The 57,671-nt window shown below is 52.4% G+C and carries 53 protein-coding genes and 2 riboswitches (1 of these 55 running past the window's edge); of the genes, 30 read left to right on the plus strand and 23 right to left on the minus strand.

Features of this window, described 5'->3' with window-relative positions:
• Positions 1-236: 236 nt before the first annotated feature.
• The 3 genes from efp to CSR02_RS13270 all read left to right on the plus strand — a co-directional run bounded on the left by efp (position 237) and on the right by CSR02_RS13270 (position 4,767).
• Positions 237-803: an elongation factor P gene (gene efp, locus CSR02_RS13260; RefSeq protein ID WP_003625750.1), complete on the plus strand. Its 567-nt coding sequence runs from the start codon at positions 237-239 to the stop codon at positions 801-803.
• A 45-nt stretch (positions 804-848) separates the two neighbouring features.
• Positions 849-1,679, plus strand: a complete 831-nt coding sequence (locus CSR02_RS13265) for an inositol monophosphatase family protein (RefSeq protein ID WP_095045868.1) — start codon at positions 849-851, stop codon at positions 1,677-1,679.
• 130 nt (positions 1,680-1,809) lie between these two features.
• Positions 1,810-4,767 carry an ATP-dependent DNA helicase gene (locus tag CSR02_RS13270; RefSeq protein ID WP_099541958.1) on the plus strand — a complete coding sequence of 986 codons (2,958 nt, stop codon included), beginning with the start codon at positions 1,810-1,812 and terminating at the stop codon, positions 4,765-4,767.
• Positions 4,768-4,785: 18 nt separating this feature from the next.
• Here CSR02_RS13270 and CSR02_RS13275 read toward each other — a convergent pair whose 3' ends face one another.
• Both CSR02_RS13275 and CSR02_RS13280 read right to left on the minus strand, forming a co-directional pair.
• The gene (locus tag CSR02_RS13275; RefSeq protein ID WP_003625755.1) at positions 4,786-4,989 is read right to left on the minus strand and encodes a cold-shock protein; all 204 of its coding nucleotides are present in this window, start codon (positions 4,987-4,989) and stop codon (positions 4,786-4,788) included.
• Between the two features lie 143 nt (positions 4,990-5,132).
• Positions 5,133-5,801 carry a dienelactone hydrolase family protein gene (locus tag CSR02_RS13280; protein WP_099541959.1) on the minus strand — a complete coding sequence of 223 codons (669 nt, stop codon included), beginning with the start codon at positions 5,799-5,801 and terminating at the stop codon, positions 5,133-5,135.
• A gap of 210 nt (positions 5,802-6,011) precedes the next feature.
• On the opposite strand from CSR02_RS13280, the gene groES reads away from it, so the two are divergent.
• Together groES and groL are read left to right on the plus strand one after the other, a co-directional pair.
• A complete protein-coding gene (groES, locus tag CSR02_RS13285; protein WP_042787713.1) occupies positions 6,012-6,305 on the plus strand; it encodes a co-chaperone GroES in 294 nt (97 codons plus the stop codon).
• 54 nt (positions 6,306-6,359) lie between these two features.
• A complete protein-coding gene (groL, locus tag CSR02_RS13290; RefSeq protein WP_042787645.1) occupies positions 6,360-8,000 on the plus strand; it encodes a chaperonin GroEL in 1,641 nt (546 codons plus the stop codon).
• 723 nt (positions 8,001-8,723) lie between these two features.
• Here the strand turns inward: groL and CSR02_RS13295 are convergent.
• The gene (locus CSR02_RS13295; RefSeq protein ID WP_143225594.1) at positions 8,724-10,109 is read right to left on the minus strand and encodes a glycosyltransferase; all 1,386 of its coding nucleotides are present in this window, start codon (positions 10,107-10,109) and stop codon (positions 8,724-8,726) included.
• A gap of 54 nt (positions 10,110-10,163) precedes the next feature.
• The gene (locus CSR02_RS16365) at positions 10,164-10,346 is read right to left on the minus strand and encodes a hypothetical protein (protein ID WP_143225595.1); all 183 of its coding nucleotides are present in this window, start codon (positions 10,344-10,346) and stop codon (positions 10,164-10,166) included.
• 478 nt (positions 10,347-10,824) lie between these two features.
• Here CSR02_RS16365 and CSR02_RS13300 point away from each other — a divergent pair, with 478 nt between their 5' ends.
• Entirely contained in the window at positions 10,825-12,198 is a 1,374-nt protein-coding gene (locus CSR02_RS13300; protein ID WP_373319814.1) for an ammonium transporter, read from the plus strand.
• 192 nt (positions 12,199-12,390) lie between these two features.
• On the plus strand, positions 12,391-12,858 hold the full coding sequence (locus CSR02_RS13305; protein ID WP_099541961.1) for a hypothetical protein: 468 nt from the start codon (positions 12,391-12,393) through the stop codon (positions 12,856-12,858).
• A gap of 53 nt (positions 12,859-12,911) precedes the next feature.
• Here the strand turns inward: CSR02_RS13305 and CSR02_RS13310 are convergent, their stop codons facing one another.
• From CSR02_RS13310 to CSR02_RS13320, 3 genes are read right to left on the minus strand one after another with little or no spacing between them, the layout of a single operon-like run.
• A complete protein-coding gene (locus tag CSR02_RS13310; protein WP_099541962.1) occupies positions 12,912-13,847 on the minus strand; it encodes a retropepsin-like aspartic protease in 936 nt (311 codons plus the stop codon).
• Positions 13,844-14,830, minus strand: coding sequence for a prolyl aminopeptidase (pip, locus tag CSR02_RS13315; RefSeq protein WP_099542003.1), 987 nt, complete (start codon positions 14,828-14,830; stop codon positions 13,844-13,846). Before pip ends, CSR02_RS13310 begins: the two co-directional genes overlap by 4 nt.
• A 7-nt stretch (positions 14,831-14,837) precedes the next feature.
• Complete coding sequence (locus CSR02_RS13320) at positions 14,838-15,785, minus strand: tyrosine recombinase XerC (RefSeq protein WP_099541963.1); 948 nt, start codon at positions 15,783-15,785, stop codon at positions 14,838-14,840.
• 83 nt (positions 15,786-15,868) lie between these two features.
• Between CSR02_RS13320 and CSR02_RS13325 the strand changes: the two genes are divergently transcribed.
• On the plus strand, positions 15,869-18,139 hold the full coding sequence (locus CSR02_RS13325) for a primosomal protein N' (protein WP_099541964.1): 2,271 nt from the start codon (positions 15,869-15,871) through the stop codon (positions 18,137-18,139).
• Between the two features lie 27 nt (positions 18,140-18,166).
• Here CSR02_RS13325 and yajC read toward each other — a convergent pair whose 3' ends face one another.
• The gene (gene yajC / locus CSR02_RS13330; protein ID WP_183172607.1) at positions 18,167-18,532 is read right to left on the minus strand and encodes a preprotein translocase subunit YajC; all 366 of its coding nucleotides are present in this window, start codon (positions 18,530-18,532) and stop codon (positions 18,167-18,169) included.
• A gap of 149 nt (positions 18,533-18,681) precedes the next feature.
• Between yajC and CSR02_RS13335 the strand changes: the two genes are divergently transcribed.
• The 6 genes from CSR02_RS13335 to folE all read left to right on the plus strand — a co-directional run bounded on the left by CSR02_RS13335 (position 18,682) and on the right by folE (position 24,489).
• Positions 18,682-19,551: an ATP-binding protein gene (locus CSR02_RS13335; RefSeq protein WP_042787652.1), complete on the plus strand. Its 870-nt coding sequence runs from the start codon at positions 18,682-18,684 to the stop codon at positions 19,549-19,551.
• Positions 19,552-19,667: 116 nt separating this feature from the next.
• Positions 19,668-20,786, plus strand: a complete 1,119-nt coding sequence (locus CSR02_RS13340; protein ID WP_099541966.1) for an aromatic ring-hydroxylating oxygenase subunit alpha — start codon at positions 19,668-19,670, stop codon at positions 20,784-20,786.
• A complete protein-coding gene (gene mutT, locus CSR02_RS17180; protein ID WP_099541967.1) occupies positions 20,779-21,771 on the plus strand; it encodes an 8-oxo-dGTP diphosphatase MutT in 993 nt (330 codons plus the stop codon). The genes CSR02_RS13340 and mutT overlap by 8 nt, the downstream gene beginning before the upstream one ends.
• Before the next feature lie 68 nt (positions 21,772-21,839).
• Positions 21,840-21,919, plus strand: a riboswitch (SAM riboswitch).
• 110 nt (positions 21,920-22,029) lie between these two features.
• Positions 22,030-23,238 carry an O-succinylhomoserine sulfhydrylase gene (metZ, locus tag CSR02_RS13350; protein WP_099541968.1) on the plus strand — a complete coding sequence of 403 codons (1,209 nt, stop codon included), beginning with the start codon at positions 22,030-22,032 and terminating at the stop codon, positions 23,236-23,238.
• A gap of 121 nt (positions 23,239-23,359) precedes the next feature.
• Positions 23,360-23,830 (plus strand): Co2+/Mg2+ efflux protein ApaG, encoded by a 471-nt coding sequence (apaG, locus tag CSR02_RS13355; RefSeq protein WP_042787656.1) that lies wholly within the window; start codon positions 23,360-23,362, stop codon positions 23,828-23,830.
• 47 nt (positions 23,831-23,877) lie between these two features.
• The gene (gene folE / locus CSR02_RS13360; RefSeq protein WP_095045869.1) at positions 23,878-24,489 is read left to right on the plus strand and encodes a GTP cyclohydrolase I FolE; all 612 of its coding nucleotides are present in this window, start codon (positions 23,878-23,880) and stop codon (positions 24,487-24,489) included.
• A gap of 57 nt (positions 24,490-24,546) precedes the next feature.
• Here folE and CSR02_RS13365 read toward each other — a convergent pair whose 3' ends face one another.
• Both CSR02_RS13365 and moaB read right to left on the minus strand, forming a co-directional pair.
• Complete coding sequence (locus tag CSR02_RS13365; RefSeq protein WP_042787657.1) at positions 24,547-25,125, minus strand: DJ-1/PfpI family protein; 579 nt, start codon at positions 25,123-25,125, stop codon at positions 24,547-24,549.
• Positions 25,118-25,756, minus strand: coding sequence for a molybdenum cofactor biosynthesis protein B (gene moaB, locus CSR02_RS13370; protein WP_183172606.1), 639 nt, complete (start codon positions 25,754-25,756; stop codon positions 25,118-25,120). The genes CSR02_RS13365 and moaB overlap by 8 nt, the downstream gene beginning before the upstream one ends.
• Positions 25,757-25,889: 133 nt before the next feature.
• Between moaB and CSR02_RS13375 the strand changes: the two genes are divergently transcribed.
• Entirely contained in the window at positions 25,890-27,356 is a 1,467-nt protein-coding gene (locus tag CSR02_RS13375; protein WP_099541970.1) for a carbohydrate porin, read from the plus strand.
• On the opposite strand, the gene CSR02_RS13380 is transcribed toward CSR02_RS13375, so the two are convergent.
• Positions 27,340-30,045 carry an AAA family ATPase gene (locus tag CSR02_RS13380; protein ID WP_099541971.1) on the minus strand — a complete coding sequence of 902 codons (2,706 nt, stop codon included), beginning with the start codon at positions 30,043-30,045 and terminating at the stop codon, positions 27,340-27,342. The genes CSR02_RS13375 and CSR02_RS13380 overlap by 17 nt on opposite strands.
• Positions 30,042-31,190, minus strand: coding sequence for a metallophosphoesterase family protein (locus tag CSR02_RS13385; RefSeq protein WP_099541972.1), 1,149 nt, complete (start codon positions 31,188-31,190; stop codon positions 30,042-30,044). The genes CSR02_RS13380 and CSR02_RS13385 overlap by 4 nt, the downstream gene beginning before the upstream one ends.
• Positions 31,191-31,506: 316 nt before the next feature.
• Between CSR02_RS13385 and CSR02_RS13390 the strand changes: the two genes are divergently transcribed.
• From CSR02_RS13390 to CSR02_RS13415, 6 genes are all read left to right on the plus strand, one after another.
• A complete protein-coding gene (locus CSR02_RS13390) occupies positions 31,507-33,591 on the plus strand; it encodes an FUSC family protein (protein WP_099541973.1) in 2,085 nt (694 codons plus the stop codon).
• A gap of 1 nt (position 33,592) precedes the next feature.
• Positions 33,593-33,793, plus strand: a complete 201-nt coding sequence (locus CSR02_RS13395) for a DUF1656 domain-containing protein (protein ID WP_099541974.1) — start codon at positions 33,593-33,595, stop codon at positions 33,791-33,793.
• 15 nt (positions 33,794-33,808) lie between these two features.
• Positions 33,809-34,771 (plus strand): efflux RND transporter periplasmic adaptor subunit, encoded by a 963-nt coding sequence (locus CSR02_RS13400; RefSeq protein WP_042787663.1) that lies wholly within the window; start codon positions 33,809-33,811, stop codon positions 34,769-34,771.
• A 42-nt stretch (positions 34,772-34,813) separates the two neighbouring features.
• The gene (locus CSR02_RS13405) at positions 34,814-35,578 is read left to right on the plus strand and encodes a hypothetical protein (RefSeq protein WP_099541975.1); all 765 of its coding nucleotides are present in this window, start codon (positions 34,814-34,816) and stop codon (positions 35,576-35,578) included.
• 181 nt (positions 35,579-35,759) lie between these two features.
• Positions 35,760-35,996, plus strand: coding sequence for a DUF3297 family protein (locus CSR02_RS13410; protein WP_099541976.1), 237 nt, complete (start codon positions 35,760-35,762; stop codon positions 35,994-35,996).
• A gap of 101 nt (positions 35,997-36,097) precedes the next feature.
• Positions 36,098-37,357: an NAD(P)/FAD-dependent oxidoreductase gene (locus CSR02_RS13415; protein WP_042787666.1), complete on the plus strand. Its 1,260-nt coding sequence runs from the start codon at positions 36,098-36,100 to the stop codon at positions 37,355-37,357.
• 100 nt (positions 37,358-37,457) lie between these two features.
• Here the strand turns inward: CSR02_RS13415 and CSR02_RS13420 are convergent, their stop codons facing one another.
• The 6 genes from CSR02_RS13420 to ribD form a co-directional block, all read right to left on the minus strand.
• The gene (locus CSR02_RS13420) at positions 37,458-40,052 is read right to left on the minus strand and encodes an MMPL family transporter (RefSeq protein WP_099542004.1); all 2,595 of its coding nucleotides are present in this window, start codon (positions 40,050-40,052) and stop codon (positions 37,458-37,460) included.
• 113 nt (positions 40,053-40,165) lie between these two features.
• Positions 40,166-41,176: a lysylphosphatidylglycerol synthase domain-containing protein gene (locus tag CSR02_RS13425; RefSeq protein WP_042787667.1), complete on the minus strand. Its 1,011-nt coding sequence runs from the start codon at positions 41,174-41,176 to the stop codon at positions 40,166-40,168.
• 69 nt (positions 41,177-41,245) lie between these two features.
• Positions 41,246-41,731 (minus strand): 6,7-dimethyl-8-ribityllumazine synthase, encoded by a 486-nt coding sequence (ribH, locus tag CSR02_RS13430; RefSeq protein ID WP_099541977.1) that lies wholly within the window; start codon positions 41,729-41,731, stop codon positions 41,246-41,248.
• A 38-nt stretch (positions 41,732-41,769) separates the two neighbouring features.
• Positions 41,770-43,113 (minus strand): 3,4-dihydroxy-2-butanone-4-phosphate synthase, encoded by a 1,344-nt coding sequence (gene ribB, locus CSR02_RS13435; RefSeq protein ID WP_099541978.1) that lies wholly within the window; start codon positions 43,111-43,113, stop codon positions 41,770-41,772.
• On the minus strand, positions 43,098-43,700 hold the full coding sequence (locus CSR02_RS13440) for a riboflavin synthase (RefSeq protein ID WP_099541979.1): 603 nt from the start codon (positions 43,698-43,700) through the stop codon (positions 43,098-43,100). Before CSR02_RS13440 ends, ribB begins: the two co-directional genes overlap by 16 nt.
• The gene (ribD, locus tag CSR02_RS13445; RefSeq protein ID WP_099541980.1) at positions 43,682-44,734 is read right to left on the minus strand and encodes a bifunctional diaminohydroxyphosphoribosylaminopyrimidine deaminase/5-amino-6-(5-phosphoribosylamino)uracil reductase RibD; all 1,053 of its coding nucleotides are present in this window, start codon (positions 44,732-44,734) and stop codon (positions 43,682-43,684) included. The genes CSR02_RS13440 and ribD overlap by 19 nt, the downstream gene beginning before the upstream one ends.
• A 101-nt stretch (positions 44,735-44,835) precedes the next feature.
• A riboswitch (FMN riboswitch) is annotated at positions 44,836-44,983 on the minus strand.
• Positions 44,984-45,388: 405 nt separating this feature from the next.
• Here ribD and CSR02_RS13450 point away from each other — a divergent pair.
• The 6 genes from CSR02_RS13450 to CSR02_RS13475 all read left to right on the plus strand — a co-directional run bounded on the left by CSR02_RS13450 (position 45,389) and on the right by CSR02_RS13475 (position 50,874).
• Positions 45,389-46,630 carry a cytochrome b gene (locus CSR02_RS13450; protein ID WP_099541981.1) on the plus strand — a complete coding sequence of 414 codons (1,242 nt, stop codon included), beginning with the start codon at positions 45,389-45,391 and terminating at the stop codon, positions 46,628-46,630.
• Positions 46,630-47,403: a cytochrome c1 gene (locus CSR02_RS13455; protein ID WP_099541982.1), complete on the plus strand. Its 774-nt coding sequence runs from the start codon at positions 46,630-46,632 to the stop codon at positions 47,401-47,403. The genes CSR02_RS13450 and CSR02_RS13455 overlap by 1 nt, the downstream gene beginning before the upstream one ends.
• Before the next feature lie 18 nt (positions 47,404-47,421).
• Entirely contained in the window at positions 47,422-48,060 is a 639-nt protein-coding gene (gene petA, locus CSR02_RS13460) for a ubiquinol-cytochrome c reductase iron-sulfur subunit (protein ID WP_099541983.1), read from the plus strand.
• 186 nt (positions 48,061-48,246) lie between these two features.
• Positions 48,247-48,798, plus strand: a complete 552-nt coding sequence (locus CSR02_RS13465; RefSeq protein ID WP_099541984.1) for a flavodoxin family protein — start codon at positions 48,247-48,249, stop codon at positions 48,796-48,798.
• A 118-nt stretch (positions 48,799-48,916) separates the two neighbouring features.
• Positions 48,917-49,429 carry a hypothetical protein gene (locus CSR02_RS13470; RefSeq protein ID WP_099541985.1) on the plus strand — a complete coding sequence of 171 codons (513 nt, stop codon included), beginning with the start codon at positions 48,917-48,919 and terminating at the stop codon, positions 49,427-49,429.
• 128 nt (positions 49,430-49,557) lie between these two features.
• Positions 49,558-50,874: an outer membrane beta-barrel protein gene (locus tag CSR02_RS13475; RefSeq protein WP_099541986.1), complete on the plus strand. Its 1,317-nt coding sequence runs from the start codon at positions 49,558-49,560 to the stop codon at positions 50,872-50,874.
• A gap of 49 nt (positions 50,875-50,923) precedes the next feature.
• On the opposite strand, the gene CSR02_RS13480 is transcribed toward CSR02_RS13475, so the two are convergent.
• A complete protein-coding gene (locus tag CSR02_RS13480) occupies positions 50,924-52,282 on the minus strand; it encodes an NCS2 family permease (RefSeq protein ID WP_099541987.1) in 1,359 nt (452 codons plus the stop codon).
• A 222-nt stretch (positions 52,283-52,504) separates the two neighbouring features.
• Here CSR02_RS13480 and CSR02_RS13485 point away from each other — a divergent pair, with 222 nt between their 5' ends.
• Positions 52,505-52,747: a hypothetical protein gene (locus CSR02_RS13485; RefSeq protein WP_042787678.1), complete on the plus strand. Its 243-nt coding sequence runs from the start codon at positions 52,505-52,507 to the stop codon at positions 52,745-52,747.
• Positions 52,748-52,847: 100 nt separating this feature from the next.
• Positions 52,848-53,552: a hypothetical protein gene (locus CSR02_RS13490; protein WP_099541988.1), complete on the plus strand. Its 705-nt coding sequence runs from the start codon at positions 52,848-52,850 to the stop codon at positions 53,550-53,552.
• A 52-nt stretch (positions 53,553-53,604) separates the two neighbouring features.
• Here the strand turns inward: CSR02_RS13490 and CSR02_RS13495 are convergent, their stop codons facing one another.
• The 3 genes from CSR02_RS13495 to CSR02_RS13505 form a co-directional block, all read right to left on the minus strand.
• A complete protein-coding gene (locus CSR02_RS13495) occupies positions 53,605-54,561 on the minus strand; it encodes an alpha/beta hydrolase (protein ID WP_042787680.1) in 957 nt (318 codons plus the stop codon).
• Between the two features lie 261 nt (positions 54,562-54,822).
• Complete coding sequence (locus tag CSR02_RS13500; RefSeq protein WP_099541989.1) at positions 54,823-55,491, minus strand: NAD(P)H-binding protein; 669 nt, start codon at positions 55,489-55,491, stop codon at positions 54,823-54,825.
• Positions 55,488-56,906 (minus strand): coniferyl aldehyde dehydrogenase, encoded by a 1,419-nt coding sequence (locus tag CSR02_RS13505; RefSeq protein WP_183172605.1) that lies wholly within the window; start codon positions 56,904-56,906, stop codon positions 55,488-55,490. Before CSR02_RS13505 ends, CSR02_RS13500 begins: the two co-directional genes overlap by 4 nt.
• Before the next feature lie 88 nt (positions 56,907-56,994).
• Here CSR02_RS13505 and CSR02_RS13510 point away from each other — a divergent pair, with 88 nt between their 5' ends.
• Positions 56,995-57,603, plus strand: a complete 609-nt coding sequence (locus CSR02_RS13510; RefSeq protein WP_099541991.1) for a TetR/AcrR family transcriptional regulator — start codon at positions 56,995-56,997, stop codon at positions 57,601-57,603.
• Between the two features lie 33 nt (positions 57,604-57,636).
• Here CSR02_RS13510 and CSR02_RS13515 read toward each other — a convergent pair whose 3' ends face one another.
• Positions 57,637-57,671 carry the 3' end of a VIT1/CCC1 transporter family protein gene (locus tag CSR02_RS13515; protein WP_099541992.1) on the minus strand. It continues 670 nt past the right edge of the window, so only the last 35 of its 705 coding nucleotides appear in the window; its start codon lies off the right edge, out of view; its stop codon occupies positions 57,637-57,639.

Genomic DNA, 57,671 nt, shown 5'->3' on the forward strand with positions numbered 1-57,671 from the left:
GATTCGAACCCACGGTACGGTTCCCCGCACGCTGGTTTTCAAGACCAGTTCCTTAAACCACTCGGACACCCATCCTCATACTATCCATCTGAGGACCTGTGCCGCCTTATAAACAGGATATGGGCCTTCTGTCCAGCGGGAGAAAACACGATATATCAGTGGCAGTAAACTTGCTCTTCCGGCGTTGGGATTGTACAAGCCCCATCCTTAATAGACATTCCTTTCAGGGACGAATTATGAAACAGCAGGCAAACCTGATCCGCGCCGGTCAGGTGATTGAGCATGATGGCCGCCGCTGGACGGTGCTGAAACAGCAGATCATCACCCCCGGCAAGGGCGGAGCATTTATTCAGGTTGAAATGCGCGACCTGAAAACCGGCAACAAAACCAACGAACGCTGGCGGACCGCTGATAGCGTTGAACGCCTGATGACGGAAGATAAGGAATACCTGTATTCCTACACCGATGGCGAACTGCTGGTTCTGATGGACCCCGAAACTTATGATCAGCTGACCGTTCCTGTGGATCTGCTTGGTGATCAGGCTCCGTTCATTCAGGATAACATGACCATCAACCTGCATCTGGTTGAAGGTGACCCGGTTGGTATCGATCTGCCACCGCAGGTTACGCTGGAAGTTGTGGAAGCTGACCCGGTTGTAAAAGGCCAGACAGCATCTTCCTCCTACAAGCCCGCAAAACTTTCCAATGGTGTCAAAACCATGGTGCCGCCCTTTATTGAATCGGGTGAACGTATTGTGGTTCGGACGGAAGACGGTTCCTACGTCGAACGCGCCAAAGACTGATTTTTTCCGTTTTCCCCTCCAGAGCAGGACAAAACTACCGTGGCCATGCGTCTTTCCCCCGTCATGATGGTGATGCAAACAGCAGCCCAGAAGGCGGCCAAGCGTCTCCTGCGCGATTTTAACGAAGTCGAGCAGCTTCAAGTCAGCATCAAAGGGCCGGGAGACTTTGTTTCCCAAGCTGATCTGCGCGCAGAACAGACCTTGCGGGAAGAGCTGGAACGCGCCCGCCCCGGCTATGCCTTCTTCATGGAAGAATCAGGCAAATCCGGCAGCGATAACTGGACATGGCGTTGGGTGGTGGACCCACTGGATGGCACCACCAACTTCCTGCACGGTATTCCGCATTGGGCTATTTCCATTGGCTTGCAGCGCCGCCTGCCAGATGGGCGTATCGAACTGGCAGCCGGGTTGGTGTACAACCCCGCTGCAGGTGAAATGTTCTGGGCGGAAAAAGGCACCGGTGCTTATCTGAACGAACGGCGTATCCGCGTATCCGCGCGGCGTGACATGCAGGAATCCCTGTTTGCCACAGGTATTCCGTTCGCCAAGGTGCCTGCGCGCATGCGTTTACCATTTGCACGGGTGCTGGGTTCTCTCATGCCACGTGTGGCTGGCGTGCGCCGTTTTGGCGCTGCGGCGCTGGATCTGGCATGGGTAGCTGCCGGACGCTACGAAGGATACTGGGAATTCGGCATCAAACCTTGGGATTGTGCAGCTGGCGCACTGATTGTGCGTGAAGCTGGTGGACAGGCAACAGACCCAGCCGGCGTTGATCTGGATGATCTGCCCGAAGATGTCATGATTGTTGCAGGTAACGGCAATCTGCACGGCAAACTTTTGGAAGTGGTTGCAGAAAGCCTGAAAAACGACGCCTAACTTTTCAGCCCTCAATCATTCCTCAAAAGGCTCGCTTCATAAAAATGGAGCGAGCCTTTTTGTTCTTCATATGTTGCTTTTTTACGTCTGCCTCTGGCATTACGCGGTGGAATAGATCATCTAGTGTCATATGCAGACATCTTTCCCCTCCGCTTACGATGCCCCAGCACTGGTTGCATATAAGGGAGCCTATTCCCTTCTTACGGAAGATGGAGAAGTTCTTCATCTGTCTGCGCAGGACGTAAGGCAAAACCTGCAAAACATGCCTTGCCCGCTTGTTATCCATGCACCGGCATTGGCCCGGCGGCTCAATTTATCACCCCCGGGGCAACCTGCGCCGTGGCTGGATCTGTTGGAACTGTTTGCCTTTGTGCATCCAGCTACACCTGTTGCGCCTACCCCACGCGGTCTGGCATTGGCCCTTGGCATGCAGGATGAGGATATAGGCGCAGCAGAAGCAGATTTGCTTCCACGCCTTCTCTCCCTTCTGCTCACCAATCTGGCACGTCAAAACCACGGGGCAACAGCGGAGCATCTGGCTGCCCTTACCCTAAGGCTGGCTCAGGCTGGATGGATCTGGAGCGGCACAGTTGCCGAAACTCTGGGGCTGCATAATAAACTGACGCCACAAGGCAAATTGCCAGAAACAATGCTGCAACCTGGGGACGCCCTGCGTATCTGGCGCTTTTTGCCCAAATGGGAGGAAACGCCCCTTCCGCCTCCACCTGCATCTCACCCTATCTCCCCTACAGAAGCGCGTGAGCAACTGACAAAAATGCTGGGTGAGGATGCTGAGGTCCGCACCGGACAAGCCGATTTTGCATCTGTTGCCACAGGCGCATTTGAACCACGAAATGTGCGGGGTGATCCTGCCATTGTCTTGGCCGAAGCTGGCACAGGCACGGGTAAAACACTTGGCTATATTGCCCCTGCCAGCCTTTGGGCAGAACGGAACAAAGGGGCTGTTTGGATCAGCACCTATACGCGCCACCTGCAACGCCAGATTGAGCAGGAAACCCGTAGGCTTTACCCAGACCAAGCCACACATCGGCAACGGGTTGTTTTACGCAAGGGCCGAGAAAACTATCTGTGCCTGCTAAATATGGAAGAAGCCGTAAATACTGCGGCCTCCCGCCCTGCAGGCATTACCATTGCCCTCATCATGCTGGCGCGATGGAGCTTGGCCACTGCAGATGGTGATCTGTTTGGGGGTGATCTGCCCGGCTGGTTTGGGGATCTGTTCGGCCAAGGCAATCTAATCGGCGTGGCAGACAGGCGTGGCGAGTGTATTCACGGTGCGTGTGCCCATTATCAGAATTGTTTTGTTGAACATTCTATTCGTCGTGCGCGGGAAGCTGATCTGGTTATTGCCAACCATGCCCTTGTTATGGCGCAGGCTGCTTACGCACAAGCAGGTATGAGCGATGATGCAGATGAAACGGATGACCCCTCTGCCCCATCCCGTTATGTGTTTGATGAAGGCCACCATCTGGCCGATGCGGCGGATAGCGCCTTTTCTGCTGAGCTTTCTGGGTTGGAAGCCGCAGAACTCCGCCGCTGGTTGCTTGGCGCAGAAGGCAGGCGCTCCCGCGCGCGTGGCCTGAAGCGCCGTCTGGATGATCTGGTTGTTGGTCATCCCAAGCTGGAAACACCGCTGGATGCTGCCCTTATGGCGGCAACAGCACTCCCTGCGCCCGGCTGGTCTTCCCGCTTGGGGCAGGAACATGCTGATGAGCCTCCCCCCCCCGAACCTCCGGAAGATATCGGTCTCTTTCCGCTTGAGCCGGAAGCTCCCCAACCGGTGCTGGAAAACCCCACGGAAGCCTTTTTGCGTCTTTTACGCCAGCAAGCACTTGCCAGAACGCAGGAAGGTGGCAAGCAACATGTTTACGCAGCCCTTGAATGTGATCTGCACCCCCTTGTGCCAGACTTGGCAGAAGCCGGGCATCTGCTGGCACGTGCGTTAACACGGCTTGTGGAGCCTTTACGGACCTTGGCTGAACGCCTGCATGCGCGCCTTGAGGAAGATGCCGAAACACTGGATTCCGCAACGCGCGGCCGCATAGAAGCCATGACCCGTGCCCTGCGCCGCAGAGCGATTTCCCGCTTGGATGCGTGGATTGCCATGCTAAGCGCATTAGATACTCCACCTGAACCCGATACCACGCCAGCCCATGTACACTTCATCCGCCTTGAACGGCGCGAAAAGCAACGGATGGGCGAGCAAGATGTAGGCCTTTATCGCTATTGGCTGGACCCCACCATTCCGTTTGCTGGCATTATGGCCATACCTGCGCAAGGTATGCTGATTACATCCGCCACCCTGCGTGACCAGCAGACAAACGAGCCTGAAAGCGATAATGCGGAAAAAGCATGGGAAGCCGCCGAGGCACGCACAGGCGCCAATCACTTTCCCTCGCCTCCGCTGCGCGCCAGTCTGGCCAGTCCTTTTGATTACGCCCGCCAAACACGCGCGTATATTGTGACTGACATAGATAACAGCAGTATTGTGGATCTGGCAGCTGCTTTCCGCACGCTTTTCTTGGCATCTGGTGGCGGAGGTTTGGGGCTATTCACGGCCATTTCTCGCCTACGTGGCGTATATGACCGTATTGCGCCTACACTGGAAGAAAACGGCCTGCCGCTTTACGCCCAGCATGTAGATGCGATGGACAACAACACACTGGTAGATATTTTCCGGACGGAAGAACATGCCTGCCTGTTGGGCACAGATGCCATGAGAGACGGCGTTGATGTGCCCGGCAATGCGTTGCGCCTGGTGGCTTTTGAGCGTGTGCCTTGGCCGCGGCCAGACATTCTGCACCGTGAACGCCGTATTCACCTTTCTGGAGGTGACCCGAAATCTTTTGATGAACGAATTGCACGCCTACGGTTACGTCAGGCTTTTGGTCGGCTTATCCGCCGTCAGTCTGACCGAGGGGTTTTCGTCCTGCTAGACAGGCGCACCCCTACCCGTTTGCTCAGTGCTTTTCCCGCAGGGGTGGAAGTCCGCCGCCTTGGGTTGGCAGAAACAGCGCGAGAACTTGCTGCCTTTTTGGCAGAAACAGAAAGGGCCGATCAAAACTGATCGGCCCTGCCTGAAAAATCAATCTACTTTCAGATTGGTTGCAGCCTGCTTGCCGCGTTCTTCAACCAGATCGAAAGAAACTTTCTGTCCGTCATTCAGGCCACGCAAACCCGCTGCCTGCACTGCGGTAATATGCACGAACACATCTTTACCGCCATCATCTGGGGCAATAAAGCCATAACCCTTGGTGGCGTTAAACCATTTTACTGTACCGGTCGGCATGAGCGGGATAGTCCTTGTTCTTCTCAACGTTTTGTCCTGCGGCACACCGTGTGCGGTTCAGGATATGCCCCATCCCCCCATGACCAGCAGCAATTGTCAATCATAATTCGAAAACTGGCCAAAGCAGAGACAGAGAAAAAGCCCTACGGGTTCAGGTTGCTTTTCAGGAAATCAATGCTGCGGGCCTGTGCTTCCTGATAAGCTTTAGCATTAAAAGAGCTTCTTTCCGGGCAACCAAACCCGTGTCCGGCATCATCGTACACGTAAAGTTCAACTTCAGGGTGCGCCTGCCGAATGGCTGCAATATCGGTATGTGGGATACTTGCATCCTGCTCTCCAAAATGGAGCTGTACGGGGCAGCGCGGAGTCTCATTTCGGCTGGCGGCAATACCGCCCCCATACCAGCCAACGGCTGCTGCAAAGTCATCCGTTCTGCACGCAGCCTCCCAAGCCAGTGTGCCACCCCAGCAATAGCCGATAATACCAACCTTGCGCGGTTTGAGAACTGCAGCCGCAGCCTGAATATCCAGCAGCGTTTTTGCCAGAGGAATCTGTGCCCGCAATGCCAGACCCTCTTTCACACCTTCGGCAGAATAATCCAGCTCCACCCCGCGTTGCACACGGTCAAACAAGGCCGGGGCAATCACGTGAAATCCGGCTTCAGCAAAGTTTTCACACACTTGCCGGATATGGTGGTTTACGCCAAAAATTTCCTGAAGCACGATAAGCGCGTAAGGATGATGGCTGCTTTCGGTTTCCCATGCGGAAAACTCATGTCCGTCAGCAGCCTTAAGTGTTGTGATATGACCCATGCGAGCACCTCCTATCTGTTATCAGGTTACAGCAAAAAGAAACTTTATCCACATTCCTTGACTCTGCCATTGGGCAGACCTATCTCCTGTTTTGGCACTCCCGGGGTGGGAGTGCTAACGTAACGCGGCGTTATGTTACGCGCGACAAAGAGAATGGCGCTGCTTTCTATTAAGGGCACCATTCCAGAAATGAATGTGGAGCGATCCATAATGACGAAGTTTCGTCCCTTACACGACCGGGTAGTTGTCCGTCGCCTTGAAGGCGAACAGAAGACCGCTGGCGGAATCATCATTCCTGATACAGCTCAGGAAAAGCCTATGGAAGGCGAAGTGGTTGCCGTGGGTCCGGGTGCCCGGAATGAACAGGGCCAGATTGTAGCGCTCGATGTTAAAACCGGTGACCGTGTGCTGTTTGGCAAATGGTCCGGTACGGAAGTGAAGATCGACGGCGAAGAGCTGCTGATCATGAAGGAAAGCGACATCATGGGCGTGGTAACCGCCTGATTTTGCGTTGATCCGCACTTTTAATTTTAGAACGATCTTCACAGGAGAAATTCAATGGCTGCCAAGGACGTAAAGTTTGGTGCAGACGCACGCCAGCGTATGCTGCGCGGTGTGGACATTCTGGCTGATGCTGTAAAAGTGACGCTGGGCCCCAAAGGCCGCAACGTAGTGCTGGACAAAAGCTTTGGCGCACCGCGCATCACCAAGGACGGTGTTTCCGTTGCCAAAGAAATCGAACTGGCTGACAAGTTCGAAAACATGGGCGCGCAGATGCTGCGTGAAGTGGCATCCAAAACCAACGATGTGGCCGGTGACGGCACCACCACAGCTACGGTTCTGGCGCAGGCTATCGTGCGTGAAGGTCACAAGGCTGTTGCCGCTGGCATGAACCCGATGGATCTGAAGCGCGGGATCGACAAGGCTGTTAGCGTTGTTATCGAAGAGCTGAAGAAGAACGCCAAAAAAGTAACCACCCCGGCGGAAACCGCTCAGGTTGGTACGATTTCTGCCAACGGTGAATCTGAAATCGGTCAGATGATCTCCGAAGCCATGCAGAAAGTTGGCTCCGAAGGCGTGATCACGGTTGAAGAAGCCAAGCACTTCCAAACCGAACTGGATGTTGTTGAAGGCATGCAGTTTGACCGCGGCTACATCTCTCCGTACTTCGTGACGAACCCGGAAAAGATGACAGCGGATCTGGAAAACCCCTACATCCTGATCCATGAAAAGAAGCTGTCTTCCCTGCAGCCCATGCTGCCGCTTCTGGAATCCGTTGTGCAGTCCGGCCGTCCGCTGCTGATCATTGCAGAAGATGTTGACGGTGAAGCTCTGGCAACTCTGGTTGTCAACAAGCTGCGCGGTGGCCTGAAAATTGCTGCCGTTAAGGCTCCGGGCTTTGGTGACCGCCGCAAGGCCATGCTGGAAGACATTGCCATCCTTACGGGTGGTCAGGTCATCAGCGAAGATCTGGGCATCAAGCTGGAAACCGTTACCCTGAACATGCTTGGTTCTGCCAAGAAGGTGCATATCGACAAGGAAAACACCACCATTGTTGATGGCGCTGGCAAGGCTGAAGACATTAAGGGCCGCGTAAAGCAGATCCGCGCACAGATCGAAGAAACCACTTCTGACTACGATCGTGAAAAACTGCAGGAACGTCTGGCCAAACTGGCTGGCGGTGTTGCCGTTATCCGCGTTGGTGGTTCCACAGAAGTGGAAGTGAAAGAACGCAAAGACCGCGTTGACGATGCCCTGCACGCAACACGCGCTGCTGTAGAAGAAGGCATTGTTCCCGGTGGTGGCACGGCTCTGGCCCGCGCTACACTGACACTGGAAGGCCTGCACTACCACAATGATGACCAGCGCGTTGGTGGTGAAATCATCCGTCGCGCCCTGCAGGCTCCGCTGCGCCAGATTGCACACAACGCTGGTGAAGATGGCGCTGTGATCGCAAACAAGGTGCTGGAAAATAAAGACTACAATTTCGGGTTTGATGCCCAGGCTGGCGAATACAAGAACCTGGTTGAAGCCGGTATTATTGACCCAGCCAAGGTTGTCCGCACGGCTCTGCAGGATGCAGCATCTGTTGCTGGCCTGCTGATCACCACGGAAGCCATGGTGGCAGAACGCCCGGAAAAGAAAGCCGCTCCGGCTGGCGGCCCTGACATGGGTGGCATGGGCGGAATGGACTTCTAAGTCCTTTCAAACCATTAATACGGCACTAAACTTGCTGTATCATCAGTTTGAGGAAAACTGCTCTCTGAAAAGAGAGCAGTTTTCTTTTTGAAACATTTCAGTCCCTAGTGAATTACAATATACTCAGATTACATCGCTAAATTTCAAATATGAACTCTGGCAATAGGTAACCGTGACATTAAGCATCCTTCTCATTTTGAGAGAAAAGGGAAATATTATATAGCGCTTTGAAGAGCAAAAAATGGCGTACATTTTGAATACTGCAGACCAACCTGATTTTCATAGTGGTTCGTCTGATCCCCAATAGTGTAAATGAACAGCCCCACATATGATTTTTGAGCGGACGTAACGAGTCCGTATGGAATAGCTTTTTATCACTAAGCTCATTTAGGCGTGCTAGCACTTTTCAACGTCAAAGATACGCGCCTGCTTCAGGCCCTACTCATTAAAATATAAGGGAAAGAATTACAGACAGCCACTTAAACACCGAGGTTTTTTCTCTATTCGGGATGTAGGCAAGTTCGCCAACGGGCCAATGTAGCAGAAAATAGCTCCGAACATTTTCCCAAAAAATTATACTTAAATCAGTAAGGATTTTTGTGATTTCTAAGTTCTCTCTCATTCTTCCTAAGAAGTTATGAGAGAGAACCGTAGAGCTGCCTCTTAAAACGGCTATCTAGTCATTCGATAGAAGCAGTATAAAGACCAATTAATGGTAGCTACTTATGATTTCTGATGCTCTATTTCAAAAGCACCCAGAGTTTTATCTTTTTGATCTGAAAAACCGTTTCCATGTTTTTTATGAAGATATGCAACATATTCACGCATAAATGTTGATCTAGATCTTCCATGAGACCAAAAGTGCACAAAGCCCTTTTCTTGATCATGTATATTGTCAATTTTGGGTACAGAAACAGAATTTGTAATTGAAGTTCCATCAAATACATCTAATTTATAAAAAACATAATTCAGTATACTTTGATCGTAAAACGGTATGCTATCTCTGCCAAATTTTATTGTATATGATATTAACATTCTGTATGCTGCTTTAAATACATAATTCAATTTCTCCCATGAAGGTATCATAATAATACCCGCATTAAATCCCTCACCTTTAGAGAATAAAGGAAATGGATGTTGAGAGTATAAAGTTGATCCGTTTGATGCATTATTTGTTATATAATGATTTTTTTCTATTTGAGCACTTATTTTTTCTTCTTTCATGAATAACGGTATGTTGTCTTTTAATGGTTTGTTAAATATTATATCACAATCTACGTAAATAATTGGCTGGAATCTAGAAAATATATCAGATGAAAGAAGAGGAATTCTGCTGCCTACATAATCAAGTCTATCGAATCCTCTTGATTCTATTACAGATACATTGTGTAAATTATGTTTCTTACATACGTCTTTTATAAACTTTTTATTTATATCTGTTGCAATAAATATTGTCCCTTTATACTCCCCAAACATAGATAAACTTTCAATAGATATTTTAAATTGATCAAGTATATCTCCAGATCCATATAGAATATACAATATAGCAGGATTTACTATTTTAGCCACACACGGAACATAATCATCGAAAAATATGATATCTGATTTTAGGGGACAGTTCATATCTTCGAATAAGTCATCAATTTTTATTTTTACATTGTCAAAATATAAATACTCAATATTGGTTTTATTTTCTGAAAATGAAAGTAATTTATCTTCGAATAATATCTGTTTACTAGACAGAAATATTATTTTTTCAGCCTCCTCTTTGCTTAAGATTCTAAATTCTTCCCATAGACTTGGTTTGCTTCTATATTCTAAATCTTTATTTGGTCGTGCAGATAAAAATCCTTTTTGTGTTTTTATAAAAATAAAATCTTCATTCCCACTTCTAATTAATTCGATACAATCATCTGTGACAGCTTTATTCGGAAATTCCAAACCAGAATCAAAGCTAAATGGAGAATTATTCTTACCTAGTGAATATAAACCAGCTTCTTTTTTAATTGAAATAAGATCATCCACACTTGATACATCATCAATAGATTTTTGAATTATTTTTCCATTGTTTTCAGATAAAAAATTTCCGAAGTGCGTAAGTATATACATTAACAATCACCTAAAAAAATAATTTTAGCTAAAATTTTATACCATGAAAAAGTATTATAGAAAAGGATTTGGAGATATCGACTTCCCTAGTTTTGAATAGCTACCTTTGATTCTCTCTTGTGTCATAATTAAGAGATAATGACATGAAGCGACCAGATTTTCTTTGACGTTGAAGAGCGTCTGGCGCATTGGTCCAATGCCTTGAACAACTTGCCCGATGCAGGAAAGATCAGCCAACAGAACTATTCCATACGAACCTATTGCACCCACTAAATATTCAAATGTACAGTAGATGGAAAGCTACCGATATAGCGGCCAATAATAGTGCCAAACTGCACAAGGAATTGCTTCGATCAAACAATTCTTCGCGCAGTCAGTTCCGTCTTAACAATTTTTGATAATGCACGACATTATTTCTAAATACCTTACACCGAACAGCTCAAAACACGTTACGTAGAATTTTCAGCCTTGGTAATATGAGCAATGTCAGTTTCTAATTCTGTAGATATTTGTCAGAATATCATTCTACTGGCTACCACCATAATTCTTGTAAACCCGAAATCTCTGCTTTGAGTCACAAATCTGTATTGAAAATTCAACGCCATGGTGAAGTTTTAGAAATGCACGACTCTCTTGCTCTACCAAGAAAAAAAACATATCATTTCGGAATAGATACTATATCTACTAACCTACACCTTGAGGGAAAGATTGTCATATGCGCATCCCGAAGCCCATGTGCAAAACTAGGATAAATGTTTTTTGCGCCTTACTCCTTTCTTTCGCATATAGTTCAAGGTGTCTTGCAGCAGATGCAGCGCCCGCAATAGATACTGGCGATACAGCATGGATGCTCACCAGCACGGCTCTGGTGCTGATGATGACCATTCCTGGGTTGGCCTTGTTCTATGCGGGCATGGTGCGTAAAAAAAACGTACTGGCAACACTTATGCAGTCTTTTGCTCTGTGCTGCATTATCTCTATTGTCTGGATGGTTGCGGGGTATTCCCTCGCCTTTACTACGGGGTCTCCATGGATTGGCGGGTTTGGCCGCATGTTCCTCAACGGCATTGGCGCTAACATTCATAACGGCGCAGATGTTGGCTTTACCCTTGGTGCGGATTCCTCCAACGCCACAACCATGACCATTCCTGAGAGCATCTTCATGATGTTCCAGATGACATTCGCCATCATTACCCCGGCCCTGATTTCTGGCGCTTATGCTGAACGCATGAAGTTCAGCGCCATGTGTGTGTTCTCCATTATCTGGTCTCTCATTGTATATGCCCCCATTGCTCATTGGGTATGGAGCCCGATTGGTTGGCTGGGCGGCCTTGGCACAGCAGACTTTGCCGGTGGCACGGTTGTGCATATTAACGCCGGTGTTGCTGGTTTGGTATGCGCATTGATGCTGGGCCGTCGTAAAGGATACGGACAGGACGATCTTTCTCCCTTCAATCTAACATATGCCGTTATTGGCGCTTCCCTGCTGTGGGTTGGCTGGTTTGGCTTCAATGCTGGCTCTGCCGTGGGTGCCAACGGGCGTGCAGGCATGGCCATGGCTGCCACCCAGATTGCGGCTGCGGGTGCTGGCGTTTCATGGATGCTGGTTGAATGGCTTCGCTCTGGCAAGCCGACTGTGCTGGGCGTGATTTCCGGTGCCGTTGGTGGGCTGGTGGCCATTACCCCTGCCGCCGGTTTTGTGCTGCCAGGCAGTGCGCTGATTATCGGCCTGATTACCGGCGTTGTATGCTACTGGGGCGCCACATCCCTGAAACACATGATGGGATATGATGACAGCCTGGACGCTTTTGGTGTGCATGGCGTGGGTGGTATTGTTGGTGCCCTGCTAACCGGCCTGTTTGCCTATGGTCCGCTTTCTGCAACAGATTCCAACCCCTCTGGCATTACGGGTTCGGTGCATCAGCTTGTTGTTCAAACAGAAGCAGTGCTGGTCACCATTGTATGGTGTGCGGTTGTGTCTTTCATTATCCTAAAAGTTGTTGATCTGGTTATTGGCCTGCGTGTGACGCCTGATGAAGAACTGGAAGGTTTGGATATGTCCCTGCATGGGGAACGCATTAACGACTGACCCTTCTGCAAACATTTTACTCTGCTATCTACAGAAAGCCCTCTTCAGCTGTTTGGAGAGGGCTTTCTTGTTTCTTCAATAAAATAAGTGCTCCCCATTCATTTCAGCGCCACAGTTTGCAATACTATTTACGGGAGTAAAAAACGGCATAGGGTCGTTTTTTGATTCGCCCCTTTGCATGAGGTTTTCTTTATGAACTTTTCTGCACGCACCGGTTTGGCAGCCTTACTGCTTGGTTGCGCGACTGCTCTTTCTGCCCCAACAGCCCATGCATTGACGGTTAAGGAATGTCACGCAAAATTTAAGGAAGCCAAAGCGGAAAACACGCTTAATGGGCAAACATTCAAGGCGTTTAAGGCTGCCAACTGCGATACTGCCACTACGGCAGAAACAACACCCACCACAGCTAACAAACCGGCAGAACCTACCCCGGAAGCAGCCAAACCAGCAGCGCCTGCTGCTGTCAGTGCATCTGGTGCGACTTTTCCTTCTGCGGTGGACCCACAATATTCCAAGCTCAGCGCAGGTAAGGCCCGTATGAAAACCTGCCTAGATCAGTACCATGCCAACAAAAACAGTAATGCTAATGGTAGTCTGAAATGGATTCAGAAGGGTGGTGGCTATTACAGCGAATGCAATAAACGCTTAAAAGGCGAATAATAGAATAAGTAGGCCGAGGCAGAACTAGGCTCCTCTGCCTCGGCTTAGATCAATTAGTGATGCTGTGGTGGAGCCGGCATAACGTACAAAGTATGTGTGCGGTAAGAAATCCACACCCGATGTGCAGCAAACCAGTCTGATCCCAACAGCATGTCTACAGTATCGTGCAAGGGCGCTACAGTCAGCACAGGAGATTTTTCCTGCTCCTGCCCGATCTGGAACAGATGGAACTTGTGCCAGTGATAGATTTGCTGGTGCCCATCTACCCCGGTTGTTACCCCACCCGGATCTGCCGCCAGAGCCTGACGCGAAACACCAATGCGTTCTGCCGCGCCAATAGAGACAATGCGCGAACGTGCGCCACTATCCACCAAAGCCTTTAGTTTTTCTCCATCAAGCGTCACTTCTGCCACCACGCGTTGCCCGGCATTTTGTAACGGCACAGCCCGATAGATATAACGCCACCCCTCCGGCCCGTTACAATCTGCTGAATTGGCAGACCAGAAAGACAGCGTTCCCCCAGCAACATTGAACTCCACATCATAGCGGGAAAGGAGATCTCCCCCCATCAGCCCTTCCACAGCAGGTTCTGTCTGTGGGACTGCGGGCAACGTATCCACTGGAATGGAAACAGGGCCAAACTCCACATTCTGCGCGCGAAAAGAGCTGACAATCGCGTTGGGCACAATCCGCCCCATACCGCCGGTACCGCGCACAACTGTATGCACGCTTTTATCTCGCTTGGCGGCAAAAAGTGAGGCAGCCTCAGGTGAAATCAGACTCCCTTCCGAGCCTGTATCCACAATCATACGCACAGCATGGCCATTGATGCTGACAGGAATGTTCAGAAACCCCTGATCATTCCGCAAAGCCACGCGTGCAACCAGTTTATGGCATCCATCTGCGGCGTAAGTTGTAGAGGCACTGCCTATTTGCCAGACACCCCCACCCCCCACGACCAAAGCACAAGCAACTATCTGGCGTTTCATGCCAACTCCCGCGCAAAACGGTCTGTTGCATTCAGCAACGCCGTTAAAATACCGGGCTCGAATAACGCATGGCCCGCAGCATCAATCAACTGGAAGTCCGCTTCCGGCCATGCTCTGTGCAAATCCCATGCTGTACGCACTGGCGTTGCCATATCGTAGCGCCCCTGCACAATCACGGTTGGAATATGGCGAATACGCCCAACATCCCGAATAAGCTGGCCTTCTTCCAGCCAGCCACCGTGCACAAAATAATGGTTTTCAATCCGGGAAAAAGCGAGTGCATAGTCAGCTTCGTCATGCTGCGTTTCCATTTCCGGGCATGGCAGCAGGGTTAATGTACGCCCTTCCCACAGGCTCCATGCCCGTGCCGCCTGTAACCGGATAGCCGGATCATCCGAGGTCAGGCGCTTGCGATATGCTGCCATCATATCTCCCCGCTCTGCCAGTGGAATAGGTGCTAAAAAATCTTCCCATTTATCGGGGAATATCCAAGATGCACCATTCTGATAATACCAAAGCAATTCAGCGCGCCGTAGCGTAAAGATACCCCGCAACATCAACGCGGTCACACGGTCTGGATGTGTTTCAGCATAGGCCAGTGCGAGCGTGGAGCCCCACGAGCCCCCAAATACGGCCCATTTTTCCACCCCGCACATGTCACGCAGGCGCTCAATATCCGCTACCAGATGCCACGTTGTGTTTGCTTCCAACGAGGCATGGGGACGCGAACGACCACACCCGCGCTGGTCAAACAACACAATGCGATAACGTGCAGGATCAAACAGCCGCCGTTGGGAAGGAGAACACCCCCCACCTGGGCCACCATGCAAAAACACAACAGGCACACCATTCGGGTTGCCACATTGCTCCCAATAGATCTGATGCCCCTCTCCCGTATCCAGATAACCGTGGGCATAGGGTTCAATTTCGGGCCATGGTGCACGCAACGCCTGTATCATGCCGGTATGTTCCTTATTTTGCATTCTGGCCTCATTGTGCACGCGGATGCGCCCGCGTCCAGACATCCAGCAGGCGTGCCTCATCTGCCAGCGTATAACGTTGTGTGGTGGAGAGGCTGGCATGCCCCAGCAGCTCCTGAATAACGCGCAAATCCGCCCCTCCTTCCATCAGATGGGTTGCAAAGGAGTGGCGTAGTGCATGTGGCGTAACAAAATCCGGCAAGCCAGAAAGATGCCGCCATTCCCGCATGGCCTTCTGGGCTATGGCGGGTTGCAGGCGCTTGCCTCTTACCCCCACAAAAAGAGGCGCATCAGGGCTGGGTGCCGGATGTTTTGCGCGCCATGCCTCCAGCGCCTGCTGCACAATTGGCAGCACTGGCACCAGCCGTTCCTTGCCGCCTTTGCCCAAAATACGCAGCACATTGCTACCGCGCATTATGTCCAGATCTGCAATATTCAGATTCAACGCTTCGGAAATACGCAAACCACATCCATAAAGCAGCAAAAACAAAGCGGCATTCCGCTGCTGTTCCATAGGCGTTTGCGCCAGATCAGAAATATCTTCTGGCGCTGCTATGGCCTGATCTTTGGCCAATGGCCGTGGCAGAGGCTTTTTGGTGCGTGGTGTGCTGAGCAACTGGATGGCCGTGTTTTCCACCCCCTGCCTGCGTGCCAGATATTTAAAAAAAGACCTTACGGCAGAAACACGCCGCGCACGCGTGCGTGTGGCCTGATCTGATGATGTTTTACGTGCTGTGGGCTTGCTGGCTTCGGCCTGCTCATAGGCAAGCCATGCGCGGAAGTCCCGCAAGCTGATCAACCCCAAACCGACCATATCCGGCAAACCGTCCAGATGTGTGGTCATAAACCCTAAAAACCGCGCCAGATCACCTTGATAGGCCTCAACTGTTAACGGAGATGCCTGTTTTTCTATCGCCATCCATTCCAGAAATTTCTGAACAGCTTCTTCAGCGGTCATGATCTTCCTCTGTCGGGCAGAAAGCTTTGTGCGCTTTTTCTCCCCTGTTCTTTCCCTGTAGGCAGCATTACAACCAAATCCTGATGGCGCAGAAACCTTTATCCAATATACCTCCGCAGGATTCTGGCAACCTAACAGCCAGTGCTTGTGGCACAACACGCATTTCCGTGCTGTTGCCCATGCCTTTTGCTGGCCCGTTTGATTACCGCGCACCAGCAGATATGGATCTGCAACCCGGTGATATTGTTGTGGCCCCGTTGGGCAAACGGCAAGAAACAGGCGTGGTGTGGGATGCAACATCCACACTTCCGGCAGATCTGGCCCCACCTGTTACAGAAAAAAAGGTGGATGCCTCCCGCTTACGCCCCATTGTATGCAGGCTTGACCTGCCACCTTTATCCGCAGAGCTGCGCCAGTTTATAGATTGGGTTGCAGCATATACCCTTACCCCTCCCGGTATGGTGCTGGCCATGACCCTGCGATTGCATATGCGCGCCGCCCCAACCCCCACTATGGGATGGGCTATGGCAGAACACCCTGCTTTGGAGACCCTGCGCCTGACACCTGCACGCCAAAAGGTGCTGGACCTTCTGGCAGATGGGAACCATCGCACCACCACAGATATTACCAATGCCACAGGCGTTAGCGCTGGCGTTGTAAAAGGGTTGGCCAATGCAGGTGTGCTACGCCCTGTTTCCCTGGGGCCGGAGCGCCCGTTTGGCCAACCGGATGCACATTATAACCCTCCTGTGCTGGAAGGTGCGCAGCAGTCTGCAGCAGTCGCTCTGCGCCAAACGGTTGCAGAAAACCGCTTTTCCGTCACCTTGTTGGAAGGGGTGACCGGATCTGGCAAAACAGAAATCTATCTGGAAGCTATTGCTGCCTGTCTGGAACAAGGCAAACAGGCCCTTATTCTGCTGCCTGAAATTGCACTTTCCGCCCAATGGATGGAACGTTTCTCCCGCCGGTTTGGGGTACAGCCTGCTGTGTGGCATTCCGAAATCGGGCAGCGCGCGCGTAGGCTTACGTGGCTTGGGGCAGCAGATGGTTCGGCTTCTGTTATTGTTGGGGCCCGCTCTGCTTTGTTTCTGCCCTTCCATCATCTTGGCCTGATTATTGTGGATGAAGAGCACGAAGCCCTGTTCAAGCAGGAAGAAGGCGTTATCTACAATGCGCGCGATATGGCGGTGGTGCGCGGGCGGTTGGCGCGCTTTCCCGTCGTTGTAGTTTCAGCCACCCCCAGCCTGGAAACACTGGCAAACGTGGAAGCCGGCCGGTATCGGCATCTGGTGCTACCAACCCGGCACGGAGGAGCGGAACTGCCAGAAACTCGTGTGCTGGATTTGCGCGATCATCCTCCACCCAGAGGACTGTTTCTTTCTCCCGAACTGGTGGAAGATATTGGGGCCACGCTGGAACGGCGGGAGCAGGTTATGCTGTTCCTCAATCGGCGGGGCTATGCGCCCCTTACTCTCTGCCGATCCTGCGGGCACCGTATGGAGTGCCCACATTGCACGGCATGGCTGGTGGAACATCGTAACCGCAAGGTGCTCTCCTGCCACTATTGCGATCATACAGAACCCATGCCCCCCACCTGCCCGCAATGCGGATCAGAACATAGCCTAACCGCCATAGGCCCCGGTATTGAGCGCATTACGGAGGAAGCCCGGCAGCTCTTTCCGGATGCACGCGTTCTGGTGATGTCCAGCGACACACTTGGCGGCCCGGCGGCCACGGCAGAAGCGGTTGCCAAAATCTCACGCCGGGATGTTGATCTGATTATCGGGACGCAGATTGTCGCCAAAGGCTGGCATTTTCCGCATCTTACCCTAGTGGGTGTCGTGGATGCAGATCTTGGGCTTGGTGGAGCAGATTTGCGGGCCGGAGAACGCACCATTCAGCTTTTGCATCAGGTCGCGGGGCGTGCAGGCCGAGCATCCTCCCCCGGTCGGGTTATTCTGCAAAGCTATGCGCCGGAACACCCTGTTATGCAGGCGCTGCTTTCGGGGGATTTTGATGCCTTTATGCAGCAGGAGGCCGCACAGCGTAAACCAGGATTCTGGCCTCCGTATGGGCGTCTGGCAGCCTTGATTGTCAGTGCTGACACAGCTGTTGCCGCAGATGAGGCCGCTGCCCAACTGGGCCGCACCGCCCCTTATGGCGAAGGTATTCAGGTGCTCGGCCCAGCCCCGGCACCGCTGGCGGTATTACGGGGGCGGCACCGCAGGCGGCTGCTGCTGCGCACCCACCGCAATATTGCCGTACAGCCCATTCTGCGCCGCTGGCTGGGTATGGTAAATCTGGCCAGAAACGCCAAAGTGGACGTGGATATAGATCCCGTATCCTTTCTCTAACGTTTCTGCACACTTGGCCTGAAAATCTTACTTTTTTGGGGTCGCTGTATCGTTTGCAGGCTTGGCAGAGCTGGTCAGCACTGTGGAAATTGTGCCGCGCAGCACCATCACACGCACATTTGGCGCAATTTCCACCTCCACTTCTTCCGAATCTTCCTTGGCGCGCTGCACAATCCCAACAACACCCCCTGCTGTTACAATCCGGTCTCCCCGGCGCAGCGCCTTGAGTTCCGCCTTAAGCTGCTTCTGCTGCTTCTGCTGTGGGCGGATCAGCAGAAAGTACATAATTGCAAAAACGGCTACAAATGGCAGGAAGGACATTAGGCTGGAGCCTCCTCCTGCGCCTCCGGCACTTTGGGCATATGCGGCGGGGATAAGGAAATTGGACATCAAGCAGACTTTCCTGGAAAGGCGTGTTGCGAAAACAGAGAAAGTGACCATAATTTTCAATCTTCGTGCGTCAAGCACCTGCGCGGATGAAAACGCCTTACGGCCCGTAATTTTATAACCAACCACTGGCGACAAACAGGATAGATACCCAGATGGACACACCAACACTCCCTGTTCTGGAACGCATTGCCTCGGCTCTGGAGCGCCTTTCCCCCCCACCCGCCAGCCTAGAAGGCGTGGATACAGCGGATGCGTTTGTCTGGTTGCCAGAACGTGGGCGCCTTTTGCCAGTAGCCCATGTTGCACATGTGCCGGTGGATTTGCTGCGTGGGGTGGATCTGCAGCGCAAAATCCTGATTGAAAATACAGAGCACTTTGCCCGTGGCCTGCCTGCCAACAACGCCATGCTCTGGGGCGCGCGCGGTATGGGCAAATCTTCGCTGGTGAAAGGCGCACACGCCTTGGCCAATCAGGTTGATGGCAAGCCTTGCGCCCCCGGTAAAGGCGCTATTGCCCTGATTGAAATCCAGCGTGAAGATCTGGCCACCCTGCCTCTGCTGCTGAGCCTGCTGCGGGAAAACCCACGCCGCTTTATTTTGTTCTGCGATGATCTTTCCTTTGAAAAGGAAGACCGGGATTACAAGGCGCTTAAATCCGTTCTGGATGGCGGCATTGCCGGGCGACCAGAAAATGTTCTGTTCTATGCCACATCAAACCGCCGCCACCTGATGCCGCGCGATATGATTGAAAATGAACGGGCAACCGCCATCAATCCTTCTGAAGCAACTGAAGAAAAAGTCTCGCTTTCAGACCGATTTGGCCTGTGGCTTGGTTTTTATGCTTGTGAACAGGATACGTTTGCAGACATGGTGCGGAGCTATGCGCGTGAACGTAACCTGCCCATTGCCGACGAGGACCTGATGGCCCGTGCCAATGAGTGGGCGATTACACGCGGAAGCCGCTCCGGACGGGTGGCTTTCCAGTTTATTGAGGACCTGACGGCCGAGCTGGCAGAACATTAATTTCTGTCAGCCATGCGCTCCTGTCTTGCTTCTTGCGTCACGATGAGTTGAGATAGCATTCGCAACAGCGGCATCAACACGGCGCCGCACAGGTATTTTTTGTGATTTGAGGCGAAATGGATCAGACCGCTCAGACCGATTCCTCCACCCCTGAACTGGCTGTTGAAGCCAGAAAGGGTAAAATAGATCTGCGGCGCGTCAGATCCAACCCGGACTACTGGTACCCTGTTGCGTGGTCGCGGGAGCTTAAAGCCGGCAAAACCATTGGCACACGCTATGCTGGCACGCCTATTGCCTTGGTGCGGCCCGATGCAGGGCCTGTATTTGCGCTAGAAGACCGGTGTGCCCACCGGCAGGTACCGCTCAGCAAAGGCACGGTGGAAGGTGCTTCCGTCAAATGCTGCTATCATGGCTGGGCCTATGGCCGATCTGGCAGATGTATTGATGTGCCCTATCTGGGCAAAGGCAAGCTGCCCAATGGGGTACGCACATTCCCCTGTCGTGAACAGGACGGCATGATTTTTGTTTTTCCCGGTGATCCGGAAAAAGCAGATACCGTGCCCCTGCCCTCACATTTGGCGCAAGCCAGCAACCCCGCTTACAAAACCCGCTACTTTGGCAGCACCATTGGGTGCCATTACAGCTTCATGCATGAAAATCTGATGGATATGAATCATCAGTTCATGCATTCCAAGCAAATGGGGCAGATGAAGCCTCGCTTTTTGGGCCAGAAGCGTGAGCCAAAGCTGGTGGAAGCCCGCTACAGCTTTGCCCGCACAAGTGGTAAGCAGCCTTTTGGCGAAGCCCTGATTTTTGGGGAACGCCGCGATTCTTCGGAAAAGTTCCAGCATCGCGATGTCATGACCATCCGCACGGAATATCCGTATCAAACCCTGCGTATCCAAACCGGAGATGAAGACCCGGTGATGGATTTGTGGATTGTTTATGTACCGCAAAGTGCAGATGAACTGACCAACCGCACTTTTGGCCTGCTTTCTGTCAAACGGCCCAAGGTAGGTGGTCTGCTGGATATTGCGTGGCCTTTCCTTGTGGCCTTTACCAACCGCATTTTTGCTGAAGACCGTGAAATTGTGGAACTGGAGCAAAATGCGTGGCGCGAACTGGGAGGCGACCACAACGTAGAGGTTTTTCCTGTTATTAACGCCCTGCGTGCACTGCTGACTGAATGTGGCCTTCCGCCAGAACCAACGCAGGCCCTCAAACCGAATGCCTGATACTATTCCAACTGAACTGGAAGCCCCGCCCTATCGCCTGCGCCCCCTTTGTGCGCAGGATGCCCCTGCCCTTCATCATCTGGTGAATGATTGGGAGGTGGTGCGCATGCTCAGCCGCCTGCCGTTTCCATACCCGCGGGAACTGGCAGATAGCTGGATAGCTTCCACCCAGCAGATACAGCAAAAGGGCGAAGGGTATCATTTTGCCATTCTGGATAAGGATGGCACTTTTATGGGCTGTATTGGTTTGGGCCTTCAAACTACGGGTCCATCTGCGCGCATTGGTATGCTGGGTTACTGGATTGGCCGCCCTTATTGGGGAAAAGGCATTGCAACATGTGCTGCCGCACGCATAACCAGTTGGGCATTGGCGCATCTGGATATTTCAAGCATCCGTGCAAATGTTGCAGCAGATAACAGTGCCTCGGCCCGTGTTCTGGAGCGCATTGGTTTTCAAAAAATTGCGACAGGCAAACAGGTTTTCGCTTCCCGCGGGAGTGAGCAACCCACGTTGATATTTGAAACCACACGCCATATGCAGGATATGCGCCACTCTAGTGCGATCTCTGGTACATTTTCTGCTCCCAAAAAACTGGTTCTGGTATCTGCCGCAGCACTTATTGATGCAAAAGGCCATATTCTGTTGGCGCGTCGGCCAGAAGGTAAAAGTATGGCCGGGTTATGGGAATTTCCGGGCGGTAAAATAGAAGCCGGAGAAACACCAGAAGCAGCTCTGGTGCGCGAACTGCATGAAGAACTGGGGCTTGATATGTCCCGCGCCTGTTTGGCGCCCTTTACTTTTGCATCCCATTCCTACCCAACATTCAACCTGCTGATGCCGCTTTATGTCTGCCGGCGCTGGCAAGGTGTTCCCACCCCTAGGGAAGGCCAGAAGCTGGCATGGGTTCCCCCGCAGGATTTACGCAAATACCCTATGCCGGAAGCAGATCTGCCATTTATTCCTCTTCTTCAGGCATTACTTTAAAAATCGCTCTATGCACAGAACTTGACGATACCCAATATCCGGGCTTACGCTGCCTGCCAGCAAGGTTAACGCCCTGCCCTCGTGATTTGTAAGGCCGGCTTGCGGCGAGGTAAAAGAAACGCGCTAAAGAGGCTCTGACACGGCATATGGCCGGCTGTCATGGTTTCCACGGTCAATTTAAGAGATTGAGCTGTTTTGGCAGGTACGTGCACTTGCCTGCTGCTTGGTCTGACACGCCAGAACCGGATACAAAGACCCATGAGTGACAACAAGATTGCATTTTCTGAAGCGTGGCGCCCAGCAACCCGTCAGCTTCATGCTGGTGTGGAACGCACGGAATATGGTGAAACCAGTGAAGCCGTATTTCTGACCTCCGGCTTTGTTTATGACAACGCTGAACAAGCCGCCCGCACCTTCCGTGGTGAGGAAGAACATTACCAGTATAGTCGCTTTGGCAACCCCACAGTTGCAGCGCTGGAACGCCGACTGGCTGATCTGGAAGGCGCAGAAGCCTGCGTGGCAACAGCTACGGGCATGGGTGCAGTTTCCTCCGCCCTGCTCAGCCACGTTAAAGCGGGAGATCGGGTTGTTGCCTCCCGCGCCCTGTTTGGCTCCTGCCACTGGATTGTTGCCAACCTTCTGCCACGCTATGGCGTAGAAACCGTTTTTGTAGATGGCTGTAACCTAGACGAATGGGCAAAAGCACTTTCCAAACCCACAGCCGCCGTTCTGCTGGAAAGCCCTTCCAACCCCATGCTTGATATCTTGGATATCAAGGCAATTTCAGAGCTGGCCCACAAGGCTAGCGCTATTGTGGTGGTGGATAACGTGTTTGCATCCCCAGTATTCCAGAAGCCTCTCCAGTTGGGGGCAGATGTTGTTGTTTATTCCTGCACCAAACACATTGATGGCCAAGGCCGCGTGCTGGGCGGAGCCGTGCTGGGCCGTAAAGACTGGATTACAGAAACACTTCAGCCTTTCACCCGCAATACAGGCAATGCGCTTTCACCCTTCAACGCATGGGTCATGCTCAAAGGGCTGGAAACACTTTCCCTGCGTGTTAACGCCATGGCAGCCAACGCGGCAGCCGTAGCCGATTATCTGGCCTCTGCCCCCGGCATTGTAAGCGTGCGCTACCCCGGCCGGGCTGATCACCCACAGTATGAACTGGCCAAACGCCAGATGAGTGGCAGCGGCAGCCTGATTGCCTTTGAAGTGAAGGGCGGCCAGAAAGGCGCGTTTGCCTTTATGGATGCGTTGGAGCTGATTGCCATTTCCAACAACCTTGGAGATGCGCGCTCTTTGGTAACGCATCCGGCAACAACCACACATTCCAAAGTCAGCCCGGAAGATCGGGCCATACTGGGCATTACGGATGGCGCTATTCGCTTTTCCGTGGGGCTGGAAGACAGCGCAGATCTGATTGATGATCTGGCCCGTGGCGTTGCAGCCCTTCAGGCTCTCTAACACTACACCGCATATGTCCCTCCCGCTCCGCCATACATGTATCGGGAGGGACAATGCTTGGCATAACAGATGGGTTCGTGATAGGTGCAAGCACCATCCCGTACCATAAACAGGATATTCCATGCCCGACTGGGCCACTTCTCCCCTTTTGCAAGATCCAGAAGAAGCCATGAACGAGCTCTTTTCCTCTCTGCCCGTGTATGAGGCTGTTACGGAAAATGTGCGCGTGCAGGTGCAGGTCTTCTGGCTGCCTGATCAATCCGAACCGGATGAACATTCCTACTGCTGGGCCTATCGTATCCGTATTGGCAATGATGGCACCCAGCCTGTGCAGCTTCTGGAACGTACATGGCACATTACAGATACGGCTGGGCATACAGAATATGTGCATGGGTCTGGCGTGGTGGGAGAACTACCGATTATTCAGCCCGGTGCGCTGTATGAATATACCTCTGGGGCATCCCTTGCCACACCGGGCGGGTTTATGAGCGGACATTATCTGATGCAGGATAAAAGCAGCGGCAGACGGTTTGATGTCAACATTCCTGCCTTCAGTCTGGACAGCCCTTTCCTGCTTCGCCAGATCCACTGATCTGCCCTTGCCCTCATCATATCCCTATCTTTTTTCTGGAGTGTGGCATGAGCGTGCCTCCATCTGATACCCCTAAGCGCCCGACACAAGCCGAAGCGGAACAGGCCGTGCGTACCCTGCTGCGCTGGGCTGGCGATAATCCGGACCGTGAAGGTCTGCATGATACCCCTGCCCGTGTTGCCCGTGCTTACACTGAATTTTTCTGTGGGTATGAAATTGACCCCGCAGCCCTGTTACGCCGCACCTTTTCGGAAGTGGAAGGGTATGATGAAATTGTGCTGCTGCGTGATATCCGCTTTGAAAGCCATTGCGAACACCACCTCGCCCCCATTATCGGGCGTGCCCATGTGGCCTATCTGCCCCGCCAGCGCGTTGTCGGTATTTCCAAACTGGCACGTGTGGTGGACGCGTACGCCAAGCGCCTGCAAATTCAGGAACGACTGACAGCCCAGATTGCCAACACCATCAATGATGAACTGGAACCACATGGGGTTGCCGTTATTATTGAATCTGCCCATGAATGTATGACAACACGCGGCGTACACAAACCCGGTGTTTCTATGGTCACCAGCACCATGCTGGGTGTTTTTCGGGAAAACTCAGACACACGACGTGAACTGATGGCAATGCTGAACCGCCCTGCCATTAGCGAATACTAAAGAAAAAAAGACCTCTCTCCCATCATAGGCTGAATGGGAGAGAATACTTTTGTACCCTTAGATACTGACGTTTGCCCCCAACACCTTGAGAAACTGCGCCAGCCATGCCGGGTGTGCAGGCCATGCCGGGGCTGTTACCAGTTCTCCATCGGTTACGGCTTCCGTTACCGGAATATCAGCGTACTTTCCGCCAGCCAGTTCCACATCGGGGCGGCAGGCCGGATAAGCTGAAACTTCGCGCCCCTTGATAATGCCTGCCGCAGCCAAAAGCTGTGCCCCGTGGCAGATGGCCGCAATGGGGCGATCAGAAAATGCCTTCACAATTTCCAGAACCCGCGCATTCAGGCGCAGATATTCCGGTGCGCGGCCACCGGGAATAATCAGCCCCAGATATTCATCCGTATCAATGGCATCAAAATCAGCATTCAGCACAAAGGCATGGCCGGGCTTTTCGCTATATGTCTGCGCGCCTTCAAAATCATGGATAGCCGTCAGCACCTTATCGCCCGCTTTTTTATCGGGGCAGATCACATCCACCTTATACCCCACCATAAGCAGAGCCTGATAAGGCACCATGATTTCATAGTCTTCTACGTAATCACCTGCCAGCATCAGCAGTTTGACATCATCAGTCATGATGACCATTCCCTTTCAAGCCTTCGCGCAAACGCGGCATCAATTCCACAAAGTTACAGGGCCGGTGGCGGCTATCAAGCTGGAAGACCAGAATATCATCCCATCCATCCTTCACCGCGCCTGTAGAACCGGGCAACGCAAACAGATATGTACCCCCCGCCACACCCGCCAACGCGCGAGACTGGATGGTGGATGTGCCAATCTTGCGGTAAGAGAGCATCCGAAAAAGTTCACCAAACCCTTCAATGCGCTTTTCCAGCACGCTCTCAAAGGCTTCCGGCGTCACATCACGGCCAGTTACACCCGTGCCGCCATTTGTAATAACAACATCCACCTGTGGGTCAGCAATCCACTTGCGCAGTTGTGCTGCTATCTTGTCTGCATCATCGGAGATAATGCTCCGGTCAGCCAGAACATGGCCCGCACCTTCCAGCCGCGCAACAAGGGCCGCACCGGAAGTATCTGTTTCCAATGTGCGCGAATCCGAAACAGTTAACACTGCGATACGAACAGGCAGAAACGGCAGATTGGTATCAATTTTAGACATTGAGAGAATCTTATCTCCATAATTCTGATGCAGAACTGCACCATTTGGCCGTAATAATGGCCTATTTTTATATAAAAAATCCATTAAACTGCACAACAGCGACTACAATCGCATAAAAAATGCTTTAGAAAACGGGAACGCAGTCTCCCGAAACCCAAGGTCACTCTTTTTTCTGCTGAAACATGAGGTGGCCGAAAGAAATAAAAATCAAGGGAACATGATTAAACGCCTTCACATCCATTTTCCTTTTCGCACATTATGGCCAGCCTGCCTGTTTGTTCTCTCTCTCTTTGTTATTTTACCTGCGCACGCGCAGTTATTAACTGGAGGAAACAGTGCCGTGGGCCTTTGGCCTAGCCTGCAGGTTGATAACGAGGCTGACCAGGTAGAAGATCCCGGTTCATTTTTTTCCGCGCCATATGGCAAGGATCATTTTTTTGGAAAATGGTGGGGGGCACAGCCCTGGCTGTTAAGCCATGGCATTCATATTCTGGCAGACGTGCATGAAGAACTTGCTGGCAACTTTCGTGGTGGCCGCAGAAAAGGTGTGGATGATGCCGGGCAAGTGGGTGTTGAACTGGACGTTGATTGGGGCAAGCTGACCAATGCCGACATCATGAAAGGGTTCTGGACCCATATGATGGTGGTAAACGGGCACGGCCGTAACCTGAGCACAGATTATATTGGGGATTCACTGGGCGGCGTGCAGCAGATTTATGGTGCACGTGGTAATGTGGTGGCCCACCTTGTTTACCTGTACGGTGAACATGCTTTTCTGCACAACCATGTTGATATCAGTGCCGGCTGGATTCCGGTTGGCAGCTTTTTTGCCGCATCTCCGCTGTTTTGTATGTATATGAACGTGGCCATGTGCGGTAACCCTGCACCCACAAAATACACAGAAGGCGCAAGAGACTGGCCATCTGGTAACCTTGGTTTTGTGGCCCGCGTGATGCCTACAAAACAGACCTATATTATGGCGGGCCTGTTTGCGGTTTCTCCGCATGCCTATAATGGTGGTATTTCTGGCTGGGCATGGGCGCAGGATGGCTTGGGCAAGTTCTCATCCCCGGTTGAAATCGGCTGGCTTCCCTCCTTTGGGCGCAACCATCTGGTGGGCCACTACAAGGCGGGTTTTGGCTATGATAACTCCAAATACAAAAACCTGCTGAACGATGTAAACGGCAACGCATGGGTGCAGACAGGCGCACAGCCGCAATACGAGGCCGGCCGCGCAAGCGCATGGTTTATGGCTGACCAGATGCTGATGCGTAATGGTGATGGCCCAACCAATGGCCTGATCGCTCTGGCCGGCTGGATGTGGTCTGATGGTAAAACCACAGCCATGTCTCACCACGTTTGGGCTGGCATGACAGAAACCGGCGCTGCATGGGGCCGCCCGAATGATAGCGTTGGCGCCATGTTCCAGTGGATGACCATGAGCCGTGCCTCTGTTCTACAGCAGGAAGCCGCCTTGGCTGCCGGTGTGCCCTTCCCCGATAACCAGTGGGGCAAGGTGTGGGGAATTCAGACCCATGAGAACATTTACGAAGTGTTTTACAACGCACATGTTGCCAATGGCATGTCCCTGCAACCAGACTTCCAGTATATCAACCGTCCGGGTGGTTCCACCGTGTTCCATGATGCCGCCGTTATGGCACTTCAGTTCAACGTGGTGCTGTAAAACTTTCCTGCGGGCGCAGGTTTAGCATCCTGCCCCGCAATGGCGCGAACAGTTGTGCATGGCATGTGAGAATAAGAATCTGGAAGCGCGTTGCAGCCTCTGCCAGAACATCAAACAGACATTCCAGCCGCATTGAATCTGCAAAACTCAGCGCATCATCCAGCACCAGAATGGCTGGAACACCGCGTGCATGCAACATTTCCGCAAATCCCAGCCGCACCAGAACGGCAATTTGCTCACGCGTGCCATCAGACAGGTTCGCCACATCTTCACGCTGATTGCGAGAAAGGGCCGCCACCCCGAAATCTGCATCCATTTCCAGTTCAGATCCGGGAAACAATGCTGAAAATGCCGGTTGCATGGTTTTAACCAACGGCCCCATATAGCGGGCCGTTTGCTCCTGCTCTGCCTTGCGTAAAACCTGATCCAGCAAAACCAGAGCAGCTCTATCCCGCGTACAGGCTGCCACCTCCATGTTCAGGCGTTGCTGCAACCGGTCAGCTTCCGCTATGCGCTCATCCACGCCATCACCTTCTGCGCTGCGCACACGGGTTTCACGCTCACGGATATCTTCACGCAGGCGGGCTATGTTTTCTCCATCTGTTTTTTGGGCTTGCTCAAGCCGCTGAATACCACTTTCCACCACGGCAAGAGGCCGCTCCTTCTGGCGGGCCTGCTCACAATGTTCCAATGCAGCCTGTGCTTCCGCCTGCTCCTGTGCGCAGGTTTGCAGGCGTTGGAGCAATGCCGCATCTGACTCACGCCCCTGCCAGAGCTCCAGCTCACGTTGCAGGCGTATCAGCCCAGTTTCCTGCTGTTGCTGGATAGCCTTCACTTTATCCAGCGCTGCTTTGGCAGCTATAAGAACCTGCTGTGCATCGTGCTCTGTTTGCCGGGCTTGTTCTACCTCCTGTGCCGCGTCCTGCTCCTGCTGCACAGCTTTTTCTGGCAGGCAAGTCAGGTCACTTGCCTGTGCACTCCCAATCTGGCTGGCCAGATTTTGTGCCAAGGCATGTTTCTTCTGGGTATAAGCGGCTTCTTCTCTGGCCAGATTCTGCCGCAACTCCAACAAAACCTTATCTGGGCTTACACCCTTTTTATCTGGAAGCGTTGCAGCAAAAACAGCTTTGGCTTCCTTAAGCTGACGTTCTGCCAGACAATGCTGCTCATACTGTTGCTCTGCCCCTTCCGCGTTTAGGCACCCAATCTGCTGCAAAAGATGTGTGAGTGCATTTTGGGCCTGGTGGAGTTCCTGTTGCAGTTCAACTGTATCTCCGCCCGCAGAAGGCGTAATCACAAACCGCCCAACGCCTTCAACGTGAAGTTCTGCCGGGGCGTGCAACAGATTTTTACCGGATACACAAGGCTTGCCATCTAATAGAACACGTTGTGCAGCATGTGGCAGCAATTCCATTTCCAGCACAGTGGCTTGCGCTTGCACCTGTTGGGTGAGCATTGCCACTTTTTGGGCTGCTTTACGCACACGCTGGATTTTGACTCCATCCATGGGCAACGCATCAAAAGCAGCTTGCGCCTGCTCTATCTGGGCAAAACTTTCCTGCACATGCTTCAGATTTTCGCGCAGGCGTAAAAGTGTACCTTCCTGATGCTGCACTTCCCGCTGCTGCATGACATGATGCAAAATAGCCCGCTGAACCTGATGGTGCTTAAGGGCTTTCTGGCATGCAGCCTGTGCAGCCTGATACCGCAAACTGGCTGTTTTTTCCTGCGCGGCCAGTTCAGAAAGCTCTTTTACACTGTCAGAAATCAGCTGTTGTAATCGCGCATATTCAGCCCGGTGTTCTTGCCGTCTTTCCTGTTCATCCCGAATGTTCTGGAACTGCTGCACGGCTGCAGCCTTTCTGGCCAGAGCAGCTTTTTCCTCGGCATCCAAATTCCGCAGACGGTCGCGCTCTTCACGCAGTTGATAAAGTTTTTGCTCTTCCTGTTTCTGCCTTTCCGGGTTTTCATATTCCCGCAGCGTACGCCGCTGTTGCCCTAAAAGAACCAGATCTTCTTCCAGCGCGGCACGCTTGGCATGCAGATTTTTTAAATGCTCCGCAGCCTTGGCCTGATCTTCCAGAAGGTGTTTATAGCGCCCTGTTGGCTTGCCTGTGGCTGCTGTCTGTAATTGCCCCAGCCGTGAGCGTACACGTTCCAGCAAAGCCCCTGCTGCGGCAATTCCGGTAACTTCCTGAACCCCGTGTTCCAGACAGTTCTGAATGCTCGATCGCCCTGCATTATTCAGAACAGGGGCTGCAAAGCTTTCCCCCTGCCGCACCAAAAGGGCGTTCCACAAACCTATTGCTTCGCTTTTGCCGTTTTTTTCCAACTCCAGCAAATCGTTCAAACGTTCTTCAGCCGTATCACCATCAAAACGCTCATGCCCCAGATCTAGACGTGCAAAAGCGCCTTTCATGAAGCGCTTTTCCAACCAGCAGGACTTCCCGCTCCATTCAAACCCTACGCCGATATGCGGTGCTCCTCCGCCATAGGGCTGCATCTCCTTTACAGCCTGCGCCTTGGAACCATGGCGCAACGTTAACGCGGCTCGCAGTGCCATCAACACTGTGGATTTACCTGCTTCATTCGGGGCGGCCAGCACATTCAGCCCTGCTCCCAACCCCTCCAGACGTACTGGAGAGATAAACCGACGCACACATTCAAGCTGAATATCTGTTAAAATCACGCTGCGGCACCTTCCACTTCATGCCAGAACAGAAACAGTCTTTGCAGGGCTTCCCTTGCTACAGCGCCTTCCTCTCCCCCCTGTTCAACCTTCTGCAACAGTTCCTGCGCGGCCATCTTTACGGTTGCAGATGCGTCCAGCCGTTCCAGATCCTGAATACCTGCAGCCAGTTGCGGTGCCCCCGTTAGGCGCAAACACGCCACAGCACTTTGCAAGCGTGTGAGAATAACACTTTCATATTTACGCAAATCATCCACACCCAATAAGCCGGACACTTCCAGCCAGGCCATAACAACACTTGGGTTATCTGGGTGAATATGTCTTACGCGGGCTTCTAGCGCATCAATATCCTCACCACTGGTCAGTACAATATCTTCCAGCTTGCGCCAGATATATTTGCCTGTGCGATGTCGAGAAATAACAGGTTGGGCGCATGGGCCATCTATTGTGACCACCAAGGTTTCTCCACCACCTGCTCCACCGGTTACAAAACGATCTGTTTCCGGTGTTCCTGAATAGTAGGTACGTGTATCAATCTGGCAAAAGCCATGCCAATCTCCCAGACCCAAATAAGCAAGCCCAGCCTGTTTGGCCCGATCCAACGCAATAGGATTATGTTCAGCCTCTTGCCCGTTACTGAACCCCACAACAGAGCCATGTGCCAGCCCGATACGCAGGGCTTCGGGCGGAGTGGCTGCATCATTCATGTATTCTGTTAAATCAGAAAGCGTGTGGCGACGTTTGAGCACGGCAGGCAGCAACCATGCATTATGCGCCGCATCTATTTGCACGGCTTGCGAATGTGTGTGCATGTGCACATTGCCCGGCACAGCGCCTTCACGCCTTAAACGAGCCCATACACCTTCTGGCGTATCTGCATCATGGTTGCCGGGAATAAGGTGCCATTGTACATCAGAAAACTGCCGCATACGCTCCATAGGCTGGTGTAATGTGCGTCTTTCTGGTGTTTCATGCTCATATATATCCCCCGCCACCAATACGCAGGTCACGCCCTCCTGCCGCGCCAGCTGGCCAATATGCAGCACGGCATCTGAGCGCGCAGCCTGAAGCGCGCCCAGTGTATCATCATCCGCAAAGCTGAATGTCTTGCCGATCTGCCAATCTGACGTGTGAATAAACTTCATGAATTTTGGTGCTCTCCATCACACATCTGGCAGAAAAATTTCACTTTTCCATGACATGCCCAGATCGTGAGCAGCCATCTCTTAACCTCACTTCATCTTATCTTATCATTAGGTTAGATATACTTCACACTCATGCCATCTGCCATGCCCCGCGCTGGGCGCAACCCCCCTACTCTCTCGCAGCATCACGCCAAAGATTATATTTTATTTTAAGAAACATGCTGCTACTGCGAGATTCGCTAAGCCCCTCCATCTCTGGCTGGAAATGGCATACCCCTAAAAGTGAAGCAAAAAAGAGGTTAAAGACAGAACAGAGATGACAACAGAAACACCGGCAGCATTCCGTTTGGGATCTTGGAAGACACTGTTTCTTCCCCTGCCACGCAGCATTTTCGCATATGGCTGGTTTCTGTTTTGCCTACGCACGTGGCTGTCTGCTGTTCTGGCACTTTCTACCGCATTCTGGCTCCAGCTTTCCTCCCCCGGTTCTGCTGCCGTTACAGTTATGATTCTGGCGCAGCCCACACGTGGGCAGGTGCTTTCCAAAGCGCTTTACCGTCTGGCTGGTACAATTATTGGCGCATTTGTCGCTCTTTTCCTCACCGCCTGTTTTAATCAGGAGCGCGGGGTTTTTCTGGGCGGCGTGGCATTATGGCTCACGCTATGCACCATTATGGGCACGCTGGAGCGGGACTTCCGTGCCTATGCAGCCATGCTTTCTGGCTACACCGTAGCGATTGTGGGTATTAGCTGTATTGATAATCCGGCCGCCATTTTTGATGTCACCGTTAACCGTGTGTCCGCCATTGTGGTGGGCATTGCAGCCACAGCAGCCATTAACGATGTATTCGGCTCCCCCACTGCGTTTGAAAAACTGGCGGCAAACCTGCGCCGCACAGGTGAAATGGTGCAGCGCATTGCGCGGGATGCCGTAGCTGGCCACGGTGTGCCAGATGACATGACATGTGCCGGGCTGGCGGGCGAAATTATCGCCCTGACATCTCAGGTCTCATTCGCCAAGACAGAACTGGCTGATGCCAAGCTACGCCTTGCCGGCGCGCGCTCTGCCATGGTGGCGCTGCTGGAAATGCTGACCTGTAGCCGCGCTATTGCCAATGTGCTGCGGCGGGGCAACATATCCGGCCCCATTCTCAAACACATCCGCACATCATTTGGTGATGGCACACCAGTGGAATCTCCCCTTCAGGCTGTGCATGATCTGGAAGACCTAGCCAAGGAAGCCCATGCGGAGGAAGCCTCCCTTGGCCCCACGCTGGATGAAGCGTGGCTGATTGAACGCTCCATGGCGCTTTTGTCGGATGCCCGCTGGGCTGCGGATGGCATAGATGCGCTCCAACATGGGCAGCGCGCACGCACGCAGGCACCTGAACTCAAGATTGATCAGCATCACGATGTTATTGCGGCTTTGCTGAATGGCCTGCGCACCCTGATCGGGTTTTCCGTTGCTGCCGGGCTGTGCATTATCTCTGATATTCCGGCCACTTACAGCGCGCTTTCTCAGGTTGCCATTATTCTTACACTGGCAGCCACTACTTATAATGCGCGCGGTTTTGGCATGGGGGCCCTTATTGGTACACCCTTGGCTATTGCTGTTGCTGCTGTTCTCAACTTTGGGGTTCTTCCCCACGGGGCGGACATGCCTTTTCTGGCAATGGCCATTCTTCCGGTTATTTTTGGCGGCTGCCTGCTGTTAATGAACCCCAAAACAGCCACAATCGGGTTTAATGCGGGTGTCTTTTTCTTTGTTATTCTCGGTGTTGCCAACCAGCAGAACTATGAACCCGCACCTTTTATAGACCGCAACGTGCTCTATTTGTTTGCAGCTATTATTATCTTTATTTCACTGGTGCTGCTGCTGCCCCCATCTGCCACAGGGCGGCGCTTTCGCGTTGGTATTACCATCGGGCATGATCTGCTGCTTCAGTTTGAAGGGCATGGTGAACAAGCAGGTTCTGCCCTTATCAGCCGGCATTATGATCGGCTCTGCCGCATTCTGGAATGGAACCGGTACCTGCCAGACAACAAGGCAAAACAACGCGTTTTTTCCCGCCTTGCCAGCCTGGATGAACTGAACGTGGAACTGGCCCGTGCGCGCCGCCACCTGCAACGTGCTGCTACCATTCCCGCCATTCGGCTGGATGCGGAATCCGCCTACCGCGCCACCATTATCTACAACGTGGATTCAGCGCTGTTCCGCATGAAGCGCAAGGCACGCGTTTTGCTTGATCATTCCATAAATCTGCCCCATGGCCAGATGGCTACGGCCCTTGCTGCCGTATCCGCCATGGTTGGCGCCATACATCTGCTGGAACACAACCGTTCCGCTTTGCATCTGTACGATCTGATTCCTGTACCAGATCAGCAATGGAAGGCCCGCTAACATGGAATTACGCCCTGTTCTGGATATAGGTGGACTTCTTGTTTCCTCCTTTGTTGTGCATGCCGTACTGGCTATTGCCACCCTGCTGGCGCTTAACCCGGTTCTATCCAAAGTACGTGCGCGCCGCGTGGTATGGAACCTGCCTTTGGCTGAATTTGGCATTCTTATATGCCTTGTTGGCCTTTATACCATTTTGTTGTGAAAGGGCTTTCCGACCGTGTTTGAGCGCGCCCGCCGCGTCCTGCAGTTTATCACGACGGGGACCATTCTTGCCATTGCGGCTGTTGTTTGCTTCGTTCTGTGGGATTACTACACCGCAGCTCCCTGGACCCGAAACGGACAAGTACGTGTGCAGGTTGCAGACATAGCGCCGCGTGTTTCAGGCCAGATTATTGCTGTGCGCGTAAAAGATAACCAGTTTGTTCATGCTGGGGATATTCTGTACGAAATTGATCCGTTTGACTTCAAGGTAGCCCTGGCAACAGCAACTGCTGCCGTCAACCAGCGCAAAGCGGATATGGCGCTGAAGGACACGCAGGAGTTCCGACGTGACCGGCTGACAGATGCCGCGGCCTCCCGCGAAGAAAAGCAGGTTTACCAAGCCACGGCAGACATTGCCAAAGCCGCCTACGCGCAGGCATTGGCAAACCTTTCCCAAGCCAAGATCAACCTTGATCGTACCTATGTGCGCAGTACGGTAACCGGCTATGTCAACAACCTCATCATGCGTGTGGGGGATTACGCAACAGCTGGAAAATCTAATATTGAAGTGATTGATGCCTCCTCCTACTGGGTGGATGGCTATTTTGAGGAAACAAAAATCCGCTCCATCCATGTTGGTGATCGGGTGCGGCTGGATCTGATGGGGTATCGTGAACCCATGTGGGGCCATGTTGTCAGCCTTACACGCGGCATTGCTACGGCCAACGCCGCCACGGCAACACAGGGCCTGCCATCAGTTGATCCGGTGTATACATGGGTGCGTCTGGCACAGCGTATTCCCGTTCGTGTGCAGATAGACAGCATTCCGCCCGGCACTCAGTTGGCTGCGGGCATGACCAGCACCGTGACTGTTGTGGGCAGCAAGGGCAAACGCGCACATGATACGCTGACCGAAGCACTGGACCGCATGCATGATACACTGATGGGTGGCACGGGCGGCAGTGGCCTACGCCATTAAAACAGGATAGACGCCCCCTTCGAGCACTGGCAGAAAGAGAGCATGCTGTATTCTTTTTTTCGTTCAGAACTTTATGCTGTCACGGCTCTCTGCCTTGCTATTTTTCTGCCCTCTACTGCTTTGGGGGCAGAAAAGAATGCTCTTCCCACACTCAACATTGCAGCACCCTGCCTGAACGGGCTACATATCCGTGCGCAAAAAGGCATAACCCAGCCTGAACCAGAAAATGGAACATGGCCTGCGGGCATTCAGCTTGCATCCAACCCGGATGGCAGTTTTTCCCTTACAGGGCAAAGCTGTCTGGCTGATACCAACGTCACCCTCACCACGCCTCCCACCATGCCATTGGTTATTATCAGCACGGGCCCAACATCCATTCAGGTGGATGACCGTAAAAGCCCGGTGTTTCTTCAGGCTGGCAGTGGTGCTGTCACTCTGGGCCGCACGGCAGAACTAAATGTGGCCTCTGATTCCACAGGCACCATCACCATTCCCGTATTGGCGGATTCCGCGCGTTTGCGCTCCACAGTTTCTGCTCCTTTCAATATCGGAAACGTGCAGGCTCCGGCTCTGGCTGTCTATCTTGGTGGAAGCGCTTCCTTTACAACCCAGCAAGGCAGGCTAGAGGCGCTGGAAATTACCTCCAACAGTACGGCAGATGCGGTGTTTCATGGCGAAACATCTGTGGCTGCTCTGCATGTTGAAAATACCGGCAACATTCTGGTGGATAAAGCCACAGGCACCTTGGCCACAGAGCGCGATGGCAAAGGCAAGATTGTTGTCACTGCTACTCAGGATAGCCACTGATCCGCGGTTTGTGGGTAAACGCCATATTTCCGTAGCCTGGCTCCATCCATTGGCAACTTGCTGAACCTCCATGTTTTTAGGCTGCATTCTCTCGCATCAATGCGGATCATGCATGGTCTTTCAATATGAAAGACCCTAAAACGTGGTGGCACTTTTAACCAATACATTAAGGATTGCTGAAATGTCTGACACCCTGCCTGACCGCCTTTCCGTCAACCCCGAAAGCCCTTTTTATAATGAAGAGCTGCTGGCACGGGGCATTGGCGTGCGCTTTAAGGGCGTGGAAAAAACAAATGTTGAAGAATATTGCATCAGCGAAGGCTGGGTGCGTGTAGCCGTGGGCAAAACGGTTGATCGGCGCGGCAACCCCCTGACCATGAAACTGAGCGGCCCCGTTGAAGTGTGGCTCAAGGACTGACCTGCTCTCTCAACATATCCCACACACAATTAAATACTTTATTAAATTGTCAATGTTTGGGATAGTGTGCCCACGTCAACGTGAGATTCAGGGAGACTTCCATGACTCAAACAGAAAAATCCACAACACCAGATCTACGCTACACTGTTGTTGTCGTGGGTGGTGGCTCAGCCGGCATTGCCGTAGCCGCCCGATTGCTGCGTGAACGCTCCACACTGGATATTGCCATTATCGACCCGGCAACCACCCACGCCTACCAGCCGGGCTGGACACTGGTTGGCGCAGGTGTGATGAAACTGCGCAGCACGCTGGATCAGGAAGGTGGGGTTATTCCCAAAGGCTGCACGTGGCTGCGCGCTGCGGCGGCTTCCTTCCAGCCAGATGACAACACAGTAACGCTGGCAGATGGCCGCACCGTTGCTTACAACCGCCTGATTGTCTGCCCCGGCTTGCAGCTGGATTGGGACAAAATTGAAGGTTTAACGGATACGTTAGGCCGTAACGGCGTGTGCAGTAACTATTCCAAAGATACTGTGGAATATACATGGACGTGCATTCAGTCCCTTTCCGGCGGCACGGCATTGTTCACGCAACCGCCCATGCCGATCAAATGCGCTGGTGCACCACAGAAAATTGCCTATCTGGCATCTGATTACTGGCGCAAGCAGGGCACACTTAACCGCACCAGTGTAGATTTCTGCCTGGCGGGTGATGCGCTGTTTGGTGTGGGCTACTACCGCCCAGGCTTGCAGGAAGCCGTGGACTATTACGGCATTAACGTGCTGTACAAACACACGCTGATTGCCGTAAACGGGCCAGAACACAAAGCAACCTTTGCCGTTACCGGGCCAGATGGCAAAGTTACAAATGTGGTGAAAGAGTTTGACATGCTGCATGTCACCCCACCGCAGAGCGCCCCAGATTTTATCAAAAAAAGCCCATTGGCGAATGAAGGCGGCTGGCTGGATGTAGACCCCAGCACGCTCCAGCACACCAAGTATCCGTTCATCTTTGGCATGGGTGATGTTATTGGCACATCCAACGCCAAAACCATGGCGGCCGCCCGTGCGCAAACACCTGTTGTTACGGCAAATGTTCTGGCATCTCTGGATGGCAAGCCGCTGACAGGCAGCTATGATGGCTACGGTGCCTGCCCGCTAACTGTAGCGTATGGTAAGGTTATTCTGGCGGAATTCCTTTATGGCGGCAAACCCGCCCCCAGCTTCCCTTACGATCAGCGCAAGCCAAGCCGCTTTGCATGGTTCCTGAAGACAACCGTATTCCCTCGTGTTTACTGGGATATGATGTTGAAGGGCCGGGATATTGAAATGCCGCATCATCCTGAATGGGTGAAAAAGTAAGGTTCTGCTTTCTGATTTTTCTTGCTGAAGCTGCACACAAAAAAGCCTCCCGAACATATCGGGAGGCTTTTTTTATGTCCTGATTTTACGCCTGCTTCTATCAGGCTTCATCTATAGGCCGCTTGGGCAAAAGAGCTGGCACAAATACAAGTGTTGCCAACAACGTGCAGCCCAGAGAAAGCAGGAGCAACCGCCCCATGCTGGCTGTGCCCGGATGATGAGAAAGGGCCAATGAGCCAAAAGCCGTGCCCGTTGTAAGAGCGGAAAACAGCACAGCGCGGGCTGTGGGAGACGCCAGCGGATATTTTACGCCATCCCGCCAGTTCATGACAAAATAAATGTTGAAAGAAACCCCAACCCCAAGCAGCAGGGGTAATGCAATAATGTTGGCAAAGTTCAAGGTTTCAGGCAGCAGCACGACCAGAATAACCGTCATCAGGGCAGAAAGCAGCAGCGGTGCCAAAACAAGCGCCATATCCTTCACGCGGCGCAAGGCCAGCATAAGGATAACGGCAATCATCACAATGGCAGCACCTGCGGCCTGCTCAAATGCCTTCACAATGGAGCGCGCACTTTCCACAATATCAACGGCTGTGCCTGCCATTTGTGGCTCAACCTTTTGAAGAGACGCCACAAATTTACGCAACGCGCCTGAATTGGACATAACACCCTTAGGATGCACTTCCACCAGCGCACGGCCATCTGGCAGCAGATAATCATCCGCAATTTCGGACGGCACATCCTTAATGCTGACAGGAGTTGCCTGCAGCATGGCACGCAGCTGATCCAGTTCTGTTGGCAAAAAGCGTACCAACGCAGTGTTGGCAGACTGCACAGTGGCATCTGGTGCCTCTGCCAGCTTGGCCAGCGCTGCCTGAATACGCCGCAGCGGATCCTGCGCTGGCAGTTTATCTAGCACACCTGCCAAAGCGGCTGATGTATCATGCGCTGATTTCCGCAGATCATCCGCTGTTGGGGCTGCCTTGGGTTGCGGCACAATAAGTGTTGGCAGCAGAATGGAGGCCGCATCCTGAATAAGCGCCAGCTTTTGCTGCTGCTGGGTTGGCACAAAGGACCCCAGCCACATCACATCATTCACATCTGGCAGATTAGAAAGCCGCGTGGTTTCCTTTTCCGCATCATCAAGGGAATGCACCAGCAGTTCTGCACTGTAAGGTGATGTCTGCGGGTTGTTGATCAGCAGTTTAAGGGCGCGCATCCCTTCCGAATTCGGATTTTTGGTGTGTAGCGGGTCTCCATCAAACTGCAGGCTAGGCACCAAGGCCAACCCCACCAAAGCTACCACCGCAAAAAAGGCCAGAAGCAGTTTGCGCATATGGCGGATTTTAATGTCCACCGGCTTCATAAACGCATAGCCCATGCTTGGGCAGTTAAGCGGCGGATGGCAGATTTTCAGCAATGAAGGCAAAAGCGTTGTGGTGCAGATAAACGCAACCAACATGCCAATACCGGCAATAAGGCCAAGCTGCGCCACGCCCAGAAAAGCTGTGGGCGTAAAGGCCAGAAACCCGGCGGAGGTTGCCAGAGCCGCCACCAGAATTTGGTGCCCGGTTTCCTCCCCTGTCAGGCGGAGGGCTTCAAACACACCTTCCTCACCCGCCTGCGTGGGCGTTTGCGCCCGAAATCGGACCGAAAACTGAATGGCAAAGTCCACCGCAATGCCAACAAACAAAATGGCAAAGGCCACGGAAATCAGGTTAAGCGTGCCAACGGCTACAGCCGCAAAACCGGTTGTCAGCAATAGGCCAACAACAAGTGTCACCACAATGGGCAGCACCACGCGCCATGTTCTGACTGCAAGCGTCAGCCACAGGGTTACAAGTGCCAAAGACCCCAAAAGCCCTGCCACCATACCTTCCGCCACGGTTGCAAATTCTTCATCATCCAGTTGAACTTGGCCTGTCAGGTAAACTTTGGCGTGTCCGTTTTTTACAAACTCCAAAGTGCTGATCGCCTGCCGCATGGCATCTGCCGCTGCACCACCCGGCTGGAAAGACCCGTAATCCAGTATCGGCTTGGTAATAACGAACTGATAATTCCCCGCCAGATCAGAAAGCTTGCCACCCAGAAGCTGCTGCCATGACATGGCCTCGGCATGGCCCGCAACTGCCTGCTCAAGCGTATTGGCAAAGCCAGACAAAGGGGCCTGAAACCCGGAGAGATTGGCCTGATCCTGTTTTACACCCTCTGCCATAAGAGAAAGGGCGCCAAACAGCCCACGGGCTGAAGGATCCTGCGCCAATGCGGCCAAAAAGGGTTGCGCTGTAATTGTGTCATTCAACACTTGGGACAGCGGCTGTGGCTCTAAAAACATCAGGCCATTGCGCAACAGATACGGGTTGGCATCTGGCCTGTGCGCAAAAGAGAAATGTTTATGATCCGCGCTTATTTTGGCAGCGAGCTCCCGCGCTGTTTCCTGCCCTTCCTCAGGCATTTTTGCCTGAATAACCGCAACCAGAAGGTTTTCCTTTTGGGGGAACAAACGCCCCATTTCATCGGAACGCTGCTTCCACTCCAAACGGGGAGACAGCATTTTACTGGTATCTGTCGTTACGCCCAAACGGGTCATGCCAGCATAAACGCCTGCCCCCGAAAGCACGAGAAACAACGCCACAACAGCCCAGGCATGGCGGGCGCAGAACGTAATGAAACGACCTATGGGTGCAAATAGCATGATGAACGACAGGTTCCCAAAATAATCACGGCCCAAACAGAAGGGCTGTCATGGTTTGCCCAACCCCCCAGCCAGAAGCAAGTGATGATGTAAGCAGGGCGCTGTTTTCCTTTTTACAGACCCGTGCGGGAAAAGGGCATTTTGCGCAGGCGCTCGGCATAAGGGCGCCATGTATGCTCAAGCCATTGCCAAAGCACAAGAGAGGGTAAACCCCAAGCAATTTCACGCAAACGTTTGATAAGAGAAAGCGCAATGGCAACGGGTGGTGGCATGCCAAAAAGGCTACCAACCATAATATACCCTCCCTCTGACACCCCAAGGGCGCCGGGCACGGCAAAGCCGGCAGATTTAGCCGCCTCTCCCACCCCCTCGATCACAAAACCGGTAGCAAGAGAACACCCGTGCCCCATAAAATGCAGAATCAGCCAGACTTCCACAGCGCCCAAAGCCCATGCACAAAACTGCAATATCAAACCCATCACCGCATTGCGGCCTGATTTGTATAATGCAAGCACTTCCTGATTAAGCCCGCGAATACCATCTACTCCGCTCCATCCCAGATGGGCGGCAATACGGATCAGCAGTTTTTCTATAAACGCCACGGCTCCCAGCCACTGGCTGATAAAAACGCCCCCTCCAATAGCCAGCAGCACCAATGCGCTTTCCAGCAACCGATCTGTTACGGCAGAACGCTTGACCAAAAACAGAAGCAATACCAAACCGCTTAGGGTGAATATAACCTGGCTCAGCAGTTCAATTGTCAGATCGCAGATTGTCGCCGCGGCTGCGTGTTTCAGGCCCAAACCACGCCGGGCCAAAAGGCGGGAAGACATGACCTCACCGCCAACCTGCGCAACGGGAAGCAGATTATTTATGCCCTCACGCACACAGCGGAGCATAAAATAGGCTCTTAGAGGCAAAACCGGGCCATAAGTGCTGCCAGCAATCGTGCGCCACGCGGATGCAGAAAGAAAAACCTGTATGCTATGAAAAGCAATGGCTGCCAGAATGCCCCATCCCCCTGTCATAACAAGGGAAAAAATGGAGGATACCCCAAATTGGGCCAGCATCCATACGGTCAACCCCAAACCGAAAATCCCGGCAATGAGAGTGACCCGCTTCATGCTCCCTCCATCCTTTTCTGGGTTGGCTTCTACACTTTTTGCAGACGCAGTCTAACACAGCCCATTTATTCAGCCTTTGATCTGGCGCAGTAAGGCCAGAGATTCCACACATGCGGCAGCAGCTTCGCGCCCTTTGTTATGAACATCATTGGCAGAGCGCACCTGTGCCTGTTCTTCTGTATAAGTTGTCAGCACACCAAAGGCGATAGGCGTTTCTGTGGCCAAAGAGGCCTGAAGAATACCCATTGTGGCGCCCAGGCTAATAAATTCAAAATGCGCTGTATCTCCTTTTACAACGCATCCAAGGCAGATAACGCCTTCATATTTGCCTGTTTTTGCCAGTGTTTGCGCTAAAAGCGGCATTTCAAAAGCACCGGGGGCGGCAAAAATATCACTGTCGTTCACAGAGATATTATGTTCCGCCAACCATGCAATGGCACCATCACGCAGACCACCTGTAACAACTTCATTAAATCGGCTCACAATAATGGCCAGACGCGGTGCAGGAGAAAGCGCCTTGAGATCCGGCAAGGAAACAGGGGAACGAGTACCCATCAGTTAAACACCTTAATAATTATCACTTATGAAAAAAATCAGACAACCGCATCTGGCTCAGCATCAGCCGCGACAAAACGCCCCAGATGGTGCCCCATACGCCGCCGTTTGGCATCCAAATAGGCACGATTATGCACATTGGGGGGAATTTCCAACCCAATGCGCCGCCGCACCATAAACCCGCGCGCTTCCAACGCACGTACCTTATCCGGGTTATTTGTCAGCAAATCCAGTTCACCCACACCAAGGCTGCGCAACACGCCAGAGGCGGCACGCCAGTCTCGCGCATCCGTTGCAAAACCCAGCCGATGGTTGGCATCCACAGTATCCAGCCCGGCATCCTGTAACTCATAGGCACGGATCTTGTTCACCAGCCCAATGCCGCGGCCTTCGTGCCCGCGCACATACACCAACACACCACACTCTGCCTGCCCTATGGCCCGAAGTGCCGCATGCAGTTGTGATCCACAATCGCACCGCAAAGAGCCCAAGGCATCGCCCGTTACACATTCAGAATGCAGGCGTACCAGTGGCACAGCATCTTTGCGATGCACATCCCCTTTTACCAAGGCAACGTGCTCTACGCCGTTTTCATCCTGAAAAGCGTGAATAATCAGATCATTCCCCCCGTAAGCACTGGGTAAGAATGCCTGTGCCAGATCTGGCACAGCGTCTTCTGCCACATCACCTTGCGGTGCTTCCGAAGCTTGCTGCGCCAAGGAAGACAGGCCATGCGCCTTAATCCACGTCACCAGCTCGGCAATAGAGACAATCGGCAGATCATGTTGGCGCGCAAACACTTCCAGTTGCGGGCGGCGCGCCATGGTGCCATCTTCATTCAGAATTTCGCAGATAACCGCGGCAGGCTTCAAACCTGCCAGACGCAGCAGATCAAGCGAGCCTTCTGTATGGCCAATCCGTTCCAGCACCCCACCGGGGGCGGCCCGCAACGGAAAGATATGCCCCGGCGTTGCGATATCTGCTGGTGTTGCGTTTTCTGATGCTGCAACCAGCACTGTGCGTGCCCTATCTGGCGCGGAAATACCGGTACTGACACCTTCCTTCGCCTCAATGGAGACTGTAAACGCCGTACCATATTGGGCTGTATTATCGCTCTGCCTTACCATCATAGGCAGGCCAAGCCGGTCCACCTGTTCTGGGGTAAGCGGAAGGCACACAAGGCCACGGGCATGGGTGATCATGAAGTTCATGGCATCTGGCGTCATGAACTCTGCCGCCATGACCAGATCGCCTTCGTTTTCACGATCCTCATCATCCACCATAATGACCATGCGGCCAGCACGCACGGCTTCCACCGCTTTCAACAGCCTGTCCGATGCCTTGGGGGCTACCGGGGCAGCTTTATTTACTTGGTGCGGCATTGTGCCTCCACATATTTGGCAATGATGTCCACTTCCACATTCACGCAATCGCCTACCTTCAGCGTGCCCAGTGTGGTGTGCTCCCACGTATGCGGGATAATCATCAGTTCGATAGGAAAGGTCTCGCCTTCTGGCTCACCCACTTCGTTGAGGGTCAGGCTGATACCCGCAAGCGCAACAGACCCCTTGGCCACCATGTAACGCCGCAACTGCGCAGGCACTTCAAACACCACACGCCGTGCATCGCCAGACTGTGTGCATTCCACAAACCGGGCCACGGCATCCACATGGCCTTGCACAATATGCCCTGAAAGACGTGTAGCCGGCGTAACCGCCCGTTCCAGATTGACCCGGCTTCCGCCTTCAAGTGCGCCTAATGTGGTGCAATCCAGTGTCTCGCTGCTGACAAAAAAGCGCACAAGGCCGGTTGTTGAAGGTTCGACGGCTGTCAGGCACACGCCATTTACGGCGATGCTTTCCCCCTCCGCCACATCATGCAACCCGGTTTTCACTTCCAGCATCAAAGACTGGGGGCTGTGCTCCGCCTTGGCCACATGACCGAGAGATTCTATGATACCGGAAAACATACCTGCTCCTGCGTACACCGCACCCATTCAGGAAAAAGAGAAAGGGGTGTGACATCATGTTGGGTTGAAACAGCAAGATGATCCTGCCCTGACGCATCCTGACGAATGGTCAGCCAATCATCCCACAGATTATGGGTTTTAAGGGCTTCCAGCAGGGTGGGCCCGGCCTCTACCAACACCCACAACGCATCACTCTGGGCCAGAATATCTGGAAGTTGCGCAATATCGGGGCAGAAGTGCACGTCAAACGCGGCAGAAACATCAGCCAGCCACTCAGCCGGGGCATGGTTTTTCTGCCCGCATACTACCAACAACCTTTGGCGATGGGGGTGATCCTCAACATGCCGAACCGTCAGCGTGGGCCGATCAGCCAATACGGTGCCTGTGGCCGTAACAATACCATCTGTTACGCGCCGCAAGGCATGCGCCAACCGTAGAGAGGCCGGAGTGGTAAAGGTTTTCTGCCCCTTGGGAGGCACCATGGAACCTTTGCCATCCAGCGCCTGCTTCACCGTTATCCAGGGACGTCCGTGCGTCATGCGCCATGCAAACGGAGCCAGCAAGGCGCGGCAGTGTGCGTAGGTGGTGGTGGCATTCATGCACTGCCATAGGCGGTTAACTGTAAGGCCTTCCTGTTCCAGACGGGCGGCACCACCCCCCTGCACATGGGGGTTGGGGTCTGCGCAGCCAATCCAGACTGTTTTTACAGGGGTGGAGAGCAATGCTTCCGTGCATGGAGGGGTGCGCCCGGTATGGTTGCAGGGCTCCAGCGTGACAACAGCGGTATCAATCCGCTCCACCACTCCAAGAGCACGCGCCTGTTCTACCGCCCGCCTTTCTGCATGTGCGGTGCCAGCCTGATGATGCGCGGCCACAACCAACACCTCACCCTGCGCATCCAGCAACACACAGCCTACCGGCGGGTTGGGCGCTGTGCGGCCTACAAAACTCCATGCCTCGGCCACGGCAAGCTGAAATGCCGCACCAATGCGTTCTGGCATGATCTGTCGGGAAATCTGTGAAAAGCTGTTCACCCTGTTTCTGCCCGCGTTCTCATAAACCAGACGGACTCAGGGCATAAGGTAGCCTCGCGCGTTCGCAATTCTAACCGAATCACGATAACGCAGCATGACCTTACTGTTCTCTTCCATCCGGACTATCACCGTCGGCTCCGGAATTGCACCGGATCTGCTGACCCCGCCAAAAAGCGGGCGCTCGCGGGCTTACAGCACCCTGTGCTGCTTACCGCCGGTAGGGATTTTCACCCTGCCCTGAGAACATCACACCCACAACATGCGAGTGATAACCAGTATGATGGCCCTGCAATTTGCCTTATGCAAGAGCAAACGCCTTCACAGTTTGTTAAAAACAGCGCCATCTTGCCCAAATGTTTCGGCAAAGTTATGATGCATCCTTATCTATCCGGATAAGGTAAAGGGGCCTGTTACGCCTTAACCCTGATTATTCTGATAGCACTTAATGGCAGGTTTTTATGGTATTTTTACAAGCATGTGCGTTTTACACCGCACATAGGCATATTAAACGACATTAACCTGTATGCCCCTCATACCAGATCTGCACTATAAACTCCGTATGCCAGTTTTCGACATACGAGACCTTTCCCTACTGCCACTGCGGAATATGGAGGGCTGCCTGCCCCTGTTTCTGCCAGCCAACATGGATTTACCATGAGCATACCCGACCAGAAGCAGGCATCTGCTTCTTCCACACCACCCTGTTCTGGCCTGGCTGGCTGGATTAACAGACGCCTACCGATTATTTCCGCCTTTCGGGCTGAATATGTCGATTTTCGTATGCCTCGCAATCTGAATGGCTGGTGGAATTTTGGAGCCATTCTTACGCTTGTTCTGGCCCTTATGCTGGCAAGTGGCATTTTTCTGGCCATGAACTATACGCCCACAGATGCAGGGGCTTTTCTTTCTGTAGAGGCCATAGAGCGCCAGCTTTCTGGTGGATGGCTTTTACGCGCCATGCACATGACAGGCGCAAACCTGTTTTTGGCCGCTTTGTATCTACACTTGTTCCGCGGGCTTTATTACGGATCTTACAAAGCCCCGCGTGAGCTGTTGTGGCTGACCGGCCTTGTGCTGATGCTTATGGTTATGGCCACAGCCTTTGCGGGCTATCTGCTGCCTTGGGGCCAGATGTCTTACTGGGGGGCTGATGTTATTACCAAGGCTGTTGGTGCCATACCGGGTATTGGCCCAACGCTAGAACACATTATGGCTGGCAGCGACCATTTGGGAGACATCTTCCTCCACCGCTTTTTTGTGCTGCATTTTGTACTGGCGTTTCTGATTGTAGGTGTTGTGGGGCTGCATGTAGCAGCTGTGCATGTTTCGGGCTCCAATAACCCGATTGGTGTGGAACCACGCACCCCCAAGGATACGGTGCCCTTCTACCCCTATTATGTCAGTAAGGATCTGGTTGGGCTTATTCTGTTTGCCATGGTGTTTGCGGCCCTGATGTTCTTTTGGCCCAACATGCTGATTGAGCCAGACAACTACACCCCGGCAGACCCTATGCATACGCCTGCGGATATTGAGCCGGAATGGTATTTCCTACCATTTTATGGGCTGCTGCAATCCGTACCTTCCAAGTTTGGTGGTCTTGTTGCTGCGGCGGGATCTCTATTGGTTCTGTTTGCCTTGCCGTGGCTTGATCGCTCCCCCGTGCGATCCATGCGGTTCCGCCCCCTGTGCCGTATTGGGCTGCTGGGTGTTGTGTGCGCATTTATTGTGCTGGCAGATGCAGGCAAACATCACGCACAAGGTGGGTGGCTGATTGCCGCACGTTTGGCCGGGCTTTATTATTTTGGATATTTTCTTGTGTTTCTTCCTCTAGTATCCCGCACGGAAAAAACACGCCCAGTTCCTTCTTCCATTGCGGCCTCACAGGGAGATGCCTGATGCGCAAGCATGTTTTTACAGGCTCTTTGCTGGCAGCGTTTACACTTGCAACGCCCACACTGGCCAACACGCCCGATAAAGCCCCGCCGCATCAGAAATGGAGCTTTGAAGGGGCAACAGGTACCTATGATAAAGCCAGCCTGCAACGCGGCTTTTTGGTGTATGACCATATATGCGCCAGCTGCCACGGCATGCGCAGCCTGACCTATCGGGATCTGGAAGGCATTGGGTTAAGTGACCAAGCCATTACAGATCTGGCCCATAGCAAGCAGATCCCCGGCCCTGTTGGCATCTCGGGCATGCCAACCATGCGCCCCGGCTTGCCGGATGATCACTTCCGTTCCCCCTTCCCCAATGATGCCGCAGCGGCTGCGGTTATGGGTGGGGTTGCGCCGCCGGATCAATCTCGCCTGGCGGCTGTGCACCCCGGTGGTGCTGACTGGCTTTATGCGTTTCTCACAGGCTACCGCATGCCGCCACCTGCTGGCGCACCAATGGTGCCGGGAAAATTCTATAATGACTGGGCAGAAGGCCACATGATTGGCATGCCCCCGCCATTAATAAATGGAGCCATACAATACCCCGATGGCACACCGGCAACCGTGGAGCAGCAGGCAAAGGATGTAACCGCATTTCTGGTCTGGGCTGCAGATCCGCACCGTAATGAGCGCCACAATATTGGCAAAGGGGTTCTGGCTTATCTGGCTGTTCTGCTTGTTCTGGCTATCGCATGGAAGCGGAAAATCTGGAAAAACCTGAAGTCGCACGGATAAACGGAAAGCACGAACAGCATGACACGTGAAACCGAAGAAAACGCAGTTACAGAACAGGCCCCCGGCCGCCGTGACTTTCTGGGAATTGTGACCACGGCTGGCACAGTTACAGGTTTGGCGGCCTGTGCTGTGCCATTTGTGCAAAGCCTGAAACCGCAGGACAGTGCCTCCGCCCATCTACCGGTAGATGTTGATATTTCCAAGCTAACGCCCGGCCAGCAGATGACGGTGGTATGGCAGGGCAAACCTGTGTTTATCATGCGCCGGACGCCAGAGGAGCTTGCCTTGCTGCAAGATCACGCACTGGCCGAAAAGCTGCGCGATGCAGATTCCACAGCCAACCAGCAACCCACTTATGCCCGCAACTGGCACCGCTCCCTTGTGCCGGAATATGGTGTTTATGTGGGCATCTGCACGCATTTGGGCTGTGTGCCGGGCCTTAACCCGCCTACGGGTAACACAGCCGATACATCTGGCGGTTATGGTTGCCCGTGCCACGGATCAAAATTTGATCTGGCTGGCCGCGTTTATAAAGGTGCCCCCGCCCCTTATAATCTGCCAGTTCCGCCTTATTCCATGCCCTCGCCCTCCAGCATCAGGCTGGGAGAAAACCCCACAGGGCAGCACTTTGATTTTTCAACAATTGAGCAGATCTGAATACTTGAAAAAAAACGCCGCATTCATACTGCGGCGTTTTTTGTATCTGCATGGCTGACAACATGATCTCACCCTAGGAGTGTGAGATGAATTATCTAAAACACTTCTTATCGAAGGAATAAAAAAGCGCCAATCTGGATTTGCGAACTTTTTTGCAACCAGCCTGATTATAAGGATAGAACATAGATGTCTGATATTGTGGTGATTTATCATTCCGGTTTTGGCCACACACGCAAAGTGGCGGAATATGTTGCCAAAAGTGCCCGCGCCACACTTCTGGAAATTGATGAAAACGGCAACCTGCCAGAAAATGGATGGGAAACGCTGGACCAGGCCAAAACCATTGTGTTTGGCACTCCCACCTATATGGGCAACGCCAGTTGGCAGTTTAAAAAATTTGCAGATGCCACATCCCGCATCTGGTTCAATCGTGGATGGCAGAACAAGCTGTTTGCCGGTTTTACAAACAGTGCAAGCCCGGTGGGTGATAAAGGCTGCACCATGGCGTGGCTTCAGGTTCTGGCTGCACAGCATGGCGGCATCTGGATCAGCCTTGGCCTGCTGCCCTCCAACACCAAAGCGGCCACAAAAGCAGATATCAACGTGCTCGGTGGCGCGGCTGGCCTGTTGGTACAAAGCCCATCTGATGCCAGTGTAGATGAAATTCCCAGTGGAGATCTGGATACGGCAACAGCTTATGGCACACGTATTGCCGAGGTAACGGCACGCTTTAAATAATATGTTTACAGCCAGCGTGTTTCCTGCCCCCGAATAGCAGACATGCTGGCTGTGCCTTTTTCAGCACGCTCCACAAACGCTAAAACACCCTTCGGTATTTACCGCAAATGGGGATGTAATGGCTGTTTCTTGGGGAGATTTTCAGGCTATCATTCAGCTTTCTGCCGGATTGAATGTTGCTATTCTGAGCTTTGTAGATATCAGTATTCCCGCCATTAAGGAACGCCGCCGCGTTTTTTCCAAAGCACGGCAGGAACTGGAAATCTACCGCAAAAACCCACATAAAGTAACCACAGAAGATAAAGCAGCCCATGCCGGCGCGGTAGGGGAAATAGACCGCCAGCTTTTTGATTTATGGCGTGAAACATCTGACTTTGAAACCGTTGAAGATTCCATGATCAAAACCACAGGTGTTTTTGGTTTTATCGGCGCTATCGTTAGCATCAGCCTGCTATGGTACTCTGGCCTGCATTACGATGATCCGATCCGCACATCTGGAGAGCTGCTGACATTACTTTCATTTCTTTCTCTGGCAGCTGCATTTTTCATCAATTTTATTACGGCTTTTAAGGCAGCACACTATACAAAACGTTGTAATGACCTCCGCCAGCAGATGCGGCAAAAATTGTAATACATAACTATATACTATAGAGTGATAACATTTATCACTACTTTTTTATTTCTCTGTCGGAATGTTTGTGTCAAAACTGCTGAATGATCTGGCCTCGCAATAGCCACACCTAAGGGAACGCGCTCTCCATGATAACATTCCCAAAGAAACAGAAAGTTCTCCTTCTTCTCTCTGCTTCCTCGTTACTTGTTCCCGCTTTACATAAAACTGCGCACGCGCAGGTGTTGCCGTTCACAAGTCTTAAAACCAGCAGCTCTGGCTTGGGCCACTGGTTGTCTGATATTACGCTTACAGGCCAGATTGAAGGCGGTATCATGGCAAACCCGGCCCGCCCCAACCCCGGCTATAACTATGGTGACTTCTTGGCCGATCACGCCAACCAGGTACAGTTGAACCAAGCCGAGTTCACCCTCTCCAAAGCCATTGATTCCAGCCTGAACGAATATCAGATAGGCTTCACGCTGGAAGGGCTGTATGGTTCCGATGCCAGATATTACCATGTGCTTGGTATTTCAGATGAGGAATGGAAGGCACGCTACCAGCTTATTCCCGCGCAGGCCCACGTAGATGTGCATCTGCCGTGGCTGACAAAAGGCGGGCTAGATATGCAGGTTGGTATCCTGCAAGCACCAATGGGCGTGGAAGGGCTGGACCCTACCTCCCGCGCTTTTTATACTCTTGCCTATACATCTGAATACTCTGTGCCGTTTGAGCATATTGGCGCCATGTTCAATTGGCATGTGACACCCATGGTGGATGTGACTTTCGGGATTGATACCGGGAACCAGACATCCTTCGGCCATTCAGACAACAACCACATGCCTGCGGCCTATTTTGGCTTCAACCTGAACAACCTCGCGCATGGCAAATTGCGCATTGTAGAACTGAGCCGCGTTGGGCCTGAAAACTCCTGGCGCTCGGTCGGGCATTATGAAGCCGATCATGCGCAACGTTTCTGGAACGATATTAACGCCACTTATGAGATAAATGACAAGCTCTCCGTTACCGCAGAATTCAACTACCTACATGATGAAGGCGTGCGCGGCATTGGTGCACGGGGCCAGTTTGCTGGTGCGGATGCAGAAAGTTTTGTTAGTTTCCTGAGTTACAAGATCAATAAGGATTTCACCTTCAACTACCGTGGGGAAATCTACCGCGATAACAACAACATGATGGTAGCTACCTTCCGCGGCAACAATTCCTACATGGAAGCACTGGCAGGCACGGGCGGCGAAACCGTTGCCGGCCCTTCTGGCCACGGCACTACGTATGGGGATTTGTCCTTAAACGTTGTATATCACCCAGACTTGGGGCACCATATACGCGTCTTCCAGCTCCGGCCGGAAGTACGGTTTGATCGCTCCCTTAACGGTACCACACCTTTTAATGGTGGCCGAAACAACGGTATGTTTACCTTTGGTGGTGATGCCGTTATCGGGTTCTGATCCTACTTTCAGGCACAGGCTGCACATCTGGCGCAGCCTGTTTTTTCTTTCAGTGGCCTAATCTGGAAGACAACACCAGATACACAATAAACACACAGTCCAACCCGCAAAGCATTAGGGTAAGTTCCGCCCATTTGCGCGTTGTCACTACAAAAGCTGTATGTAGCAGCAAGCCCAGCGCCAAACTGACCATAAAATCTCCCGTCAGCATGGTGACAAGCACCATAAACAACGGAATAATCCGCTCCGCCGCTGCCAAAGATTTTAAATCCGGCAAGCTGCCAAGCATACCCAACCCCACCAGAATAAGCGCTGGTGCTGTTGCCACAGCGGGTACGCAGATAATAAGTGGCCACAACACGGATGAAGCCGCAAACAGACACGCCACAACCAAAGCTGTCAGCCCGGTGCGGCCCCCTTCTTCCACCCCCACCAAAGATTCCAGATAAGCTGAAACTGTGGATGTCCCCAAAGCGGAGCCAATAACACTTGCTGTGGCATCTGCAACAAAAGCAGACTTTGCAAGTAATGGTTGCCCTTGCCTATCCTTTAACCCGGAACGCTGCATAACAGCCATCATGGTGCCCGTAGCATCAAAAAAATCACCTAAAAAGAAATAGAGCGTTATCGGCAGAACCAAAAACAGATTGGCAAACAAGCCATGAAAATCATACGGAAACAGCATGAACCATGGGTAGGAAGGCCAATCCACCCAATGCGCCGGTAATTGTGTCACCTTGCTGCCATCTGGGTGGGGCACCCACAAACCGGCTATGGTGATAATAATAACAGACACCAGAATTGCTGCTGGAATACGGGCCCATTTTAGCATTATTGCCAGAAAAACGCCTGCCAGCGCCAAAAGCACCACAGGGTTGGATAACTGCCCGAATACCAGCCCCTCCCCGCCTTTGGTAACCAGGCCGCCATTAACAATGCCGATATGGGCCACAAAAGCCCCAATGGCAAAGTGAATGCCCTGTTTGACTGAAAGCGGGAATGTTTCAACAATTTTGCTGCGCCATGGCGTAAGAGAGAGAAACAGAAATGCCAACCCGCCCAAAAGCACCATGGTAAACGCCTGGGCGGCAGGAACCCCCATACGCACAACAACAATTTGGGCAAACACCACATTACTACTCATAACAGGCGCAAGGGCTATGGGCAGATTAGCCCCTATTGCCATAATAATAGACCCAACAACCGCAGCAGCAATTGTGGTAAGCACCATGGCATGCTGGTCTAACCCGGCTGATGCCAGAATGGTGGGGTTAACCGCCATAATATAAGCCATGGCACCAAAAGTGGTAATGCCCGCCACAATTTCTGTAGCAATGGTGGATCCTCGGCCGGAAATATCAAACACACGATCCAGACATGCGCACATGCCTGACCATAAATCTTTCATTCATTCCTCGGCAGTGCTGGGGCTGTTTCCACTTTAAGCTTATGGATATACGCATAAAACAACACCAGCGTAACCAGCCATTTCTCATTCGTTCAGGTGTAATTCTTTTTAGCACATAGCTGCCATCTTTCTTCCCCTGTAGCTGAACACAAGAGGCATCCCCATTTGATACAACGAACAGATGCTCTGATTTGAACATCATGATAAGTAAGGATAACTTTTATGACCGATAAAGCACCGCACGAAACCAGCTCCCTTTTTCATCTGGCTGAACGTGCCCTCAAGCAGCCCAAACTGGCAACCAAGGAAGAAGTGCGCGAACTGGCAAACTACGTGCTGAAAGGCGGCGTGCATGCTGGTGAGGCTGAACGTGAAGTGGCCAAAAAAGCTGAGCGTAACCCAGAAGGTGTAGAAGCCACGGAAATTGAATCTCTGGCAAAAGTTGTTATTGCTGCACATTCCTGATGATTGCATGGGCAGATGGTTAGAAAACCGTCTGCCTCCAATTTTAGCACAGGGCTACCTCTCCTCTCTCCCCAATATATAATTGGAACAAAGAAAGGAGATGAATTTGAAAAAATTACTTTTGATTGCCCTGTGTCTGTGGGCAACACCTGTTATGGCCTCATCCGTCCCGCAAACTGTGGATGATGCCTACCCATATGTAGATGCCGCATCCATTTTACTGACCAATGATATCAAGTCATTCCTAAGTGGCGGCAAAAGCCTGATAAATTGGGCCCCTGTTTTTCCGCGCCCAACCGTTGTCACTGCGCAAGGCTATTGGGCAGCATGGAAATCTGATGCCACTGCTGCTGCAAAAAATTTTCCTGTAGATAAACCCATTTATATCAGTGGGCAGGCGCTTTCCGTCTCCCAGACAGGAGAAGATTTTTATGTTGATTATGCCTCCTCCCCATCTGGAATAGATGACGTGCAGGCTTACCTTTCCAACAATGGTGTTAACGCGGCATCTTCCTATTCCGCCGGAAAAACTGTTTCTCTTTTATGTTTCCGTGCCAGAAACATGTTTCAGCCAACAGATCTGGGCGGTTGTGAAGATATAGGCAGTGTGGCACAGAATATTTTTGTAGATGCCTATAAAGATCTGGCCCTGATAGCCGCAGGGAAAAATGGCGGCAGGCTCTCTTTTTCCAAACCCGCACAAAGAATGATCATTTCAGCGCAAAGCTGTGCCATGCAACTTCGTAAAGCAGCATCGGAACCCGTTTCTCCCAGAGAAATGGCTTCGTGCAGAGGCAGTGAATAAAGTGTTCAAAACAGCGCCTGACAAGACAAAACCCTGTCAGGCGCTCTTGATATTACAGATTTAGTGTACGTTTAAGGGCTGCGCAGTAGGCATCCATAAACCTGCGAGAAAGTTCAGCATCTGGCACATACATGTCAAAAACATGATACGCGCCGGGCACTACCATAACTTCTGTTGGCACAGCCGCAGCCATCAGACGGGTTGCGTAATCCAGATCTTCCTTCAAGAAAAGATCCATTGATCCCACACCAATAAAAGTAGGGGGCAGACCTGCCAGATCAGTTGCGCGGCCCGCAGCGGCATAAGGTGGTGTTTGCGGTCCACCCGCTTTATCCCCCAGATACGCCTGCCATGCATATTTGTTGGCCGACCGTGTCCAGACAAATTCACCAAAATTGGCGCCCGGATCACTATTTATTGCAGTGCGGTCATCCAGCATGGGGTAAATGAGCAACTGAAAAGCCAGCTTATATTCTTTTTTGTCACGCGCCATCAGGCTTAGCGCTGCACTTAAACCACCGCCTGCACTTTCGCCCGCAACCGCAACCTTATCACGCGAGATGCCAAGCTTGCTGGCATTGTCATGCACCCATTTCAGCACGGCATAACAATCTTCAATTGCACCGGGATATTTCACTTCTGGTGCCAGACGGTAATCTACGGAGAAAACCTGAAAGCCCAGATCACTGGCCAGTTTCTGGCATTTGGGATCATCCACTTCAGGATGACCAGAAACAAGGCCACCACCATGAATATAAACCATGGCCGGTGCATTGGGCTGTACATTACGTGGCGTATAAACAATCACGCGTACATCTGGGGCATTATTCAACCCCGGCACGTATTCTTCCCGCGTTACAACATCTGGCAGAGGCCGCCCTTCAATAAGGCGCACAGATGTTAGAAAAACCTCTCGCACTTCTGGAAGTGAGAGCGATGAAAGACCATCAAAAGATGGCATTTTCTCAAGAGTGGGAAGAAATTCGGGATTAACTACTGATTTTGGCATAATAACTCGCCTCCTATTTTGCAACGGGCATCACAGACCGCGCTGCAAGGCCAGTTTATATACCTATATGCCTCAGAATTTATTGATTGGTATCAATATAAAAATACAATAACCAGATATTTTATATATAATTTTTAAATTATATTTCCTTATATATCTCTTATAGGATCATTTTATTAAAAAATGTATCTTTGAATATTATCTCCTTTTTTCCTGTGTCTCATGATGCATTTTGAATTTTCCCTGCACGCCATATTTTCATCAATCGGCAGTTTGACGCGCAATGCGGCAAATATCCGCGTTGTCATATATTCGGCACCCATCGCCCGCCTGCCCTACAAGCCCGACAATTGCTTTTGCAACAATCTTCGCATCAATCGCACCATACTTGGAAAGCTGACCAACCATGAGCGGCGCCAGAGCTGCCGCCAAGCGCTGCCCAATTGCCTCCAGTGGCCGCGCCTCCGTACGCGGCCCCAGAAGCATACCTGGGCGTATAATATCCACGCGCTTAAAGCCTACAGCCTTAATGTCACGCTCAATTGCACCTTTGGTCCGCAGATAAAAACCGGGGCCACCTGCCCCCACAGAGGAAACAAGAATGAACTGACGCGCACCTAGCGCATACGCACCTTTGGCAAAAGCGAGGACGTAATCATGATCAACGCGAAACATAGCCGCCTGTGATCCTGCGGTACGCAGTGTTGTGCCTAGGCAGGAAATTGCCACGTCCGCCCCAGAAGACACCGCAGCGTGTAATGTTGTTTCGGGTGCGGCGTACAGGCGTTCGAAATCCATGACATGATCGGAGCCTGATGATTGCCGACGTGTCAGGCTGGTCACCGCAGTGTCGGGCTGCATGGCAAGATCCGTATCGACAAAGCGCCCGATGAGGCCAGTACCCCCGATAAGCAGAACACGCATTGTCATCGCAGAATCAGATTTGTAATGGCATCGGTCAACTTGTTGAATGGAGGTTGAAGAAGCGTTGCTGCGTTAAGGCGGCCCTGCTTGTATATGCCACGCGGGTGAGTAAGCGCCATAAAACCTTCCTTGCCATGATAGGCACCGATACCACTGTCCCCCACGCCACCAAAAGGAAGATCATCCTGCGCATAATGCAGTAATGTGCCGTTAATTGTCACGTTTCCTGAAACCGTGCGTTTTAGAAGTTTCTCCCGTTCAGCACACTTGTCTCCAAAGTAATACAGAGCCAAAGGTCGGGGACGTGCGTTGATAAAAGCAATTGCTTCATCAAGATTTTTGTAAGTCAGCACTGGCAGGACGGGTCCGAAAATTTCCTCCTGCATAACGGCCATTTCAGGTTTGACATTCAGGATAAGAACCGGCGCAAGAACATGGCTGGGAGCGGAATCGCTGCCCATGCGGATGACCTGTGCCCCATGTGCCTCGGCATCATGAATCAGACCACTTAGCCGCTCATAATGATGCTGGTTAAGAATGGCCGTATAATCTGGGGAACCCACATACTCCCCCGGATGCAGCTTTTTCACCGCGATCTGATAGGCGGCGGCAAAAGCTTCCTTGTCATCTTCCTGAACCAGCACATAATCCGGGGCGACGCAGGTCTGACCGGCATTGGTCAGCTTGCCAAATGCCACGCGCTCCGCCACCCGTTGCATGGAAAAACCAGGCTCGATCACTACCGGAGACTTGCCGCCAAGTTCAAGCGTGACGGGTGTGAGATTGCGTGCAGCAGCCTCAGCCACTTTTCTGCCAACCACCGTGCTACCTGTGAACAGAATATGATCAAAGGGCAGAGCCGAGAATGCAGCCCCTACTTCTCCGTCTCCCATAACAACTGAAATCTGTTCTGGTGGAAAGATGGTTTGCACAATCTCGCCAATCACTGCTGATGTGGCCGGTGTGAATTCCGAGGGTTTGAGCATGGCCCGGTTACCAGCCGCAATTGCTGTGGCCAGCGGCACAAGGGCCAGAGAGATCGGATAGTTCCACGGGGCAATAATTCCCACAACCCCTACTGGCTGATGCACCACCCTGGCCCAACCGCACTGGAAATAAGCCGATACATGGCGGCGTTCCGGCTTCATCCAGTGTCCTACATGCCGGATCATGTAATTGATTGATTGCACCAGTGGGATCAGTTCCACAATGGCACTTTCACGCTCCGACCGCTGGCCAAAATCTGTTTTCAGGGCATGTACAATCTGCATACGCCGCTTCAGGATTTCAGCCTTCAGGCGTCGCAGATCGGTCCGCCGCTGTTTCAGATCGGGTGGTCCGGCATGCAGGAATGCGGTACGCTGGCTATCAAGAATACGGTGCAGATCAGGGGAAGTGGCATCGGACATGGTGGCCTCCATGTTTACAGGAGAAACTTATGGGAGCAGGGTATGAAACATAACGATCTGGTGTCAATGAAAGTTTCTGCTGTAAACAAAGGCCTCACGAATGAGTGAAACCAAGGACCGCCCCTATCATCACGGTGATCTACGCCGTGCACTGATCGACACCGCACTTGCCATGCTGGCAGCAGACCAGAATTGGACCTTCACCTTGCGGGAAGTGGCGCGGCGCACAGGCGTTAGTCACGCAGCTCCGTACAAGCATTTCCGTGACAAAGGCGCGCTGTTACGTGAGCTGGCCCGCATTGGCTTTGTGCAGCTTGGAGAGACAATAATTGCGGCCATGTCCTCCAATCTCCCCTCCTCACGCGCGCAATTTATGGCGGCGGCACAGGCATGTATTGCGTTTGCGCTTGGCAACTCAGGCCTTTACCGCCTGATGTTCAGTTCAGATGCGGATAAGACAATAGACCCACAACTACATGACGCAGCCATGAATACCTTCCGGATTCTCCTGCAACTTTTGGAAAAAGGGCAACAGGACGGCAGTTTCCGAAAAGTGGCCATCAATGCGCAGGCAGCCGCAAGCTGGGCGCAAGTTCATGGTTTGGCCATGCTGGCAATCAGTAATCAGCTTCTGGAAGAAAAAGTCGGGCCAGCTCCGGTCCCTGCCGCTTTGGATGTGCTGCTGGATGGGTTGTGTTGTCAAAAGTGATCTGATCTGCTTCCTGCCTGTCTCTAACAACTTTTATCCTTGCCCAAACAGCTTCCCTATCAGGGCTG

It is taken from the genome of Acetobacter pomorum (genome assembly GCF_002738225.1).
Lineage (GTDB): Bacteria > Pseudomonadota > Alphaproteobacteria > Acetobacterales > Acetobacteraceae > Acetobacter > Acetobacter pomorum.

Excerpts from the sequence above, each read along its gene's own strand:
- mutT (WP_099541967.1), top strand. The coding sequence starts at position 20,779 with ATGCCTGATACTATTCCAACTGAACTGGAAGCCCCGCCCTATCGCCTG.
- CSR02_RS13390 (WP_099541973.1), top strand. The coding sequence starts at position 31,507 with ATGACAACAGAAACACCGGCAGCATTCCGTTTGGGATCTTGGAAGACA.
- CSR02_RS13305 (WP_099541961.1), top strand. The coding sequence starts at position 12,391 with ATGAACTTTTCTGCACGCACCGGTTTGGCAGCCTTACTGCTTGGTTGC.
- CSR02_RS13470 (WP_099541985.1), top strand. The coding sequence starts at position 48,917 with ATGGCTGTTTCTTGGGGAGATTTTCAGGCTATCATTCAGCTTTCTGCC.
- CSR02_RS13475 (WP_099541986.1), top strand. The coding sequence starts at position 49,558 with ATGATAACATTCCCAAAGAAACAGAAAGTTCTCCTTCTTCTCTCTGCT.
- apaG (WP_042787656.1), top strand. The coding sequence starts at position 23,360 with ATGCCCGACTGGGCCACTTCTCCCCTTTTGCAAGATCCAGAAGAAGCC.
- CSR02_RS13405 (WP_099541975.1), top strand. The coding sequence starts at position 34,814 with ATGCTGTATTCTTTTTTTCGTTCAGAACTTTATGCTGTCACGGCTCTC.
- CSR02_RS13415 (WP_042787666.1), top strand. The coding sequence starts at position 36,098 with ATGACTCAAACAGAAAAATCCACAACACCAGATCTACGCTACACTGTT.
- moaB (WP_183172606.1), bottom strand. The coding sequence starts at position 25,756 with ATGGATTTTTTATATAAAAATAGGCCATTATTACGGCCAAATGGTGCA.
- CSR02_RS13385 (WP_099541972.1), bottom strand. The coding sequence starts at position 31,190 with ATGAAGTTTATTCACACGTCAGATTGGCAGATCGGCAAGACATTCAGC.
- CSR02_RS13425 (WP_042787667.1), bottom strand. The coding sequence starts at position 41,176 with ATGAAGCGGGTCACTCTCATTGCCGGGATTTTCGGTTTGGGGTTGACC.
- CSR02_RS13265 (WP_095045868.1), top strand. The coding sequence starts at position 849 with ATGCGTCTTTCCCCCGTCATGATGGTGATGCAAACAGCAGCCCAGAAG.
- CSR02_RS13500 (WP_099541989.1), bottom strand. The coding sequence starts at position 55,491 with ATGACAATGCGTGTTCTGCTTATCGGGGGTACTGGCCTCATCGGGCGC.
- ribB (WP_099541978.1), bottom strand. The coding sequence starts at position 43,113 with ATGCCGCACCAAGTAAATAAAGCTGCCCCGGTAGCCCCCAAGGCATCG.
- CSR02_RS13325 (WP_099541964.1), top strand. The coding sequence starts at position 15,869 with ATGGCGCAGAAACCTTTATCCAATATACCTCCGCAGGATTCTGGCAAC.
- CSR02_RS13420 (WP_099542004.1), bottom strand. The coding sequence starts at position 40,052 with ATGCTATTTGCACCCATAGGTCGTTTCATTACGTTCTGCGCCCGCCAT.
- CSR02_RS13505 (WP_183172605.1), bottom strand. The coding sequence starts at position 56,906 with ATGGAGGCCACCATGTCCGATGCCACTTCCCCTGATCTGCACCGTATT.
- CSR02_RS13395 (WP_099541974.1), top strand. The coding sequence starts at position 33,593 with ATGGAATTACGCCCTGTTCTGGATATAGGTGGACTTCTTGTTTCCTCC.
- CSR02_RS13450 (WP_099541981.1), top strand. The coding sequence starts at position 45,389 with ATGAGCATACCCGACCAGAAGCAGGCATCTGCTTCTTCCACACCACCC.
- CSR02_RS13495 (WP_042787680.1), bottom strand. The coding sequence starts at position 54,561 with ATGCCAAAATCAGTAGTTAATCCCGAATTTCTTCCCACTCTTGAGAAA.
- CSR02_RS13410 (WP_099541976.1), top strand. The coding sequence starts at position 35,760 with ATGTCTGACACCCTGCCTGACCGCCTTTCCGTCAACCCCGAAAGCCCT.
- folE (WP_095045869.1), top strand. The coding sequence starts at position 23,878 with ATGAGCGTGCCTCCATCTGATACCCCTAAGCGCCCGACACAAGCCGAA.
- groES (WP_042787713.1), top strand. The coding sequence starts at position 6,012 with ATGACGAAGTTTCGTCCCTTACACGACCGGGTAGTTGTCCGTCGCCTT.
- CSR02_RS13455 (WP_099541982.1), top strand. The coding sequence starts at position 46,630 with ATGCGCAAGCATGTTTTTACAGGCTCTTTGCTGGCAGCGTTTACACTT.
- metZ (WP_099541968.1), top strand. The coding sequence starts at position 22,030 with ATGAGTGACAACAAGATTGCATTTTCTGAAGCGTGGCGCCCAGCAACC.
- ribH (WP_099541977.1), bottom strand. The coding sequence starts at position 41,731 with ATGGGTACTCGTTCCCCTGTTTCCTTGCCGGATCTCAAGGCGCTTTCT.
- CSR02_RS13440 (WP_099541979.1), bottom strand. The coding sequence starts at position 43,700 with ATGTTTTCCGGTATCATAGAATCTCTCGGTCATGTGGCCAAGGCGGAG.
- CSR02_RS13280 (WP_099541959.1), bottom strand. The coding sequence starts at position 5,801 with ATGGGTCATATCACAACACTTAAGGCTGCTGACGGACATGAGTTTTCC.
- petA (WP_099541983.1), top strand. The coding sequence starts at position 47,422 with ATGACACGTGAAACCGAAGAAAACGCAGTTACAGAACAGGCCCCCGGC.
- CSR02_RS13510 (WP_099541991.1), top strand. The coding sequence starts at position 56,995 with ATGAGTGAAACCAAGGACCGCCCCTATCATCACGGTGATCTACGCCGT.
- CSR02_RS13320 (WP_099541963.1), bottom strand. The coding sequence starts at position 15,785 with ATGACCGCTGAAGAAGCTGTTCAGAAATTTCTGGAATGGATGGCGATA.
- CSR02_RS13485 (WP_042787678.1), top strand. The coding sequence starts at position 52,505 with ATGACCGATAAAGCACCGCACGAAACCAGCTCCCTTTTTCATCTGGCT.
- CSR02_RS13340 (WP_099541966.1), top strand. The coding sequence starts at position 19,668 with ATGGATCAGACCGCTCAGACCGATTCCTCCACCCCTGAACTGGCTGTT.
- CSR02_RS13275 (WP_003625755.1), bottom strand. The coding sequence starts at position 4,989 with ATGCCGACCGGTACAGTAAAATGGTTTAACGCCACCAAGGGTTATGGC.
- CSR02_RS13310 (WP_099541962.1), bottom strand. The coding sequence starts at position 13,847 with ATGAAACGCCAGATAGTTGCTTGTGCTTTGGTCGTGGGGGGTGGGGGT.
- CSR02_RS13335 (WP_042787652.1), top strand. The coding sequence starts at position 18,682 with ATGGACACACCAACACTCCCTGTTCTGGAACGCATTGCCTCGGCTCTG.
- CSR02_RS13300 (WP_373319814.1), top strand. The coding sequence starts at position 10,825 with ATGCGCATCCCGAAGCCCATGTGCAAAACTAGGATAAATGTTTTTTGC.
- groL (WP_042787645.1), top strand. The coding sequence starts at position 6,360 with ATGGCTGCCAAGGACGTAAAGTTTGGTGCAGACGCACGCCAGCGTATG.
- CSR02_RS13295 (WP_143225594.1), bottom strand. The coding sequence starts at position 10,109 with ATGTATATACTTACGCACTTCGGAAATTTTTTATCTGAAAACAATGGA.
- CSR02_RS13490 (WP_099541988.1), top strand. The coding sequence starts at position 52,848 with ATGAATTTGAAAAAATTACTTTTGATTGCCCTGTGTCTGTGGGCAACA.
- CSR02_RS13375 (WP_099541970.1), top strand. The coding sequence starts at position 25,890 with ATGATTAAACGCCTTCACATCCATTTTCCTTTTCGCACATTATGGCCA.
- CSR02_RS13365 (WP_042787657.1), bottom strand. The coding sequence starts at position 25,125 with ATGACTGATGATGTCAAACTGCTGATGCTGGCAGGTGATTACGTAGAA.
- CSR02_RS13465 (WP_099541984.1), top strand. The coding sequence starts at position 48,247 with ATGTCTGATATTGTGGTGATTTATCATTCCGGTTTTGGCCACACACGC.
- CSR02_RS13480 (WP_099541987.1), bottom strand. The coding sequence starts at position 52,282 with ATGAAAGATTTATGGTCAGGCATGTGCGCATGTCTGGATCGTGTGTTT.
- efp (WP_003625750.1), top strand. The coding sequence starts at position 237 with ATGAAACAGCAGGCAAACCTGATCCGCGCCGGTCAGGTGATTGAGCAT.
- CSR02_RS13270 (WP_099541958.1), top strand. The coding sequence starts at position 1,810 with ATGCAGACATCTTTCCCCTCCGCTTACGATGCCCCAGCACTGGTTGCA.
- pip (WP_099542003.1), bottom strand. The coding sequence starts at position 14,830 with ATGCAAAATAAGGAACATACCGGCATGATACAGGCGTTGCGTGCACCA.